Below are 57,182 nucleotides of genomic sequence, written 5' to 3'. Positions count from 1 at the left end.
GCCGGCTACTACGGGGGCTGGATCGACAGCGGCCTGATGCGCTTCACCGAACTGTTCCAGGCCATCCCCAGCTTTGCGCTGGCCATCGTGCTGGTGGCGATATTCCAGCCCTCGGTGGGATCCATCGTCACCGCCATCGCGCTGGTCTCGTGGCCGCCCGTGGCGCGCCTGGTGCGCGGCGAATTCCTGACGCTGCGCCATCGCGACTTCGTCCACGCGGCGCACCTGGCGGGCGAATCCAACCTGCGCATCATCGTCACCCAGATCCTGCCCAACGCCGCCGCGCCCATCGTGGTCATGGGCTCGCTGATGGTGGCCACCGCCATTCTGCTGGAATCCAGCCTCAGCTTCATGGGCCTGGGCGACCCCAACGTCATGAGCTGGGGCTACATGATAGGCGCGGCGCGTACCGCCTTGCGCCAGGCCTGGTGGATCAGCCTGTTCCCGGGCGTGGCCATCCTGTTGACCGTGCTGGCGCTGAACCTCGTGGGCGCGGGCTTAAGCGACGGCCTGAACACCCGCCTGGACGCAAGGAGCCGCGCATGACGCCCACGCCATCGTTGCTGGACATCCGCGGCCTGAGCGTCCGCCTGCCCGCCGGCGCCGACCGTGCCCTCGCCGTCAAGGAAGTCAGCCTGTCGGTCGCGGCCGGCGAGACGCTGTGCATCGTGGGCGAGAGCGGTTCGGGAAAATCCATGATCGCCAATGCGGTGATGGGTCTGCTGCCGCAGCCCCTGGTGGCGCCCGTGGCCGGCAGCATCGCCTTCCAAGGCCAGGACCTGCTGGCGCTGCGGGAGCCGCAATGGCGCGCGCTGCGCGGCAACCGCATCGGCATGATCTTCCAGGACCCGATGTCGGCCCTCAATCCCGTCATGCGCATCGGCGAGCAGCTCGAGGAAGCGTTGGACGCGCACCTGAAGCTCGCGCCCGCCGAAAAGCGCGCCCGCATCCTCGCGGCCCTGCGCGACGTGCGTCTGCCCGACCCCGAGGGCATCGCCGCCAGCTACCCCGGACGCCTGTCGGGCGGGCAGCGCCAACGCGTCATGATCGCGTGCGCGCTGATGTTGGAACCGGCCTTGCTGATCGCCGACGAACCCACCACGGCGCTGGACGTCACCACCCAGGCGCAGATCCTGGAACTGATCCGCGACCTGCAGGCCAGGCAAGGCACGGCGGTGCTGTTCATCACGCATGACTTTGGCGTGGTGTCGCAGATCGCGGACCGCGTGGCCGTCATGCAAACGGGCGCAATCGTCGAGGCCGGCGACGCCGCCGATGTCCTCGGCAATCCGCGGCACGATTACACCCGCAAGCTGATCGCCGCCATTCCGCATGGCATGCCGGCGGCAGACTGCGCCGTCGAGCCGCAGCCGGTGCTGCTGGACGTGCGCGACCTGAGCAAGACCTATGCGTCCGGCGGCGGCCTGTTCCGGCGCGCCCGGCAAACCGCCGCCATGCGCGGCATCAGCTTCACCCTGCAGCGCGGCGAGGTGCTGGGCCTGGTGGGCGAATCCGGCTCCGGCAAATCCACGCTGGGCCGTTGCATCGCCGGCCTGCTGGCGCAGGATGAGGGCGAGATCCTGTTCAATGGCCAGGCCCGCGGCGCGCGGCCGGCGCCGGGACGCGTACAAATGGTCTTCCAGGACCCGCAGGCCTCGCTCAATCCGCGCCACACCGTCGGCCGCTCGATCATGGCCGGCCCGCTGGCGCAAGGCATGGCGCCACAACGCGCCCGCGAGCGCGCGGCCGAACTGCTGCGGTTGGTCGGCCTGAACCCGGACGCCGCCAACCGCTATCCGCATGAGTTCTCCGGCGGCCAGCGCCAGCGCATCGGCATCGCGCGCGCGCTGGCCTCCGAACCCGAACTGATCGTGGCGGACGAGCCCGTATCCGCGCTCGACGTATCGGTGCAGGCCCAGGTGCTGGACCTGTTCGCCAATGTGCGCAGGCAGTTCCAGCTCAGCATGCTGTTCGTGACCCACGACCTGCGCGTGGCGGCGCAGATGTGCGACCGCATCGCCGTCATGCAGCAAGGCCGCATCATCGAATGCGGCCCCGCCGCGCAGGTCATCCGCGCGCCCAGCCAGGCCTACACGCGAGAACTGGTGCAGGCCGTACCCGACTTCGCCAGCATCATTTCCGGGCGGGCGCGGCTCACGGGCCGCTCGCGCCTGGTAGAGGTGGCGGCATGAGCGCGGTCCTGCATTCCGCCGCGGCCACAGACCGGCCGCCCTGCATCGCGCTGCTGAGCCGGGTGCTGGATATGCGCTACCTGGTACCCGCGTTCCAGGCCCTGCGGCCCGATATCGAATGGCGTACCGCGGACGATCTGGGCGATCCGGCCCGGATAGACGCGGCGGTCTGCTGGCTGCCCCCGGCCGGCCTGCTGGCCACGCTGCCCAACCTGCGCCTGATCCAGTCCATAGGCGCGGGCGTGGATCATATCTACACCGATCCCGCGGTGCCGCGCCAGGTGCCGGTATGCCGCGTGTCCGAAGCCGGCATGACCGCGGGCATGAGCACCTACGTCGCCTGGGCCGTGATCAACCATCACCGGCACTTTCCCGATTACGTGCGCAATTGCGCGGCAGGCATCTGGCGTGAAAGCCCCATCGTGCCGCCGTCGGAGCACCGCGTCGCCATCGCCGGACTGGGCCGGCTAGGCCTGGCCGCAGCGCGCGCGCTGTCGGCCCTGGGCTACCGCGTATCGGGCTGGAGCCGCACGCCCAAACCCGATCTGCCCGCGGATATCACCGGGCATCATGGCGCCGGCGGTTTGCCCGCCCTGCTGGCCGAGGCCGACACCCTGGTCTGCCTGCTGCCCTTGACGGACGAGACCCGCGGCTTCCTGGGCGCGGCCACTTTCGCGCAGTTGCCGCGCGGCGCCCACGTCGTCAACGCGGGCCGTGGCGAACACCTGGATCCGGAGGCCCTGCTGGCGGCGCTGGACAGCGGCCAGCTGTCCCATGCCACGCTGGACGCCACGCCGCAGGAGCCCTTGCCGCCCGAGCATGCGCTATGGCGCCACCGCAACGTGCTGGTCACGCCGCACATCGCCACGCGCACGCCGGCCGCCGCGATCGCCCGCCAAACCCTGGAGAACCTGAAGACGGTGCAGGAGGGCCGGCGGCCCGACACCTGCGCCGACGCGGCCTTGGGATACTGAACTGCCGGTTGACTCGCCCCGCCGGGCTTGTTAAACACACAGACGCATTGCACTTGCCCCAGAATCTCTCCATAAGAGGTGGTTTATGAACAAGCGTATTGTTGTCGTAGGCGGCGGCGTAGGCGGCACCATGCTCGCCAATCAGCTGGCCGGAAAGCTCTACCCCGAGATCACGCGCGGCGAAGTCTCCATCACGCTGCTCTCGGATACGCCGGACCATTACTACAAACCGGCATTCATGTATGTGGCCTTCAACCTCTTCTTCCAGGAAGAGCTGAAACGGCCGGAACGCTCCCTGCTGCGGCCCGAAATCGAATTCCGCGTCGACAAGGTCACGCGGTTCCATTTCGACAGCCAGGAAGTCTCCACCCAGAGCGGCAAGCGCTACGGCTACGACTATCTGGTCATCGCCACGGGCTGCGTGCCGTCTCCCGAGCGCATCGAGGGGCTGAAGGAAGCCGGGGATCATTTCTACCAGTACGCCCCCGCCAGGCAACTGGCCGACCGCCTGTCCCGCATCGAGCGCGGGCGAGTGTTCATCAGTGTCACCTTCCCCAAGACGCCCAACGTCCCGCACCAATGCGGCATCGCGCCCATTGAAACCACGTTGATGCTGGACGACTACCTGCGGCGGCGCGGCGTCCGCGACAAGATCGAAATCGTCTACACCTACCCGACCACCTCGCAGCTGCTGCGCAACTGCCTGTTCCTGCAACGCCCGACCTGCGAAGTGCTGCCCGCCATCTTCGAGCAGAAAGGCATACAGTTCCAGCGCGGCTTCACGCTGTCGCGGGTCGATCCGGAGCGGCGCATCGCCTATTCGGAGGAAGGCGGCGAGCAGCCCTTCGACATCCTCATGGCGACGCCGCCGATACGCGCCGTGGACGTGGTGCTGGAATCCGGCGTGTCGCAGGCCGAGAACAATGAAGGCTGGCTGCCGACCGATCACGAGACTCTGCAGGTCTACGGGCTGCAGAACGTCTACGTCATCGGCGACACCGTCGACCTGCCAGTCAGCAAGGCGGGCGGTTCCTGCCATAACCAGGCGCCGGTCGTCGCCAACAACATCGCCGGCGAAATCCGCCTGGGCCGCCCCTGCAGCGCCTATGACGGCCGGGTGCAGGCGGTAGCCCAGATGGGGCTGAACGCCGGCATGCCGCTCTGGTACGACTACACCCACGACGTGCTGCCCACGCCGCCCACCAAACTCGGCGGCCTGCTGCGCCACGGGTTCAACCGCGGCCTGTACTGGGCCGTCGCAAGGGGAATGCTATGAACGCGCCGCACGAAGCAAGCGCCGCCCAGGCCGCCGATACGCCATCCGCGTTCCTGGGCGGCGGGCCAGGCGCGCGCGCGCTGGCCGACAGGCTGGGGCTGCTGGCCGAAGCCGGACGGCTGGACAACATCGCCGACCTGCTGTCGCTGGCCTCGGACCTGGTGGACCTGCTGGACCAGTCCATGGTGGAAAAGCTGGCGCTGCTGTCGGAACAGGCCAGCAGCGCCGCCTGGACCGCCGCCAACACGCTGCGCGACGCCCATGCCCGCACGCTGCAGGAAGCCCGACCTCCCAGCCTGACGGGCCTCATCGGCCTGCTGCGCGACGAGGACACGCGCCGCGGCATGGCCGTGGTGCTGCGGGCGCTGCAAACGCTGGGCCGGCAGATGGCGGCGCAGCGCAAGGACTACGCGGACGTTTCCTGAAGCTGCGCCGCGCGGCCGCACGCCTCATGGCGTCCGGCCATCCGCGGATACCAGGACCGCGCATGTAAAAACCCCCGGCAGCTGGATTTCAGCTACCGGGGGTTTTTTCAATGCGCGGCGGTATTCCCGCCGCGCGCCGGACCTGTTTACTGCAAGGTCCGCGTGAAGACGAACTGCCCGTCCTGCCAGTCCACCGGCACCACGTCGCGCGGACCGAAGCGGCCTTCCAGGATCAGCCGCGCCACCGGGTTCTCGATCTGCTGCTGGATCGCGCGCTTCAAGGGGCGCGCGCCGAACACCGGATCGAAACCAGAGCGGGCCAGTTCCGCCAGCGCGGGTTCGCTCACTTCGAGGCGCATCTCCTGCTTTTCCAGGCGCTCGCCCAGGCGGCGCAACTGGATGCGGGCGATCGACTCGATGTGCTGCGCTTCCAGGCCGTGGAACACCACCACTTCATCGATGCGGTTCAGGAATTCAGGACGCAGGGTCTGCTTGAGCTCGTCCCACACCACTTCCTTCACCACGTCGTAGGGCTTGCCCGCCAGGCTCTGGATATGGTGCGAGCCCAGGTTGGACGTCATCACGATGACGGTATTGCGGAAGTCCACCGTGCGGCCCTGGCCGTCGGTCAGACGGCCGTCGTCCAGCACCTGCAACAGCACGTTGAAGACGTCCGGGTGGGCCTTTTCCACTTCATCCAGCAGGATCACGGAATACGGCTTGCGGCGCACGGCCTCGGTCAGGTAGCCGCCCTCTTCGTAGCCCACGTATCCGGGCGGCGCGCCGATCAGCCGCGCCACGGAGTGCTTCTCCATGAATTCGCTCATGTCGATGCGGATCATGTGCTCTTCCGAGTCGAACAGGAACTCGGCCAGGGCGCGCGTCAGTTCGGTCTTGCCCACGCCGGTGGGGCCCAGGAACAGGAACGAACCATAGGGCCGCGACGGATCCGCCAGTCCGGCGCGCGAACGCCGGATGGCGTCGGACACCAGCCGCACGGCCTCGTCCTGGCCCACCACGCGCTTGTGCAAGTATTCCTCCATGTGCAGCAGCTTCTCGCGTTCGCCCTGCATCATCTTGGATACCGGAATACCGGTGGCGCGCGACACGACCTCGGCGATTTCCTCGGCGCCGACGCGGGTGCGCAGCAGGCGCGGACGCCCTTCGCCGCCCTCGGCATCCTCGGCCGCTTCCGCGGCGCCCACTTCGGCCGCCTTCAGGCGCGCTTCCAGGTCAGGCAGCTTGCCGTACTGCAGCTCGGCCAGCTTGTCGAACTGGCCCTTGCGCTGCAGTTCCGCCATTTCGGCGCGCACGCTGTCGATTTCTTCCTTGATGGCCTGCGTGCCTTGCACGGCCGCCTTCTCGGCCTTCCAGATTTCCTCGTAGTCGTTGTATTCGCGTTGCAGCTTTTCGAGTTCGTCCTCGATCACGCCCAGGCGGCGCTTGGAAGCGTCGTCGGTTTCCTTCTTGACGGCCTCGCGCTCGATCTTGAGCTGGATGATGCGGCGGTCGAGCTTGTCCATCACTTCCGGCTTGGAATCAATTTCCATGCGGATGCGCGCGCCGGCCTCGTCGATCAGGTCGATGGCCTTGTCGGGCAGGAAGCGGTCGGTGATGTAGCGGTGCGACAGTTCGGCCGCGGCCACGATGGCCGGGTCGGTAATTTCCACGCCGTGGTGGATTTCATAGCGCTCCTGCAGGCCGCGCAGGATGGCGATGGTGGACTCCACGTCGGGCTCGTCGACCAGCACCTTCTGGAAGCGCCGCTCCAGCGCCGCGTCCTTCTCGATGTACTTGCGGTATTCGTCCAGCGTGGTCGCGCCGATGCAATGCAGTTCGCCGCGCGCCAGCGCCGGCTTGAGCATATTGCCCGCGTCCATCGCGCCTTCGGCCTTGCCCGCGCCCACCATGGTGTGGAGTTCGTCGATGAAGACGATGTTGCTACCGTCGTCCAGCGACAGCTCCTTCAGCACGGCCTTCAGGCGTTCCTCGAATTCGCCGCGGAACTTGGCGCCGGCCAGCAGCGCGGCCAGGTCCAGCGACAGCACACGCTTGCCGCGCAGGGTTTCGGGAACTTCGTCGTTGACGATGCGCTGCGCCAGGCCTTCGACGATAGCGGTCTTGCCCACGCCGGGTTCGCCGATCAGCACCGGGTTGTTCTTGGTGCGTCGCTGCAGGATCTGGATGGTGCGGCGGATTTCATCGTCGCGGCCGATCACCGGATCGAGCTTGCCTTGGCGGGCCCGCTCGGTCAGGTCCATGGTGTACTTGGACAGGGCTTCGCGGTTGGATTCGCCTTCCGCGCCGGAGACGTTCTCGCCGCCGCGCACGGCGTCGATGGCGGCTTCCAGGGCCTTTTTCTGCAAGCCCGCATCGCGCAGGATGCGGCCGGCGTCGCCCTTGTCGTCGGCCAGGGCCAGCAGGAACAGCTCGCTGGCGATGTAGGTATCGCCACGGCGCGCGGCTTCTTTGTCGGTGCGCGTCAGCACCGCCTGCAGGTCGCGGCCGACCTGGACGTTGTCGTCGCCCTGCACCTGCGGCAGGGACTTCAAGGCGCTGTCGATGGCCGACTGCACCCGGTTGACGGCCACGCCGGCGCGCGCCAGCAGACTGCCCGCGCCGCTGTCGGAATCCGACAGCAAGGCGGAGAGCACGTGGATGGGCTCGATATAGGGGTGGTCGTTGCGGGCGGCCAGACTTTGGGCGTCGGCCAGGGCTTGCTGGAACTTGGTGGTCAGTTTGTCGAATCGCATAATGGTCGTTTGGCTTGTTGGGGAGCCTGACCGATACGTGCCGGCTGGCTCGATATCCTGAATATGCGGCCAGATGCGAGAATTTCAACACCTTGCCCGCGCCATGGTTTTTCGACGTGCAGCAACAATCTGACTTATGAGCATATACGTTTTTGTCTACGGCACGCTACGCGCGGGCGAAATCAATGATCTGGCGCAAGCCGCCGCGCGGCGCGGGCTGCCGGCGGCGCGCTACGTCGGCCGGGCCAGCGTGCCGGGCAGGCTGGTGGACTTCGGCGACTGGCCGGGCCTGATTCCCGTGGATGACGGCCGGCGCGTGCGCGGCGACGTGTTCCAGGTGGAGCCGGCCCTGGTGGCGCTGATGGACGAAATCGAGGAGTACGTGCCCGGCAAGCCCTGCTGCTTTGTGCGGCGCGAGGTCTTGGCGCGCCTGGAGCCGCCCGCGGCGGCAGCGGAACTGCGCTGCCAGTACTACCCGATAGACCCCGCCCTGCGCGGCGCGGCCACCGATATCGCCGCCGACGACTGGGTCGCATACCGCCTTGTCCGCCCCCTGCCGGGGGGCCGGTAAGACGCCCGTAGTAACAACGGACTACAATACAGCTTGTCTTAAGCTTTATACCCATTCCGGCATGCGTCCGCGCAATGGGCACTATAGAGGTCATCGTATGCAAAAACGGGTCCCCGTTGCCCCTGATGCCGCCCACTGCTCCACCTGCATGCTGGGGCATGTGTGCGTGCCCGTGGGCATGGCAGCCGCCGAGGTGGAAAAGCTGGACGAACTGGTCAGGGAACGCGTGCGCCTTGAAAAAGGCAAGCCGCTCTACTCGCTGAACCACCCGCTAGACGCCGTCTACAGCGTGCGCTTCGGCAGCCTCAAGACGCAGTTGGAAGACGCGACCGGCCAGATCCAGGTCACCGGCTTTCACCTGCCCGGCGAAATCGTCGGCATGGACGGCATGCTGGACGGCAAGCACGTTTCGACCGCCGTCGCGCTGGAAGATTCCGAGGTCTGTGTCATCCGCCTGGCCGATATCGACCGGGTCGCGGCCCACCTGCCTTCGCTGCAGCAGCAGTTCCGCCGCCTGATGAGCCGCGAGATCAACCGCTCGCACCAGATGCTGGCCTCGCTGGGCTCCATGCGTTCCGAACAGCGCCTGGCCGCGTTCCTGCTCAACCTGTCGCAGCGCTATGCGTCGCTGGGCTATTCCTCCACCGAGTTCGTGCTGCGCATGAGCCGCGAGGAAATCGGCAACTACCTCGGCCTGACCCTGGAAACGGTCAGCCGGCTGTTCTCGCGCTTCGCGCGCGACGGCCTCATCAAGATCAACCAGCGCGAGGTCCGCATCCTGGACCTGCCCGCGCTCAAGCAGCTGCTGGGCCAAGAGAGCTGCTGAACGCCCGCCGCGCCATGCGCCGCGCGTCCATCCTCCCCCTGCGTCAAGCGCGACCCGGCCGCATGCGCGGCGCGGCCGCGCTGCTCGCCCTGGCGGCGCTCATGCCGCTGGCGGCGCGTGCGCAGACGCCCCTGCCTGATCCCTACGACTACAGCGAAACCGCGCCGGCGCCCAAGCGCGCGGCGCCCTTGCGCTGGCAGTCCGTGGAACTGGGCAAGCCCGGCCACCGCTACAAGATGCCGGTCTACGCCAACCGCGACCTGGCAAAGGACGACCTGCGCAACATCAAGCAGGTCGTGGTCGTGATCCACGGCGTCAAGCGCGATGCCGACCGCTATTTCGAATCCGTCGCCGCCCTGCTGGCGCACAACCCCGAACGGGAGCGCGACACCCTGATCCTGGCGCCGCGCTTCTCGGGCTCGATCGATTCAGGCTTCGGCGGCATGGCGGCATGGCGCAAGGCCAGTTGGGAAGACGGCGAAGACAGCGTGCAGGCCGCGGGCCGCCCCGCACCGGTCAGCTCGTTCCAGGTGCTGGACGACCTGCTGCGCAGCCTGGACGACCGCAAGCGCCTGGCCTCGCTGGCCGGCATCGTGTTGGCAGGCCACTCGGCCGGCGCGCAGTTGGTGCAGCGCTATGCGGTGCTGAACAACATCGACGGCCCGCTGCGGCGCGACGGATTGGCGCTGCGCTACGTCATCGCCAATCCCTCGTCCTACCTGTACCTGAGCAACGAACGCCCGCGCGCCGACGGCAAGGGCTATGCGCCCTACGAGCGCGGCATCTGCCCCACCTACAACCAGTACAAGTACGGCCCGGACAAGCTGCCCGCCTATTCGCGCGAGACCGACGAGTCCAAGCTCTTCGTACGCTACGCGGCGCGCGACGTCACCTATCTGCTGGGCGGGGCCGACAACAATCCTGAAGACCGCCTGCTGGACAAGACCTGCGGCGCCGAAGCCCAGGGCGCGACCCGGCTGGCGCGCGGCACGGGCTATGCGCAATACGAGCACGTGCTCGCGGCACGCGGCTCCAAGCCCGTACCCCTGCATCGGCGCGCATTCGAAGTGGCCGGCATCGGCCACAACAGCAAGAGCATGTTCGGCTCGGTCTGCGGCACGCAGGCGCTGCTGGGCGACGAGGCCCAGACGGCCGACGGCGCCGCGCCCTGCGTGGTCATCAAGCCGCGCGGCAAGTAAGGCGGTGCGCCCCGTTCGGCGCGCAAGCCTGACAAAAAACTGAATAAGAAACAGCGCCGCAAAGCGTGCATTTCGGCACGGGCAGGCGCAACATAACGCAACGCGTGTTCCATTTCGCGGCTGGCCCGCCGTCATGGGTCGAGGCGGCGATCGCGTGTCCGGCGTCCCCCGACAAACGCACCCGAAGGACGGATATGACGCAAGCATATCTCGACATCCCCGACGCGAAGCGCCGCATCAAGGCGATCTTCATCGGCTCCATGGGCAATCTGGTGGAATGGTATGACTTCTATGCCTACACCGCCTTCGCGCTGTACTTCGCCCCCGCCTTCTTTCCCTCGCACGATCCCGTCGTCCAGCAACTGAACGCGGCCACGCTGTTCGCGGCCGGCTTCATCGTGCGCCCGCTGGGCGGCTGGCTGTTCGGCCATCTGGCGGACCGCCACGGACGGCGCCTGTCGCTGATGGTGTCGGTGGGGATGATGTGCGTGGGCTCGCTGATCATCGCCATCACGCCCACCTACGCCACCATAGGCCTGGCCGCGCCGGCTTTGCTGGCGCTGGCGCGCGTGGTCGAAGGCCTGAGCCTGGGCGGCGAATACGGCGCCAGCGCCACCTACCTGACCGAGATCGCGGACCCCGAGCATCGCGGCTTCTATTCCAGCTTCCAGTACGTCACCCTGATAGGCGGCCAACTCTGCGCCATCCTGGTGCTGTTGCTGCTGCAGAACGTGTTCCTGACCCACCAGCAGCTGGTGGAATGGGGCTGGCGCATTCCCTTCGTGATCGGCGCCATGCTGGCCATCATCACCGCCCTGATGCGGCGCGACATGCCCGAGACGGACTCGTACAAGGAAGCGCAGAAGGCGCCCAAGCCGCAGACCAGTTCGCTGCGCGGCCTGCTGCAGTATCCGCGCGAGGTGGCGATCGTGGTGGGCCTGACCGCCGGCGGCACCGCGGCGTTCTATACCTTCACGACCTACATGCAGACCTTCGTGCGGCAAACTTCGGGCTTCTCCGACATCGTCACGACCTACATCATCGCCGGCTCGCTGATCTTCGCGCTGATCCTGCAGCCGGTCTATGGCGCGCTGTCCGACAAGATCGGGCGCAAGCCGCTGCTGGTGTTCTTCGGCGTGGCGGGCGCGGCGCTCACCGTGCCCATCCTGATGACGCTGTCGCACACGCGCTCGCCCTTCATGGCCTTCCTGCTGATCTGCGGCGCCTGGGTGTTCACGGCCGGCTACACCTCCATCAACGCGGTTGTGAAGGCGGAACTCTTCCCCACCAATATCCGTGCCACGGGCGTCGCGGTGCCCTACGCCGTGACGGTGTCGATCTTCGGCGGCACGGCGCCAGCGATCGCCCTGTTCTTCAAGCAGCAAGGGCATGAGGAGTGGTTCTACTACTACCTCGCGGGGATCATCTTCCTGTCGCTGCTGGTGTACGCCACCATGCGCGACACCAAGCACCGCTCGGCCATGCACCAGCACGCCTGATTCCTGATCGCGCCAACTTTGTTGCTTGACAGGCATGCCGTTGCGGCTTAATACTTAACCCCATGGTTAAGTTTAAAGACGACATGCTCGACAGCATCTTCTCGGCCCTGGCCGACGGCACGCGGCGCCGGGTGCTGGCCGACCTGGAACAAGGCGCGGCCTCGGTCAGCGAGCTGGCCCGGCCGCACGCCATGTCCCTGCCCGCCTTCATGAAGCATCTGCGCGTGCTGGAAGATGCCGGCCTGATCGCCCGCGCCAAGGACGGCCGCGTCGTCAATTGCACGCTGTCGCCCGAACCCATGCGGGCGGCATCCGACTGGCTGGCCCGCTACGAGAAGTTCTGGAGCGGACAGCTGGATTCGCTGGCGCGGTACCTGTACCACGAGGAAGAGGTCCACCCATGGAAAACCGAAGCACCCAAGACGAATCAGCCCCCATCGAACTCCGGCTCAAGCGGCGCTTCGACGCCCCCGTCGAACGTGTCTGGCGCGCCTGGACGGACCCGCAAGCGCTGATGCGCTGGTTCGGCCCGGCCGAGACCCGCAAGGTGCTGCGGGCGGAAACCGATGTGCGCGTGGGCGGCGCCTATGAGGTGGGTTTCGCCACCGAGGACGGGCTGGAGCATCACGCCAGCGGCCACTACCGCGAAGTCGAGCCGCAACGCCGGCTGGTCTTCACCTGGGCCTGGCGCGACACGCCCGCCGAAGTCTCGCTGATCACGCTTGAATTCACCCCTGCGGGCAGCGGCACCGAGCTGGCCTTCCTGCAGACCCCGTTCGTCGACCAGGCCACCCGCGACAGCCACCAGCATGGCTGGTCAGGCGCGCTGGAGCGGCTGGCGGCCGATCTGGCGAATCCGGCCTGAATCCCGACCGTTCGCCCTACCCGGGCCTGCCGGCCCGATCCAAGGAGACACACGATGCAGACCGATCACCCCGTCGTATCCCGCGCGCAATGGGACATCGCGCGCGAGGCGCTGCTGCGCCGCGAGAAAGAACTGACCCGGGCCCACGACGCCCTGGCCCGCGAGCGCATGGCGCTGCCCTGGGTCAAGGTGGACAAGCCTTACCGCTTCGAGGGCGAGGCCGGCGCCGTGGGCCTGGCCGAGCTGTTCCAGGGCAGGAGCCAGCTCATCATCTACCACTTCATGTTCGGCCCGGACTGGGAAGAAGGCTGCGTGGGCTGCTCGTTCCTGGCGGACCACATGGACAGCGCGATCTTGCACCTGCGCCAGCATGACGTGACGGTGGTCGCGGTGTCGCGGGCGCCATGGGCCAAGCTGGACGCCTTCAAGCGGCGCATGGGCTGGCGCTTCCCCTGGTATTCGTCCGAAGGCTGCGATTTCAACTTCGACCTGCAGGCCAGCGTGCCCAAGGCCGACGGCGGCATGGAGGAAAATTCCGGCGCCAGCGCGTTTTTCCGCGACCCGGACGGCGAAATCTTCCATACCTATTCAAGCTTCTCGCGCGGGGTGGAGCGGCTGGCCGGCGCCTACAACTACCTGGACTTCGCGCCGCTGGGCCGCAACGAGCACGGCCCGCACTTCAATCTGGGCGACTGGGTACGCCACCATGACCGCTACGACGACGCCCCGGCGCACGCCTGCCACGCCTGCGGCTAGGCCCAAGCCTGGCCGTGCCGTCCGCCTGGCCTCCGACGCGGCATTCCTGTGGCTGGCCTGCTCCGCCGCCATGGCCGCGGGCCTGTGGGCGGACACGCTGCGCACGCCTGCGGCGCTGCTGGCCAGCCAGTGCGCAGCGCCCGGCGGACTGCTGGAACAGGCGTGGCGCCATGCCGCCCTGATGCCCGCCAGCAGCACGGCCATGCTGATCGCCGCATTGTTGCCGCTGCCGGGCGCTCCCCGCATGGCTGCGCGGCTGGCCTGTGCGCTGACCATGGGGCTGGGCATGCTGGCGGGGGCTCAATGGGGCATGGCGGCGGCCCTGGCCGCAGGCGCCGCGCCGTTCGGCGGCATGGCCGCGGGCATGGCGCTGGGCATGGCGGCCGCCATGGCCGCAGGAGCGCTGATCGCAGGCGCTAGCGCCGCGCTCCGGTAAGCGGGCGCGGCGTCGTCCCTGGCGTGGCCTCGATGGGCGCGGCCAGCGGCGCCTGGATTTCAAGCGCGGATTCGGCGCGCGCCACGCAAGGCAGTATCCAGCCCTCTTCCTTCTCGTCGCGCGACAACCCCGGCCATTCGATGCTGTAGGAGATATCTCCTTCCAGCAGCAGGCACATGCAGGCGCGGCAGGTGCCGTTGCGGCACGAGCTGGGCAGCTTGATGCCGGCGGCCTGGGCCGCCAGCAGCACGGAGGTATCGGCCGGCGCATCGAAGCGCAGGCCGGCGGGCTGCACCAGAACGGGAAATGCGGACATGGTTGGACGGATCCCGCGGGCGGGCCTCAGCCCGCGTTGTCCTGCCAGTCCAGCTGCCAGGCGCCCGAAAGCACGTTCTGCATCCACAGCACGCAGGTCAGCGTCTTGGCGTCGGTGACTTCGCCCTGGGCGCAAGCCGCGATCAGCTCGGCGGGGTCCGCGCTGATCACGTCCAGGAATTCATCCTGGTCCAGCTGGCGCGGCCCGGCGCGCAGGCCGCGGGCGAAGTAGATGTGGATGATCTCGGTGGAATAGGCGATGGCCAGGTGCAGGGCGCCCGCATGGGCCCACTGCGCAGCGGTGTAGCCGGTTTCCTCCAGCAGCTCACGCTTGCCGCAAACCAGCGGATCCTCGCCCGGGTCCAGCTTGCCCGCCGGGAATTCCGTCATCACGCGCCCGATGGGATAGCGGAACTGCCGTTCCAGCAAGACCCGGCCATCATCCAGCAGCGGAATCACCACCACCGCGCCCGGATGCACCACGTACTCGCGCGTGGCCGTGTTGCCGTTGGGCAGGCTGACCGTGTCGCGGCGGATCTTCAGGAAGGCGCCGTCATAGGGCGCCTCGCTGGCGACGAGTTTTTCTTCGAGATGGGAATCGGGCTTGCGGGTCATGGCGGATCGGATACCTCAAGGGGCGCGCGGACGGCTGGCCCGCGCGGGCAGGACGAGCTTACCATCGCCGCCCGCCTCCCCCGATGACGCCTATTCCGCGACCCGGATGACGAGTTTGCCGAAGTGCCGGCCCGACGCCAGGTGCTCGAAGGCCTCGCGCGCTTCGTCAAAGGAATAGACACGGTCGATGACAGGCGCAATGCGCGCCACGTCGACGAAGCGCGCCACGTCCTCGAGCATCTTGCGGCTACCGACGAAGATGCCTTCCAGGCGCTTGACGCCCGCGATCAACGCCAAAGGCGCCACCGGCACGGCCGCAAAGCCGCTGACGCCGCCGATGACCGCGATGGCGCCGCCCATGCGCGCGGCCGCCACGGAACGTTCCAGCGTGCCTTCGCCGCCGACTTCCACCACCACATGCGCGCCTTCGCCGCCGGTCAGGCGCAGCACTTCGTCCTGCCATTGCGGCGTCTCGCGGTAGTTGATCGTCAGGTCCGCGCCCAGTTCGCGCGCCCGGGCCAGCTTGTCGGCGCTGGACGAGGTGATGATGGCGCGCATGCCGGCCGCCTTGGCCAGTTGCAGGCCCCAGATGGAAACGCCCCCGGTACCCAGGAACAGCGCCGTCTGGCCCGCCTTGGCGCGTCCGGCGACGAACAGCGCGTTCCATGCGGTGACGGCGGCGCAAGGCAGGGTCGACGCCTGCTCGTCGCTCAGGGAGTCCGGCGTGGCGACCAGGGCATGCTCGGAAAAGATGCTCTCGGTGGACAGCAGGCCGTCGGTGGCGGCGCCCGGCGCCAGCGCCACGGTGGCGGGCGTGGGTTCGCCATCGATCCAGTCCGGCATGAACGCGCCCATGACGCGGTCGCCGATCTTGAAGCGGGTCACGCCCGCGCCCACCTCGATCACCTCGCCCGCGGCGTCGGAGGCGGGTATGACCGGGTCGCCCGAACCCTTCAGATACTCGCCGCGCGCCACCATCAGGTCGCGGTAATTCAGCGACACCGCCTTGATGCGCACGCGCAGTTCCAAGGGAGCCAGGCTGCGCGGTTGACGCGTGACGCGTTCCAGCGAAGCGATGTCCTTGCCGCTGGTGATGGTGTAGGCCTGCATGTTGTTTCTCCTGTATCGGTTCAAGAAAGCCGCCTTTCGGCGTCTGCCGCTAGATGTGGCGGCCAAGTACCGATAAGATATATGGGAATCAATTTCCCCAGTGGCGAATCTTTTTCTTTTCACCGATTCCCAATCGGAACCAATCAGGACGAAGGAGCCCGTGATGGCAACCGCGATCACCTATGACAGACTGAGCGGCATCGAAGTCTTTGTGCAGGCCGTTGAGGCAGGCAGCTTCGCGCTGGCGGCAGAACGCCTGAACCTGACGCGCTCGGCGGTGGGCAAGTCCATCGCGCGGCTGGAGGCGCGCCTGGGCGCGCGGCTGTTTCACCGCACCACCCGCCAACAGAGCCTGACCGACGACGGCCAGGCCTACTACGACCGTTGCGTGCGCGCGCTGGCCGAGCTGCAGACCGCCGAAGCCGAGCTGGACAGCGGCCGCCGCGAGCCCCAGGGACGCCTGCGGGTCAGCGCGCCCCTGGTGTTCGGCCGGCACTGCGTCGCGCCGGTGCTGCGCGAACTGGCGTTGCAACATCCGCAACTGCAGATCGAGATCTCCTTCAACGACCGGGTGGTGGACCTGATCGAGGAAGGCTATGACTTGGGCATCCGCGTGGGCGAGCTGCCCGACAGCGCCAGTCTGGCCGCGCGCCGGCTGGGCATGCAGACAATGGGAATCGGAGCGTCTCCCGCCTACATCCAGGCGCATGGCCGTCCAACCACGGTGGACGAGCTGATGCAGCACTCCTGCATCGCCTACACGCACAACGGCATCGAGAGAGGCTGGACCGTGAAGGGAGCGGACGATCAGGTCATGCAGCTACGCTTGCGGCCGTGCCTGCGGCTGGACGACCTGCAAGCCATCGCGGATGCCGCCATCGCCGGTGCGGGCCTCGCCTGGCTGCCCTGCTGGATGCTGACGCACTATGTGCGCACGGGCGAACTGGACGTGCTGATGCACGGCGACCGCCTGGCCGCGCAAGAGGTGCATGCGGTCTGGCCGCAAGCGCGCTACCTGCCGTCCAAGACACGCGCCGCCATTGATGCGCTGGCGGCGCGCGTGCCGGCCATGCTGGCCGCCTGAGCGGCTCAGCCGAACTTGCGGCGGGCGTCCAGCGCCAGGCCGGCGCCGATGCTGCCGAACAGGTCGCCTTCGACGCTGCGGGCGTCCGGCACCAAGGCCGAGACGGATTCGCGCAGGCGCGGCACGCGGCTGGAGCCGCCGGTGAAGAACACCGTGTCCACGTCGGACGTCGACACGCCGGCATCGCGCAGCAGCGCGCCCACCGTGGCCTCGACCTTCTCGATCAACCGGCCGACGCAGGCGTCGAACGACGGCCGTGTCACGTCCACGCCCAGCTCCGGCGCGATGCGCGACAGGTCGATGCGCGCGGCCGGCGTTTCCGACAGCGCAATCTTGGCCTCTTCGACCTGCACCGCCACCCAGTGGCCCGCGCGCTGCTTGACCAGGTTGAGCAGCAGATCGATCTTCTCGCGGTCGCCGGCTTCGGCGCGGATGTAGGCGAAGTGCTCGGCCGCCTTGCGGGTATAGGCCTGGTTGATGGTGTGCCAGCACGCCAGGTTGCCGTATTGCGTGGACGGCACGTCCTTGCCGCTGCGCAACTGGCTGCCCAGCCCCAGCATCGGCATCACGTGGGCCAGGCTGAGCTGCTTGTCGAAGTCCACCCCGCCGATGTGCACGCCGCCATACGCCAGGATGTCCTCGCGGCGGTCGGCCTTGGCGGCGCGGCCGGGTCCCAGGCGGATCAACGAAAAGTCGGAGGTGCCGCCGCCGATGTCGATGACCAGCACCAGCTCTTCGCGGTCGATCTGCGATTCATAGTCGAATGCGGCGGCCAGCGGTTCGAACTGGAATTCGATATCGGTGAAGCCCACGCTGCGCGCGATCTCGCCCAGGGTGTCCTGGGCGGTCTGGTCGGCGGCGGGGTTGTCGTCCACGAAGAACACCGGCCGGCCCAGCACGGCGCGCGTGAAGCCCCGGCCCGCCGCGGTTTCGGCGCGGCGCTTGAGTTCGGCGATGAAGCGCGTCAGCAGGACGCGGAACGGAATCGAACGGCCCTGCACTTCGGTCGAGCCATCGATCAGCGAACTGCCCAGCAGGCTCTTCATCGAGCGCATCAGGCGCCCGTCGTAGCCGGCCAGGTAGTCGGAGATGGCGGCGCGGCCATAGCTGACCTCGGCGTCTTCATCATGGAAGAAAATGGCCGAGGGCAAGGTGGTCTTGCCGTCTTCCAGGGCCAGGAGCGCGCGCTGATCGGGGCGGCTCCAGCCCACGGTGGAATTGGACGTGCCGAAGTCGACGCCGCATGCGGTGGAAATCATGAGGAATTCTGGGGCTGAAAGCAAAACGGCGCACAAGTGTAGCCGCAACCGCCAGAATCGCCATATCAGCCCGTGCGCGCCAGCGCCCTGGCCGTGAACGCCAGCGTCGCGGCAGCCACCAGCAGGCCGCTGGCGAAGCCGCCGGCGTAGCCGACCTGGGCCGCCAGCCCGGTCATCAGGGACGAGGTCAGGATCTCGCCCAGGTCGCGGGCGCTCTGCACCGCGGTCATGTCGGTGCCGGCCTGCTCTCCCCGGCTGGCGAAGCGCATGGCCAGCGTCATCAGGGCCACGGACGCGGCGCCCGCGCCGAACGCGCCCAGCGCCTGCGCCCCCAAGGCCGTGCCGGCCTGCGCCGGCGTCCAGCCCTGGGCCTGCGCCAGCCAGGCCAGCGCCGCCGCGCCCGAGGCGGCCAGGCCCAGCGCCAGCACGGCCCGCGCGCCCAGCCGGCCGATCAGCCAGGCGCCGCCGCCGCAGCCCAGCAGCACCGTCACCACGCCCCCCGCCATGCCGATGCGCCCCACCGCCTCGACCGCCCAGCCCGCATCCACCAGGAACAGCTTGGACAGGCCGTAGCCCGCCACCGCGGTCATGGCCGACAGGAACGCGGCCGCGGCCAGGGCCCAGGCGCCGGGACGCCGCACGAAGGCCGCCAGCGTGGCGCGCTGCCGCGCCGCGGGCGCCGTCAGCGCGCTTTCGCGCCAGGCGGCCGCCAGCAGCAGGCTGAACGCCACCACCGCCGCCAACGTCAGCAGCGCGCCGGTCTGGCCCACATGGCCGGCCAGCACCAGGCAGCCCGGCCCGCCAAAGAAAAAGCCCACCATCGTGCCGCCGACCTGCACGGCGTTGGCGCGCGCCAACGCCTGCCCGTGGAAGCGTTCCGCCGTCAGGCCGTCGGTGGCGATGTCCTGCGTCGCGCTGGCCAGCGACGCCAATGCCATCAGCGCCACCACCCAGCCCGCCGCAGCGGCATCGATGCCCAGGAAGGCCAGCGCCAGCAGGCAGGCCAGCACGATGGCCTGCATCGGCAGGATCCAGCTGCGCCGCCGGCCCATGGCGCCGGTCCAGCGGTTGTCCACCACGGGCGCCCACAGGAACTTCAGCACCCATGGCAGGCCAACCAGCGGCAACCAGGCCAGCGCGTGCAGGTCCGCTCCATCGCGGCGCAGCAGCGTGGGTAAAGCCTCCATGGCCACGCCCAGCGGTATGCCTTGGGAGAAATACAAGGCGCCTATCATCACGAACATGCGTCCGTCTGCATTGCGGTTCACGTCAGATTTCCTTCAACGAGGGGCTGCGGGATTGGGGCTCGTCCGCGCGGCGGTGTTCACTACCCTGCCCCGGCGTCACGAACAGGATCTTGCCGGGACAGGCCACGTGCAGCCGGTGCCACACGCCGCGCGGCACGATGGCGCTGCGGCGCGTATCCAGCAGCAGGTCGGTCTGGGCGCCGTCCTCGGCCATCAGGGTGACCACCACGCGCCCTTCCAGCACGCAGAGCATTTCGTCGCCAGCAGGGTGGCGTTCCCACACATCGCCATGCACGTCGGCGTCGCTGGCCACGGCCTTGATGCCGACCAGCCATTCGTCCTGCGGCGCAAGCCGGCGCAGCCGGCCCACGTCGCGCATGGCGCCGTCGCGGCCCAGCGCCACGAAATGGTCCAGCCAGTCGAACACGGGCCCGGTGTCGGGTGCATTCATCGATCTCTCCTTCTCGTTGGCGGCAGACGTCCGCGAACGGCGCCCGCCGCGATTCATCAGTACTCGGCGCGCAAGGTCAGCATGACGTTGCGGGGCTCGCCGTAACGGTTGTTCCAGGCGGTGCCCGACAGGCTCTGGTAGTAGCCGCGGTCGAACAGGTTGTTGACGTTGAGCGACGCGGTCACATGCCTGTCCACGCGGTAGGCCATGCGCAGATCCACCAGTGCGTAGCCACCCTGGCGCAGCGTGACGGGGCCGGACACCGTGGAGTAACCCGACTGCACCTGCAGGCCGCCACCCACGCTCAGGCGCCGCTCCAGCCCGGGCAAGGCATAGTTCGTCCACAGCCGGAAGATGTGCTTGGGCGTGAAGCGCGCGAAAGGCTGTCCGCCGGACTCCGAGTCCGTCAGGTACTTGCTAGTGTTGAAGGTGTAGCCCGCCGCCACCGTCCAGTAGGGCGTGATGCTGCCGGAGGCTTCGGCCTCGATGCCGCGGCTGCGGACTCCCCCGCCCGAGATGTAGTAGCAGTTGCGGCCCACGCAAGGCCAGGCCGGGTCTTCCTGCGCGCGGTTCTTCTGCTGGATCTGGAACACGGCCAGCGACACGTTCAAGGCGCCGTCCGCCAGTTCACCCTTGACGCCGGCCTCGTAGTTGGTGCCGGTGATGGGATCCAGCGGCTGGCCATCGCGGGTCAGCTCGCCCTGCGGCTGGAACACCTGCGCATAGCTGCCATAAAGCGACCACTGGCGGTCCAGGTCCACGATCAGCCCGCCATACGGCGTGAACTCAGGGTCGATGCGCTGCCGCGCGCGCGGCGCGCTCTGGTTCCACCAGCTCATGCGTCCGCCCAGCACCAGGGTCACCGGATCGGCCAGCGAAAAGCGGCCCATGGCGTAGACGCCTTGCTGCTTCAGCCGGGTTTCGCCGGGCGACGTGTACGGTCCCACGCCAGGCTCGGGCACGCTGTGCGGATCCCAGTCGAACACATTGACCGGCACGTTCGGATAAGGCGTCAGGTCCGCGCTGTACTGCTCGGACGTGGTGCGTTGGGCATTGCCGCCCAGCAACAGTTCATGGCGCCGGCCGAACAGTTGCACCGGGCCGCCGACATAGGCGTCCACGCTGGCCTGGGTGTTGTCGAACTTGTAGGCGGCGCCCATCAGGGATGAACCCAGCCCGGTCTGGCGGTCTATCGCGCCATAGGCGCCGGCGTACTTCAGGTTGCTGTCGGCGGTCAGGTAATTGGCGCTGACCTTGGCGCTCCAGCCCTGGCCGAAGCGATGCTCCAGGTCCGCGAACACGCGCGTCGTATTCCAGTTGAAACGGTCCCAGGCCGCGTCCAGGTAGGTCGAGCGCTTCAGGCCGATATCGCCGCCGTCCTTGTACAGCGGCACGCCGGCCATGTTGGTGGTGGAGCGGATGCGCTGATATTGCAGGCCGGCCGACAGCACGGTGTCCCGCCCCAGGTCCACTTCGCCGATGCCGTAGAACAGCGCCGACTTCTGGTCCGCCACGTCGTAGAAGTAGCCGCGGTCCTCCACGGCGCTGACGACGCGGCCGCGCACGCTGCCGCTGTCGTTCAGCGGGCCGCCCAGGTCGGCTTCGGCGCGATAGCGGTCCCAACTGCCGGCGCTGAGCGAGCCGTTGAAGGACAGCTCGCGCTGCGGCCGCTTGCGCACCAGGTTGACCGTGGCGGCGGGGTTGCCGGCGCCGTGCATCAGGCCGTTGGCGCCGCGCAGGATCTCCACGCGCTCGTATACCGCCATGTCCTGCGGCGACGCGGCCATGTTGCCCATCAGCACCGGCACCCCGTCCTGCTCGAACGAATCCACCTTGAAGCCGCGCGCGTAATACGCGGTGGTCAGCAGTTGATAGGGCTGCACCGTGATGCCGGTGGCGTGCTGCATCACCTCGTCCAGGCTTTGCAGGTTCTGCTCGCGCATCCGCTCCTGCCCGATCACCGTCACCGACTGTGGAATCTCGCGCAGCGTCAGCGGCAGTTTGCCCAGGGTCGCCGTGTCCTGCGCCACGCCCTCGCCGCTGACCGTCACCGCCGGCAGCGACGCGGCCTCCTGCGCCAGCGCCGGCCCCGCAGCCACCGCCAGCCACAGAGGCCAATGGCGCGCACTCGACGCGTTCCTGCGCGGCGCCCCCGCGCCCGTTTTCACCTGTTTTCGCACTGCCTGTCCTCTTAGAACTTTATTGAGAATAATTCTCAAGTGATTCTAAAAACGAGGGCGGCCGCGCGCTGGCGATTGCGGAAGTCTTGCTGGCGATTGCGGAAGTTTCGGCGCTTCAGCGGCCCGGCCCGACGCTGCTGGGCAGCACGCCGTAGCGGCGCAGGAATGCCTTGGTGAAGTGCGAATCGGTATAGCCGCAGGCATAGGCCGCCTCGGATACCGTATAGGCGCCTTCGGCCAGCAGCACGTGGGCCTGCTCCATGCGCCGCTCGCGCACATAGGCGTAGACGCTCTGGCCGAACAGCTTGCGAAAGCCGGTGGTGAGCTTGTTGACGTTGACGCCTGCGCGCCGCGCCAGTTCGGGCAGGGACGGCGGATCCTGCAGGTTCGCGGCGACCAGGTCGCGCGCATGATGCAGGCGTTCCATGTCCGCCCGCGTAAGGCCGCGCGCATGCGCATCCAGCTCCGCAGGTTCCAGCGCGCCCAAGGCGAGCGCGGCCAGTTCCAGCGCCTTGGCCGACAGGTACATGCGCTTGAGCGCGCCCTGCACCGGGCAGGCCAGCATCTGATGGCCCAGGGCCTCCAGCTTGCGGTCCGCCCGCATATTGGTTTCGGCGTAAGCGCCGTCGGCCCCCGGCGCGCGCAACAGGGCAGCCAATTGGGCCGGGTCCATGCAGAAGGCGTCGCGCAGATGATCCAGACCCGTGCGCAAGGACACGAAGCGCAAGGACTGGTGGGCGCCGAATTCATGCTCCATGCCCATCGCGTCCTGGCAGACGCTCAGGTGCAAGGCAGGCCCGCTCACGCGGGTAGGCGCCGTGCCGCGCACGCTATAGCGCAGATCCCCATCCAGCACGAGCACCAGCTTCAGTCCAGGATCCAGGCGCTCCTGCACCCGCTCGTTACGGCCAAAGCGCAGCGTGCCGCCCGCCAGCGACATGGCGGGCGTGGCGGCCGATAGGGTCCAATCAGGTTCGGGTGAGACGACGGTCAAAGTAGCGGCTCCGCGGCGAGCAGCGCTGTTGATGAGATTGAATATTATTACCGTTTGACCCGAACGGAAAGCCGCCGCCTGGCGGGCAGCGCGATTTATTGTTGCCGGCGCTGCTCCAGCTCCTTCAGACACTGCGCCACGCCGGCCTGCATCTGCGTATTCGACACGGCGGCGCGGTCCGATACCTCGCGGCAACGCACATACTCGGCCTGGCTTTCCGGCGTATCGCGGATGACCGCGGGCGCGGCGCCTGGCTCGGGCGTGACCGTCATGCGCAGCGTGGAAGGCGGCGAAAGGCTGCCGTCCTTGGAGCGCACGCTGGGGTACTGGTATTCCTGCGTGGCGGGAGGCGCGTTCTGCGCTTGCGCGGCGCCCGCTGCGCACAGGGCGGCCAGCAGGAAAGCGGATATGTGGAGTTTCTTCATGGCGACCTCTCTTCAATGAGCTGGCGTCCAGGGAGCAGACCGCGACCGCTGGACAGGCCGCACTATCGTATCCCCGGGCGCCCATGCACAGCGTGCCAAGACGCTACACAATCCGCCACAGTTGTTTCCCGGGGTTTCTCCCGCGGCTCGGCCTACTTCTTCGCCGCAGACTGGCGCAAGGGTGCCAGCAATGAAGACAGCCCGTTGTGGTCAAGCTCGTGCATCAGGGCCAGCAGGCGCCCCAGCTCCCCGGGCGGAAAGCCCTTGCGCGCGAACCAGGCCAGGTACGGGCCGGGCAAGTCGGCGATGAGACGCCCCTGGTACTTGCCGAAGGGCATGGTGCGCGTGACCAGCAGCGATAGCAGTTCGGGATCCATGGGGATCACCGCCCCGCCGCGTCGGCGAAAACGATATCGGCAGCGGGCACGGCGGCGATCTTCACGCCGAAACTGGAAATGGACGACAAGGTCGCATTGTGATGCGCGCGGATCTGCGCGCCCGGCGCATGCGGCTTGTCCTGGGTGGTATGGGCGTCCGCCGCCAGCGTAACGGGAAAGCCCAGCGCGGCCGCGCGGCGCACGGTCGTGTCCACGCAGAACTCGCTGGCATAGCCGCACACCACCAGCTCCGTCGCGCCGGCTTGCGCCAGCACATCGGCCAATTCAGTGCGCAGGAAGGAATCAGGCGTGGTCTTGCGCACGCGGACGTCGTCATCCGCCGGTTGCAACCGCAAGTCCAGCTGCCAGCCCGGCAGGCCGTGGTCCATGGCGCTGCCGGGACTTTCGTGCTGCACATAGATGACGGGCGCGCCAGCCTCGCGGGCGCGCCCGGCAAGCGCATTGATGCGGGTCAGCACGGCCTCGGCATCGGCCGGCGCGGGAGAGGCCTCGAACAGCGCGCGCTGCACGTCTATCACGATCAAAGCGGACGTCATGTATTTCTCAAAGAGGTCGGGAATCAGCGTTGCGGCAGACTGGGCGGCAGCGCCGCGACATGGCGCAGCTTATCAGGGTTGCGCACGATGTAGATGGCGGTGATCCTGCCGTCGCGCACCTCCAGCGTGGTGGAGCGGGGCAAGCCGTCCAGTTCGGTCGCCAGCACGCCCGGCATGCCGTTCAACTGCGTCACCACGGCATCGAGGAACTGGCCGCTGGGCTTGGACGACAGGCCGGCGAAGAAGCGCGCGATCTTGTCGCTGCCCAGGATGGGTCTGAACACGGCCAGCTTCTTGCCGCCGCCGTCCGCATGCAGCACCGCGTCCTGCGCCAGCAGGCTGCGCAACGCGTCCACGTCGCCCGCCCGTGACGCCTGCCAGAAGGCATCGGCGATGCGCGCGCCCTCCTGCTCCGTCACCGCGAATCGCGGACGCGCATCGCGCACGCGGCTGCGCGCCCGCGCGGCTAACTGGCGGCAGGCGGCCTCGTTGCGGCCCAGCGTCGCCGCGATCTCCGCGAACGGCATGTCGAACACGTCGTGCAGCAGAAAAGCGGCCCGCTCGAGCGCCGACAGCCGCTCCAGCGCCAGCATCAGCGCCACCGACAGGTCGTGCGCGATTTCCCCCGCCCCCGGCGCCTGATAGCTGGCGGCGTCGGGCAAGGGTTCCGGCAGCCATGGTCCGACGTATTCCTCGCGCCGCGCGCGCGCCGACTTCAGTTGATCCAGGCACAGCCGAGTGACCGTGCGCGACAGGAAGGCGCGCGGCGTTTCGACCTGGCCGCGATCCACGTCGCGCCAGCGCAGCCAGGCGTCCTGCACGACGTCCTCGGCCTCTGCCCATGAACCCAGCATGCGATAGGCCAGGCCCTGCAGATGCCTGCGATGGGGCTCGAAGTCAGCAACGGCATCGGAAATGGCGGACGCGCTCATGGGGCCAGGGCCTCAGTGCTTGGGATGCTGCGAGCGGAACCCCACGGCGATGCGGTTCCAGCTGTTGATCATGTTGATGGCGACCGTCAGGTTGACCTGCTCTTCCTCATTGAAATGCCTGGCCATTTCGGCGTAGTCGGCGTCCGGCGCGCCGGTCTCGGGCAACCGGGTCAGCGCTTCCGTCCACGCCAGCGCGGCGCGCTCGCGTTCGCTGTACAGCGAAGACTCGCGCCAGGCGTCCAGCAGGTACAGGCGCATTTCGGTTTCGCCCTGCTTGCGGGCATCGGTCGAGTGCATGTACAGGCAGTAGGCGCAGCCGTTGATCTGCGAAGCGCGCATCTTCACCAGTTCAAGCAGACTGTGTTCCAGACCGCAGTTCTCGACGAAGTCATTCAGGGCGATCATCGCCTTCATGGCCGTGGGCGAGGCGGTGTAGGCGTTCAGGCGGGCAGTGCTCATGGATCTTTCTCCAGCAAGACAGGCATGCGCCGCGGAATGCGGCGCCATTACCCCTAGGACGAGATAGCCTGGCAGGATGTGACATCGCCCGTCGGGAAATTTGTAAATCCCGCCTAGAAATCCAGCCGCCCGCGCAACTCCCCGAACGGCATCATCACATGCTCGCGATAAGCGGGACGGGCCTGCAGGCGCTCGTACCAGGCTTGCAGATGGGGCATGGGCGGATGCGGGATATCCAGTTCGAAATAGCGGTAGAGCGTGGTGCCGGCCGGGATGTCCGCCAGCCCCAGGGACTCGCCGCACAGATAGGGCCGGTCCGCCAGCGCGCGGTCCAGCTGCCGCAGGCAGGCGTGCGTGGCCGCGACGGCGCGCTCGATGGCCGCCGTGTCGCGCTGGGCCTCCGGCGTGCGGTAATAGCCCCAGAACACGCCCGTCAGGAAAGCCGGCTGCAAGGCGGTCTGGGCCCAGTCCATCCAGCCGTCGGCGCCCGCCCGCTGCGCCGGGTCGTCCGCCCAGAACCGGCCAGCGCCGTCGCGCGCGGCCAGATAGCGCAGGATGGCATGGGACTCCCACACTACCGTGGCGCCGTCGCGCAACAGCGGCACCTTACCGTGCGGGTTCATGGCGCGGAATTCGGCTGTGTCCAGTAACCCGAACTGGCCGCCGGCCAGCACGTGCTCGTATTCCAGGCCCAACTCGCCCGCCAGCCACAGCACCTTTTGCACATTGAACGAACTGCGGCGTCCCCAGATGGTCAGCATGGCGGTGGCCCTCAGTCGGCGTGCACGATGCGCGGCTCGCAGCGCACCGGGAAGTTGACCGAGTTGGCGATGAAGCAGAAGTGATGCGCGCGCTCGTGCAGCTCGGCCGCCAGCGCCGCGTCGTCGCCGGCGCGGATGGTCACTTCGGGCCGCAGGGTGACGGCGCTGAAGGCGCCGCCGCGCTCGCGGTCCTCGACCATGACGCCTTCCGCTTCATCGTGGTAGGCCTGCACCGTCACCCCTTCGACCGCGCAGAAGTGCAGGTACCAGAGCTTGTGGCAGGCCGACAGCGACGCCACCAGCATGTCCTCGGGATTCCAGCGCGCGGGATCGCCACGGAAGGCAGGATCGGACGAGCCCGGCACATCGGGCTTGCCCGCCGCGCGGATCAGGTGGTCGCGGGAATAGGCGGCGTAGCTGGAGGTGCCCGTACCGGTGTTGCCGGTCCAGTCGACGGTGACGTTGTAACGGTGTTCGCCTTTCATCGGAATCGTCCTATTCAAGGGGGAAAGCCCAGGCCGGCGCGCCCGGAAAACAGCCTAGCGTAGCGCATGCGCGGCCGCGCCAGGCCCGCGCGCTTTACATCCCGTTTCAGCACCGCCCCGTTACTATCCGTATCGTGACCGGTTCGCCAAACAGGAGCTCGCCATGATGAAAACCACCCTGACCTGCGCCCTGACGCTAGCCCTGCTCGCCGGCTGCGCGCCCTCCCGGCCCGGCTCCGGCGGGTCCGTGCCCGTCGACAGCCACACCGCCCGCGATTCGCTGGACTGGGCCGGCAGCTACGAAGGCACCCTGCCTTGCGCAGACTGCCCGGGCATCCGCACCCGGCTGACCCTGGAGCAGGACGGCCGCTACGAAAGACAGACCCAGTACCTGGACCGCCAGCCGCAGCCCGAGGTCGTAACCGGGACATTCAGCTGGGAATCCGACGGCAGCACCATCCGGCTCGACGCGTCCGGCGATAGCCAGCGCTATTTCGTCGGCGAAAACCAGGTAACGATGCTGTACCGCGACGGCACCCGCCCGACCGGCCCGCTGGCCCCGCATTACGTCCTGCGCCGCGCCCAGTAACGCATCGCGCAACGTGACGCATCGCGCAACGCGGGCGCTTGCGGCTATGCTTGCCGCATCGTCCGCGCCCGTGCGCGCGATCCCCATGCCCAAGGAAATCATGAAGACCGATCACGAGCTGCTCTCCGCCTTCGCCCCCACCGGCACGCTGCGCGCGTCCATCAATCTGGGCAACCCGATCCTGGCCAACGCCGACCCCGTCACCGGCCAGGCCGGCGGCGTGTCGGTGGACCTGGCCACGGAACTGGCGCGGCGCCTGGACGTGGGGCTTGAACTAGTGGTGTTCAAGTCGGCCGGCGAATCCGTCAACGCCGTGGCCGCCGAACAGGCCGACGTGGGCTTCTTCGCCATCGACCCGCTGCGCGGCGCCCAGATCGCTTTCACCGCGCCCTACGTGGTCATCGAAGGCGCCTACCTGGTGCGCCAGGACTCGCCCATCGCCAGCATGGAGGAAGTGGACCGCAAGGGCCAGCGCGTGGTGGTCGGCAAGGGCAGCGCCTACGACCTGTACCTGACGCGCGAGCTCAAGCAGGCGGAGATCTTCCGCGCGCCGACCTCGCCGGCCGTCGTCGACACCTTCTTGCAGGAAAACATGGAAGTCGCCGCAGGCGTGAAACAGCAGCTTGAAGCCGACGCACAGCGCCTGGGCGGCCTGCGCCTGCTGGACGGCCATTTCATGCTGATCCGCCAGGCCATGGGCGTGCCCAAGAGCCGCGGCGACAAGGCCAGCGCCTACCTGGCCGCCTTCGTCGAAGCCATGAAGAAATCGGGCTTCGTCGCCGAAGCCCTGGCCCGCCACAAAATCCAGGGCGCCGCGGTGGCGCCGCTGGAAGCCTGAACCGGCGGCATACGTGCGGTAAAAACAAGGCCCCGCACAAGCGGGGCCTTTGCACGCTGGCGGCACGTCCTCAGTGGCTGATCATCCAGGGCCTGGCGCCCGCGAACGATTTTGCCCCGTCCGGCGTGGTGCGCGTCTTGCCGCCCGTCTTGCCGCCAGAACAACATCCGCAATTCATGCCGTGGCCGGACCGCGAGCTGCGCGGCTCGTGCGCGCTGCGCTCGTTGACGGCGCGCGCCTGGTTCACCGCGGACGACAACGCCGAAATCGCCGGCGCTCCGCCCACGATGCGGCCGCATATCGCGCCGCATTGCGGGCAGGCGGCGGGATCGCGCCACCGGGCCAGCGGCACCAGCGCCGCGAACTCGCCGCAATCGCCGCAGGCATAGTCATACATGGGCATGGCGGCGTCTCCTAGCGGTCGCGCGACAGCGGCATGTCCACGCCGCCCTGGATGTGCTTGACGGGGCCGGACGCCGAGGGCTGGATGTCGAAATCGAAGATCTCCGTCGGCAGCCACAGCGTGGCGCAGGAATTGGGTATGTCCACCACCCCGCTGATATGCCCCTGCACCGGCGCGCAGCCCAGCAGCGAATACGCCTGGGCGCCCGAATAGCCGAACTTCTTCAGGTATTCGATGGCGTTCAGGCAAGCCTGCCGGTACGCGACGTTCACGTCCAGATAGTGCTGCTTGCCGGATTCGTCCACCGAAATCCCTTCGAAGATCAGGAAGTCCTTGTAGGCCGGCGTGATCGGGCTGGGCTTGAAGATCGGGTTCTTGATGGCGTACTTCTCCATGCCGCCCTTGATCAGCGACACGCGCATGTGCACCCAGCCCGCCATTTCGATGGCGCCGCAGAAGGTGATCTCGCCGTCGCCCTGCGAGAAATGCAGGTCGCCTACTGACAGGCCGCCGCCCTGCACATAGACCGGAAAAAACACCCGCGCGCCGCGCGACAGATCCTTGATGTCGCAGTTGCCGCCGTGTTCGCGCGGCGGCACGGTGCGCGCGCCCTCGCCCGCCGCCTTGTCGCGGTCGGCGCCCTGCATGGCGCCCATATGCGCCGTCTTCGGCGCGGGCGGGTTGGCCAGCGGCGGCACGCGGTTGGGATTAGTGTCGATCAGCGCCTGCTCGCGCCGGTTCCAGGTATCCAGCAGCTTCTTGTCGGGCAGGCAGCCGATCAGCCCGGGATGGATCAGCCCGGCGAAGTTCACGCCGGGAATATGGCGCGACGAAGTGAACATGCCATGGAAATCCCAGATGGATTTCTGCGCATGCGGAAAATGCTCGGTCAGAAAACCGCCGCCGTTATTGCGGCTGAAAAAGCCGTTGAACCCCCACAGGCTGTCCGGCTTGGCGCCGATGTCCAGCAGGTCCACCACCAGCAAGTCGCCGGGCTCGGCCCCTTCCACGCCCACCGGCCCCGAAAGAAAGTGCACCGTGGACAGGTCCACGTCGCGGACGTCGTCGGCGCTGTCATCGTTCTTGATGGCGCCGCCGGTCCAGTCGTAGGTTTCCAGCACGAAGTCGTCCCCCGGCTTGACCCACACGGCCATCGGAATATCCGGATGCCAGCGATTGTGGATCTGCGCGTTCTCGTAGGGGGATTGGGCCAGGTCGACCTTGATGAGGGTGTCGGTCATTCTCTTTCATCTCCAACGTAACGTGTTGATAAAACAGAAATTTCTATCTTCGACCGTCTAACACGAAGGCGCATGGCAGCGCCTGTGAGTCGTTGATATGTGAAGCACAGTAGGCGAGTTTTGGAACGCCGTAAACTGGGTTTCCGACCAGTAGCCCAGGGATGGTTCAAGGCGAAGGATGGCTGCGGGCGCCGCACCATTGCACGGTCGGTTTCGTCGATGAATAATTGGTGCTCCCAGCACCGCGAATTGGAGTACCAATGAGCCTCGTCGAGCCCCCGGAAGAAGGGACTGCTGCCCCTTTCAGCAGCTTGGCCCAATTGGATGAACCCTACCGCTACCAGCTTCTGGTGGAGGGCGTCCTTGACTATGCGATTTTCCTGCTCGACGCCAATGGCTTCATCGCAAGCTGGAATGCCGGCGCGCAGCGCTTCAAAGGCTACGAAGCGGCCGAAATCATCGGGCAGCACTTCTCGCGCTTCTACACCGATGAAGATCGCGCCGCAGGCGTCCCGCAGCGCGCCTTGGCCATCGCGTCGAGCGAAGGCAGATTCGAGGCCGAGGGCTGGCGAGTCCGCAAGGGCGGCTCGCGATTCTGGGCCAGCGTGGTCATAGACCCCATACGGGACGGTTCGGGCAAGCTCATCGGTTTCGCCAAGGTCACGCGCGACATCACTGAAAAGCGGCACAGCCAGCTCGAGTTGCAGGCGACCCAGCTGGCTCTGCATCGGGCCCAGCGCATGGAAGCGCTGGGGCGCGTGACTGGCGGTCTGGCCCACGATTTCAACAATTTCATCTCGGTCATCGACGGGGCCGCGGAGTTGCTGCGCAACCCCGAACTCGCGCCTGAAAAGCGCCTCAAGTACCTCAATGCCATTGCAGATACGGCGCAGCGGGCGACTCACCTGACCCAGCAAATGCTCGCGTATGCGCGCCGCCAGCCTCTCGAACCCTCCCAGGTAGACGTGAGCCTATGCATCGAAGGGATGAAACCGATCTTCCAGGCAACACTTGGGGCAGCGGTCCGGGTGCAGTACCAGCTCCCTGATGACCCGTGCCTCATTTGCGCCGACGTCAGCCAGCTGGAAAACGCCTTGTTGAATCTGGTGGTCAATGCCGCCGACGCCATGCCTTTCGGCGGCAATGTAAGAATTGCAGTCAGCTGCGTGGACTCGCGCCCGGATGAACAGGGAGGCCTCGCCACCGGGCCGTTTGTCGCCGTCAGCGTTTCGGACGATGGCGAAGGCATCGCGCCGGAAATTCTGGACCACATCTTTGAACCCTTCTTCACCACCAAACCGGAAGGCAAAGGAACGGGCTTGGGCTTGAGCCAGGTTTTCGGCTACGTCTCGCAAACAGGCGGTCACGTCGATGTGGCCAGTTCCGCCCAAGAGGGTACGACATTCACCCTCTACTTCCCCAAGGCCTCCCCCGGGCAGGGGGCCGGACAATGATGGTATTTCGGCCCGCCTGCTTCCTTAGTAGCTGAGGCACAGCACTGTTTCCAATTCACGAATCAACTCATCCGCGGCCCATGGCTTCAGGATGAACTTCGTCGCTGGCGGAAGATCATCCGCTGCGGGGTAATGACGGCCCGACGTGAGAAGCACGGCAATTTCAGGCGATTGATGGCGTATTCGCGCCGCCATCTCGAGGCCATCCATGGAGCCCGGCATCTCGATGTCCGTAATGACCGCGCGTATGTCGGGACGCTCCCCGAGCCGCTGCAGCGCCTCGTCGGCATTGCCCGCCTCGCAGACGGCATAACCCTCCCCGGCCAATATCTCGGCCAGTATCCATCTGGCGGTCTCGTTGTCATCGACAACGAGAACAGCCTTCCGCCCAGCGCAGATTTTGGCATCCGTCATATGTCCCAGCCTGAATGGTGGAGCCGGTGGATTTTCGAGGCCTTAACGGCATGCGGGAGTCAGCAAGCGTCATGCCTGTCTACAAAGGGCCGATCGCATCGGCTCCTGTCCCGATTTTCCCAGCAGTTATGATGCTGCCCATTCTGTCGCACTATCAAGGTATCTCCGCATGGCCGCCCTCCACCGCCGTACTCTTGCCGTCCTGCTCATCTGCACCGCCAGCGCCAGCGCGCCCGCGGTCGCGGAAGACTGCATCGCGCAGATCGAGGCGGAGCAGGCGCGCATCGACCGCGCGCAGGACGTGCAGCGCACGCGCGAAGCGTCCAACGACCTGCAACTGAATCGGGAACTGTGCCAGGGCCGGCTGGACCTGCTGGATGCCCGCTACGCCCTGGTCGACGACTTCGAGGCCTGCCGCCGCAAAGGGGTGAAGTTTCCGGCAAGGATGGCACGCACGCTGAGCGAGGCGTCCGACGGGCTGGCGGACAAGAAGGCCGCGTGGATCAGAACCTGCGGCCTCCAGATGAAGGACTGACTGAAGGATGGAGCGGCCCGCCTGGCGGCGGGCGCGCATCTCACGCGGCCTGCTTGTCGGCGCTTTTCGGGAAGAAAATGGCGCGGCTCGGGTCGAAGCCGTAGCGGTGCTCGAACTCGGTTGCGTCCGCGGCCAGCGCCAATACCGAATCCAGGATGAAATCGGCCTTCTCGTCCGCCAGCAGCACGCTGAAGTTCAGCCGGATGAAGCCCGGCTTTTCCATTTCCCGGCCGTCCAGGATGGCCTGGCGCATCTGCAGCGATTCATCCGCGCCGATATCCAGCAAGCGATGCACGTAGGGGCCCGCGCAAGCGCAGCCGCCGCGCGCCTGGATGCCGAAACGGTCGCTCAGCATGCGCGTCACCAGTTGCTGATGCACGAAGCCGCCGCGGCCGTTGCGCACTCGGAACGAGAAGATCGGCAAGCGTGCCGCCGTCAGCGAACCCAGCAGTTCCAGTTGCGCCGCGCCCTGCCATCTGGCCAGCGCGCGTTGCACGAAATGTTGATTGCGCTGGCGCATGAAGTCCGCGCCCAGCGCTTCCTTCACCAGCAGCACCAGGGCGGCACGGATATCGCCCACCACATTGGGCGTGCCCGCTTCCTCGCGCGCTTCCAGGCTGCCGCTGTAGTCATGGCCCACGGGCGAAACGAAGCGGACCGTGCCGCCGCCGGGCCAGGTGGGCGTGGTGTCCAGCACCGCGTCGCGGCGCACGATCAGCACGCCAGACGCGCCCGGGCCGCCGATGAACTTGTGTGGCGAGAAAACAATCGCGTCAATCGCCGCGTCGGCGGCGGGCGTCATCCGGATCGGCAGATAGGGCGCGCCGCCGGCATAGTCCCACAGCATCTTGGCGCCCGCGGCCTTGACGCGCCGGGTCACTTCCGCCACATCCGCCACGATGCCCGTCACGTTCGATGCCGCCGACAGCGCGCAGACCACCAGCGCGCCCTCCCCGGCTTGCAGCGCCGCATCCAGCTGCGCCAGATCGGGGCCGCCTTCCGGGCTTTCCGCCAACTCGACGATTTCCGCGCCGCATTCGCGCCACGGCAGGATGTTGGAATGATGTTCGTAGGGGCCAATGATGACGCGCACCTTGCGGCCCGCGGCGATGGCCTCGCGCACGCCGAACAGATGCACCAGCCGATTGATCCCCGCCGTCGCGCCCGAGCCCGCAAAAATCACCGCGTGCTCATCGCCCGCACCGCAGCAGCGCGCAATCGCCGCGCGCGCCTCGCGGCGCAGGCGGGTAATGAAGCCGCCGCAATAAGACGCCTCGGTATGCGAGTTGGCGTAGTACGGCAGCACCTGCTCCAGAACGAAGCGCTCGACCTGCATCAGCGCCCGGCCGGACGCAACGTAATCCGCATAGACCAGCGGCTTGACGCCATAGGGACCGTCGACCACCGCATCCTTGCCGATCAGCCCATCGGCCAGCGCCGCGGCGACGTCGTCCGCCTTCAGGCTTTCTTGAAATTGCTGCAACGGCGTAGCCGGGGCGGAGGCTGTTTTGGTGGTCGTATTCATGTCGAAGATATTCCTGGGAATGTCGAAATATCATACGATGGGGTGAAATTTAAAACCTCACCTAATTTTTGCCTAAATTCCTTAAAATTGGGTCATTTGATCTTTCATATGGAAAAAATAGACAAGTTTGATCTTAATATCATCTCCTGCCTGCAAAAGGACGGCGCGCTGTCCCAACGCGAGCTGGCCGATCGCGTCGGCCTGTCGCAAAACGCCTGCTGGCGCAGGCTGCAGCGCCTGAACGCCTGCGGCATCATTCGCGGCACCCGGGCCGAGGTCAACCTGGTCGAACTGGGGCTGGACCTGACGGTCTTCGTAATGATCCGCACCAGCCACCACGCCAAGGCCTGGGCCGATGGTTTCCGGCAACACGTGGGGCGCCTGCCCGAAGTGACCGAGTTCTATCGCATCGGCGGAGACTGGGACTACCTCATCAAGGTGGTCTGCCGCGGCATGGCCGGGTACGACCGCTTCTACCAGAAGCTGATCACGGATTTCGAGCTGTCTACGGTGACGGGGTTCTTCAGCATGGAGGCGATTATTGAGAACCGGCCGCCGGATCTGGGGGGGCTGGAGGGGTAAGACCAGCGGCCAGGCACCGCGTCATGTGCGATCCACGCGAACATGACAAAACCGTGATGCCGGGACGATCAGATTTGTAATTTCAGCGACCGCGGATTGTCGGGCAACGGCCTTCACACTGGCCCTGCCTATCCGCCAGAAGACATGTTTTCCGTGGCTTCCGGTCGGTATGACGCATATCGATCTTCCCTGCTCACGGAGTCCACAATGAAAAAGCTATACGTCGCGGCGGCCGCCACGGCACTGTCCGGCGCCGCCTATGCGCAGTCCTCTTCCGTCACGCTCTATGGCCTTATCGATACCGGCATCGGCTACGCCAACGTCGACGGCGCCTACACCGATCCCGCCACCGGCAGCCGCACCCGCGTCGACAGCAGCCGCATCGGATCCACCACCGGCACCACCGCGGGTTCGCGCTGGGGCCTGCGCGGCAAGGAAGACCTGGGCGACGGCCTGTATGCGCTGTTCCAGCTGGAGTCCGGCTACGACAGCCGCAACGGCAACTCGCTGCAAAGCGGCCGCCTCTTCGGCCGCGAAGCCACGGTGGGCCTGGGCAGCGCCGACTGGGGCGAGGTCCGCCTGGGCCGGCAGTACAACGTCGCCGCGCGCTACTTCACCGGCATGTTCGGCTCGTCGTTCGGCGGCGGCTTCAATCAATTGAACACCGGCGCCGGCCTGGGTTTCAGTTCGGCCTACTTCGTGCGCTACGACAACCTGATCGTCTATGAAACCCCGTCGATGGGCGGCTTCAAGGGCGCCCTGGGCTATGCCTTCAACGCCGACGACCGCCGCCTCGCCCAGACCGGTTTCGCCACCGCCGACAACACCCGCGCCATCACCGCCGGCCTGCGCTACGACAACGGCCCCGTCATGGGCTTTGCCACCTACGACCAGCTCAACGCCTCGAACAAGCTGAGCCAGAGCCAGACCGATGCCACGCCGCGTTCCTACATCATCGGCGGCTCCTACGACTTTGAAGTCGTCAAGGTGGCCCTGGCCTACAACCGCATGACCGACGGCTGGTTCGCCGGCAAGGGCTTCCCCAACGGCGGCAGCATCGGCGGATTTACCGGTACGCCGTCCTACGCCTTCGTCAAGGGCTTCCGCTCCAATGCCTACATGCTGGCGCTGGCCGCCCCGGTCGGCAAATCCGGCGGCGCCTTCGCATCGTGGCAACGCGCCGACGCCAACAACAAGCAGCTCACGGGCGGTGACGCCACCAGCAACACCTACAGCCTGGGCTACAACTACAACCTGTCCAAGCGCACCGATCTGTATGCGGTGGCGTCCTACACCACCAACTGGGCCTTCCTGGACAACGCCAAGGCGACCGAGGTGAATATGGGCATCCGCCATCGGTTCTAGCGCCAGCTTTCATAAAACGCTGCAAGCAGGAAATCCCTTGATCGAGCCCTCCTCCGCGAAGGGAGCCTGATGATCGCCGCGCGCCTTTCGGGTGCGCGATTTTTTTCCCTGGTATCGCGCGGCGCATGGCGGCCCGACGCATGGCGGCCGCCGTTCAAGAACTTGCGAGCGTCACAACGGGCCTTCCGTCAGCAGGTAGCTGCCGCCCCGTATCGTATGCAGCAGCTTGGGACCCGAACCCGCATCGACCTTCTTGCGCAGCCGGCGCATCGCGACCGCAACGGCATGGGATTTGAAATTGCGCTTGTCGTGGACATGCAGCTTCATTTTCCAGACCTGCTCGGCAAGCTCCCAACCCACACACACCACCCCGGGCCGCTGCATCAGGAAAGCCAGCAAGCCGAACTCCTTGGGCGTCAGCGGCAGGAACTGCCGGTTGCGATAGGCGCGGCAACGCAACAAGTCCAGCTCCAGGTCGGCAAGCTGCAACCTGGGGCTGGACTCGGGGGGATTGATGACGGAGGATTCAGCCACGCCGGGCTCTCCCGCCGCGTCGGCCGGCTATCAGCGCAGCGCGTTTTGGCGCTGCACTTCGGCTTGATACTCCGGCCCCGAACGCAGGCGGAAGTACTCGGTAAATGCGGCCTTGTACTCCGGGCTGTAAATGTCCGGCGTCTCCTCGCCACGCCAGAACCGGTCCACGCCCGCACGCTTCCAGAGCGCCAGGTCGGCCAGCACTTCGGCACGCGTCAATGACGGACCGTAGGGATTGGCCAGGCCGGCCGGAGGCGGCGCGGGCTGCGCCAGCGCCGCGCCGGTAGCGGCGGCCGACAGCGCCAGGATCAATGCGGCTTTGCGGATCATCTGCATGCTTAATTCCTATGTATCGTGGAGGGGACTGCACGATCAAATTCTAGGAAGGCGATGCAGACAGAAAGCGGATAGCGGGATTACGTTTTTGAAATGCTGGGCCACACGGACGCGGCTGCGCACTCTGCCATGGCTACCAAGCCAGGCCCTGCTCCGCAAGCCCGAGGCGCCGGGGCCTCAAGAACACATAGCAATGCTGGAACCCGTCCGCCACGATGTGCCGCGCACCCATCATCCCCGCGATGCCGGGCTCAAATGTCTTGTAGACCTGAAACCCCTTGGCCTGCTCGACCTTGAAGCTCAGGCGATCGGGCTTGTCGTTATAGCCGAGCACCAGCATCCCATCGCCCGTCAGGACGCGATGGCATTCAAACATCAATTGATTGAATGCCTCCTCGGTATCCAGGCCAAAACCGATCAATCCATTGGCAAACACCACATCAAAACTGTGGGGCGGATAGTGAGAGGACAGCTCTGTCGCCGAGCCCACCACGTGCCTGTTGGGCTGGCCGTAGGCCGCATTGCGCGGATTCAGGTCGATTGAATAGAAGTCAAGACTCAACAGCTGGTCGTAATGCCAGTTGTGCTTATCCAGACCGATGAAAAGGCACCTGGCCACAGGAGCCGCCGCGCCGCGCCGGAAATGTTCATTGACGTAGTCAAAGACCTCTTGCTCCATGAACATCCGGCTAGGCACCCGTAGCTGGAAATTGGCGCCCAACCTTCTTAAGAGAGCCGGAGAAACCCGGAAAATAGCGCGCTTCAGGGCGTAGGTTATTTTCTTGACGAACTTCATGAGCCCCAAAAACCTCAGAAAGAACTTAATAGCGTCGAGCACGCTAGTGGCCTTGCCGCTGAGCGTCAGCCGAAGTTTCAAATTCTATGTTTTGGCGGAGGTTTTCTATCCAGAGTTTTTCTGAATTGGTATTTACTTTTTTTTGTAGCGACGACAGGCCTCAACGCCGGTTTTTGGGGCGGAACCGTCGTGAGAAATAAATAAGATTTGAGGCAGGCATCACCGCGCGATCGTCCCGATCCGTCAACGTAGCTTGCGCTACCGCTAGGCGTGATCAGGCTGCATGCATGCAGCCACATGCACGCAGCTCACTATTCCCTGCAGTCCCGACCCCGCGCCAGCTCAAGCCGCAGCAGCAATATCCATCTCTCCGGCGACATGCCCCATGCGCCGTGGCCGCAGGAATACATAGCAATGCTGGAACCCGTCCGCCACGACGTGGCGCGCCCCTGTCATACCCGCTATGCCAGGCTCGAAGGTCTTGAAGACTTGATACCCCGGGGCCTGCTCAACATTGAAGTTCAGGCGGTCGGGCTTGTCGTTGTAGCCGAGCACTAGCATTCCATCGCTGGCCAAGACGCGATGGCATTCAAACATCAATTGGTTGAACGCTTCCTCGGTATCCAGGCCAAACCCGATAAGCCCATTGGCGATCACCACATCGAAGCTGTTCGGCCGATAGTAGGAAGACAATTCTGTCGCCGAACCCACCACGTGCCTGTTGGGCTGGCCATAGGCCGCATTGCGGGGATTCAGATCTATTGAATAGAAGTCCGGATCCAGCAGCCGGTCGTAGTGCCAGTTGTGCTTATCCAAACCGATGAAAAGGCACCTTGCCGCCGGAGCCGCCGTGCCGCGCCGGAACTGTTGATTGACGTAGTCGAAGACTTCTCGCTCCATGAACATCCGGCTAGGCACCCGCAAGCGAAAATCAAAGCCGAGAGATCTGGCAAGAACCGGAGACGCGCGGAAAACGGCGCGCTTCAGGGCGTAAGGTATTTTTTTGACGAACTTCATGATCCTCCAGAACTTCAAAACAAACCCGTATGGCACCAAGTGCCGAAACGGCCCTCCCGCGGGCCGCCAGCCTCACTTGTTTTTGTGAGGTCTATTCCTTGTTCGAATTCTTTCTTGGCTTGCCAGATGACTATCGCAGCGCAGCCACGGCAAGTTTGAATTTTTTTATTCGAAGAGTTATCAGACCCAATCGCCACTTTCGTAGCAGCGGGTCACGCCGTGTCCGTACAAAACCATGGAGATGGACGCGTCCCAAGGGAAAAAGTCCTGGCCGGGCTGCTCGATAGGCAGCAGTCTGATGAATCAATTTGCCGGCGCTGTCCCAGTGCGTCGCCCCGTTGCGCTGCCCTGGGATAGGAATCCTGCGTCGTAGCCGCTCAGGAGGGAGCCTGAAGCTACGCTTCTTCTATTGATAGCTAACGGCTGGCCAGGGCGATTCTTAATGTCTTGGGTTTGTTTCTTGAATTTTTTTCGCCCCACAAGCTCCCCCAACCTGTTGCGAGAGGTCAGCCGCCAAACGCGATCGTATCGATCATGCGCTGGAGGCGAATCAACTCCGCAGAGGGCCTGGCGGCATATCTGGATCTGATTCCCGTACAGCGGCAATCCGGAACCAGCCTCAATGGCCGACCTTGTCTGTCCAAGGCTGGGCCGCCAAGAGTGAGGGCAACGCTGCATGGAAAATGTAGTCTGACACCTATTTTTACCTTATTTATGGAAGCCGTCATTGCGATCAATTTTAGCCAGCACGAGAATTTCTCCCGTTTTCCGTGATTTTCTACTCGACCAAAAAATAGGCGACGCTCTTCTTTTCGAGCCCCTGAACGCAATAACCTTAAAATTCAGTACTTCCCTTTTTCCCTGAAGGGCTTGACATTAACCATAGCGGCCTTCGCCGCATACATACCCACGCCCCCAATCACCACTCCGGTCAGGGCCAAAAAATAAATATCAAACCGCAATCCAAGCAGGGCCAAGACAACCCCAACCCAAATTAACAATCCTCGGAGCCAGCGCTTGAAATTTCCTTCCGCGATTATCACGCCATAGAAACTCATGTTATCTCCTACCAACACTATTCAAATAACCATTGCTCTTTACCAACTCCGCAAGCTCATTAATAGCGGGCGCAAGCACTGGATATCTATCTGACGCAGAAGCGCCTACCATATCAACGGTCGAATCACTTACAGATTTTTTCCAATTTGGCCTCACCATTTGCTCGAACAGACTACTTGCAGCACCTATCGCGGTGGCGGCACCAGCAACTGGGGCATTTCCCGCGGCAGTTGCTGCAGCAGCGATTCTCCCGGCCATACTCGACACCCTAGCGGCGTTATCTGCAGCTCGAATCGCCTGTTGAACATGACCCAGCTGAGTCATGTTCGGAGCCAAACCAGCTACACATTCGGCTGTTGCGCCAGAAAAGGTGTCAGACTACATTTTTAGCTATGAGAAATGTAGTCTGACACCTTTTTTTCGGCTGATCGTCGAGCCAGCCGAGTAGGAAATCAATGTCGTTGTCCAGGCGCTCCCCCATGCCCGGATCAAGTCACCGTGGCACTCGGTGCGAGTTGAACACCCTCTTCCATGGGCTTAAGCGCCAGCGTCCGATAGCTGACCGACATCGATGTCACGGAAATCAGAGTGGCGGCGAATGTCGCGATGGCGCTGTACAGGTAGTATCCGATGCTCGGCTCTCTCGGCATCTGCAGCACAAAGATCCGGGCCGCCTCCAGCAGCAGCAACAGCGGCACCGGCAGCGCGGCCACGGCCAGCAGGCGCAACCGGTTGCCTCGCACCAGCGGCGCGATCCGCGATATTTCCATCTTGCCGGTCAGGGCGGCGTGCGGCAATGCCAGGAAGATGTAGCCCATGAAAAAACACGGCGCCAGCATCAGCAGCAGTACCAACACAACGCCGAGCCAATGTGAGCCGTCCGGCCCCTGCGCGAACAACATCACGATGTAGCACAACAGTGTCGTCACGAACATCAAGGCGGCGCCCACGATCAGCACGATGAAATACATGCGCTCCGGCTTGCCCGCCACGACGCGCGCGGGCGGCGTCTCGCCCAGCAGAATGCATCGGTGCCAAGCCACCGCCGCCAATACCGGCGCGGCCGTGCTCACCACCCAGCCTGTCAATTCCAGCAGTTTGCTGTGCTCGACATACGCCATGTAATCCAGGTGCATGCCGAGTGCAATGCCTGCCAGCAGGATCAGGATCAACAGGGGCGACGCGCCGATCAACGGTCCGCCGTGGTCGCCCAGGTAATCGAAGGTTTGGCGGGCGACCCGCAGTATTGGTAGTTTTTGCCGCACAACGCACTCCGTGAATTCCCCGACTCTCTAGCTAGGCGTGGACCGTCGCCGGTCTGGCAGTCGATAGCCAAATCCAGATGACCCAAAAGGTCAGATCAAGACCGGCATATGGAAAATGGCAGGGTAGGCACGTCAGCCCATGCTTCAGCCATCTACAGCGAAGACATGACCAAATCTCCGCTACCAAACTAACGGCAAACGCATGCAGTTCTTAACTTCCGTTGGCCGCACAAGCCTTCGTGGGAGTGAGTTCAATGAGTCGGCTGGCGCTACCTACGCCGTCCACGCCTAGATCTTCGACGATTACTTTGCGATCCCGAACATATATCTCGTAGTTCGCGCCAGCTATCGGCGTGAAATAGCCTGCGTCACGCGTTTCGCGCATATAAATGGAGACGCTCGGCGAATGATACTTACCACCGACCTGACCATATATGGTCAAGGGAACGCCGGCCTTTATGATGAATTCATCGAAGACAGCATCGCCACGCTTTGAAGTGGGAGCCATGCCAACGCTGCGACTGCCCTGATAATGGCTCCGCTGCATGGTCTCCAACCCTTCCCCATGTCCCAACAGGCCAGGACTGGTGTAGCAGATACGATCAAAATCCAGACGAATTCGATCGGCGGTGTAGACAAAAACACGGACGCGTGAGTTTTGGGTCGCGTCGTAGCTATTGAGAATATTAGGATTGGTTGCTGAGCAACCTGAGAGCCCGCCAGATATCACTAATACAGGGACCAATATTCGAAACATAAAATTCGACACTTCACGAACCTCGGCACAAGATAAATTCTGATGCTTGCATCAAGCGAAGACTACAGTTTCAGCTGAAGAAATCCAGCCCGACGCCCTGCTAATTGATAGATTATTTCCCGAATGCATCACGAGGTTCCGCGAAACGCAGCAGGCCAGTCTTATGACATTGGTAGGGATACTTCTCGATGCACCGCTGCACCATGGAGCGCGCCAGCTTGTTCGCGACATCCGCTGCGATCCGCTGTCCCTCGGCGTTCGGCCCACGGTTTGAAAAGTCACGCAGCGAAATCCCATACGTATCTTCTGCCATGCCCCGGTACTCGCCCGACTCCGCGTCATACAGACGAATACCCACCGATACGCTGGCCGGATACTGCTGAGAACCCTCAAATGCGTTCGGCTGGCTCACCGCGACTACATACTTGACGCCTGCGGTCAGTGCATCCTCTTTCATCGTTTCCGGCCTGGCCGTCTTGAGGTCGAATTTGCGCAACTTTAATATTGCCTTGACACCAGCCGCATCCATGGCAGCTGGCAGTTCGGCATTCAATGCGTTGCATACTGATTCCGCAGCGTAGGTCGCAGGATAGGCGGTTCTGGCGCCTATGAATCCGACACTATCAATTTTCTTTTTGAAATCGCAGTCGGTGGTGTAGATCAGCACCGGGCTGATGAGTTCTTGAGGTGCGGGGTTCGTTAACAGGGGTGCGGGAGGGGATCCCATAATGAACGAACAGCCTGAAAATGTCAGCACAACAGCGAAGGACGCCGCTAAATTATAAAATGAGGCACGCCAATATTTTCTCAAAGATCTATCCAAAGTTCTTTAACTACGCTGAAATTTAAAAACATCTCACCCCCCCGTCCAACGGAATCAGCCCACCACTTTATTTCTCCACATACACCAAACAACTCCTGCACTAGTTCTTATCTGACGACTGCCTCTCACCTTTCTTATCGAGCCACCCCTTGGGATAAGGAGGATCCTCAAATGGCTTTATTTTTAACGCTATCGCTCTACCTGATAGACCTCCAATTCCTGCCAAAATCAGACCAACATAGAAAATCCAGCCCGTCTCCCAAATTTTTATATCGAAAAATATCAATGCGATTCCGGAAACAGTCAAAAAATATTGATAAATAGACTTAATAGAACCATCCAGAATTAAATGACGTTTTATTCTGCTCAAGAAGTTAGTTTCCATATTTACTCTTTATATATTCACCAATCTCGTTAAACAACATCGCGCCATTTGGAAACTTGCTCGTCAACTGTTTGGCTCCCAGGTCCACTCCGGCACCTAGCGCATAGGATTGAGGATTCGGCCTAATTGCCTGCTCGAGACCACCAATTAACCAACCAGCCACCTCGGAACCTCTTGCCGCGATGAGAGCCCCCGGTGCATATGGGTTTGTCGGCACACTTCCTATAGTCCCAGCTATTGCACCAAAACGACCATTTGCCTTACCAAGGTATGCGAGAACATCTGCATTCTGATTGCGCCTATCCAGGTAATCCGCTGCAGACATGTTTCTGGGCAAACCCGCCGCACACTCTGCTGTCACGCAATATTGAGTCAATGGAGATTTGTCCGCCCCCCCCGACTTTGGTAGACCGAAATACTCCCAGTAGTTGACCAAATTCGGCTCTGCTTTGTACGAAACGCCGGTAGGAACCGCCCCCCCGTTGGAATGACGCAGAATAAGGTCCTGCAATTGAGCATCCGCAGGTGAAGAGAATTCCATCCAGATCTGCCGACCATCCTCGGTGTGTCCTATCACAGAGAAATTTGTTCCTCTGTCTTGCATATTTTGCTCACCCACTACTACCGCCGGCACTCCCACATAGGTTTCACCGTTTATGAAGGTTACTTCCATTCTGCGTAGCTGCGCTTCAATCTGCTCAGTCGTTACTTCAAGCCCACTATTCTTCGCGTCTGAGGCGAGCTTCTTAGCGAGCTCTTTCTCAGCAGGATGAAGTTGACGATTGAACATGTCAGCAGAAAGGGCTGCGCCCGCTCCATTCGCTCCACCCGCCAAGCCACCCGCCAGGCCAGCTAATGTATTCAGAGCGACGTTGGCGACATCTTTCCGAACGGATGCAGGCAGGTTGCTCATTGCCTCATCGATTGCATTCTTCAACGATGCCGTAGTCAGATCGCCTGCGACGGTACCTGCAATTGCTCCGGAAATGTTCCCACCGCCAAGAGCCGCGCCAGTTGCCGCGACAATCGAATGCACAGCGATTTTTCCAAGCTTTCCCTCCCCCCAAATTTCGGGATAGTCCTTTTCCAGCTTCTTTGTCAGATCCCCGGCAAGCTGCATCCCCAGTTGCCCAAAGGCCTGTTGGAACTCCAGTTGCTCGCGGACCTTGTCCTTGTCGAAGATCTGTCCGATGCTGCCGTTCGCACCTGCGGTGTCCCGGCTTAGGCCGGCCGTGCTGTCGCGACCGCTATCCTTGTCCGAGCGCACCTCGATCGTGCCTCGATCGATCGCGGCGTAGGTCGTGCCGGAGTCGCTTCCGCTGGTTTGGCCAAAGCTGAAGCCCGACGGCCCCGCCTTGTTGGCGCCCCCCTTGTTGGCAACATCGAACGCGCCCGACATGCCCAGATTCACACCGGTAGTGGTGGCCTTGTACTCGGCTTTGTTCTTCAAGTCGGTAAAGCCAAGGGTCTCGGTCGAAAGTCTGTTCTTGGCTGCTTCCGCGTCGCTGGCGATCACCGCTCCGTCCAGCTGAGTGTGCTTGCCCACGTTGATGTCGAAACCGCCCGCGCCTGCAAAAAGCCCGGACTGCTCGATGACGCTGTCATAGTTCGACTTGGTCTTGCCCATGCTCGCGCCGACATAGGCGCTACCGGTCATGGAACCAAAGCTGAAGCTGCCCCCTGCGTTGACCTGTTTCTGCTTGGCGTCATAACGGTCGGTGTCCTGCTGGCTGGTGATGGTCAGATTCCGTCCGATATCGGCGCGGATGCTGTCGGCACGAGCCTGTGCGCCCTCCAGCAGCGTGTCGCGTCCCGATGCCAGCGTCAGGTTGTCGCGCGCGCTGACCTGAGTCTCGCGATAGGTCGTGCCGTTGCCCTTGGCGTTGCCACTACCCATGTAACCGCTGGCGAAGATGTTGATGCCGCCGCCGCTACCGCTGTCGGATACGCCAATGCCCACGCCCACCTTCCACCCGCTGTTCTTGTTGGTTGAGGTCTCCGTGGAACTCTGTGCCTGGCTCAGCAGCGAAAGATCGTTCGTGGCTCCAAGCAGCACGTTCTTGCCAGTGACATCGCTTCCGATGATGGACAAATTGCCCGAGCCCGGAACGCCTCGCTCACCCAACGCCACGATGGAGACATTGCCGCCTCCCATGACGGAAGAGCCGAATACCGACTCCTGCGTGCGCTTCGTTTCGCTGACCGATTTGCTGGCGCCTACGCTGATCTGGATCTGCGCGCTGGCGTTCTCCTTATCCGCTGCCGTGGCATTGGTTCCTTCTGCAGCCTCCAGCATGCGATTGGCCTGCACCGCCTGATAGGCGGCCTGGCCCACTTTGACCGCAGCCAGGCGGCCGCTCTTGGCATCGTCTGCCTGTTTGAGCGTGCCGTGTATCTGTTGGGCGGCACCGAGCACGCCGCCCGCCACGCCTATCGTGATTCCGGATTGCTTGAACTCGTGGTACTCGTGCTGACGGGCTTCACCGACGCCAGCGATGATCGCCACATTGCGGCCGCTGATCGAGATATCTCCGTCCTGCGCCAGTACGTTGCTGGCGAAGATTCCCACGTCGCGCCCGGCGTCGATGGTCAGATTGCCGCCCACGCTGCCGACAGTGCTGCTGGAGTAGCCTCCGCTTTCGCCCTTCATCCAGTCGGTTCGTTGCTGCTTGCTATAACCGACGCTGAAGCCACCGCCACCGCCAAAGCCAGACTTGGTCACCTTCTCGTACTGGTAGTCCTTGTACGACTCGGTCGCTGCGGCAATGTTGATGTCCCGATTCGCCATCAGCGTGACGTCGTTGTCCCCGATGACATTCGACCCCACCACATTCAAGTCCCGCCCAGCCATCAACACCGCCGTGTCGCCGGTAAAGGTCGACCCCTTGGCCTGTTCCCAGTCGCTGGAGGAGATGGTGTGCGTGGTCTTGGACGACAGGAAGCTCTTGGTCTTGTAGCGAACCTCGTCATAAGCCGAGCCGGTTTCCACCCCGGCGACCAGGTTGATGTCGCGTCCCGCGCCCACCGCCAGCTGCTTGCCAGCAGTGACTTCGGCCGCACGCGCATTGACGTCCTGGCCCGCGACCAACGTGAGATTGCCGCCCGCCGCGATGGTCGAGCCGACTTCGGAGCTGGTGCTCAGGTCGTGGCGGTTGTTCTTCTTCAAGACCAGCGATTCGCCGTGGCTCTCCGTAAGCGTTTCCAGGGCGATGTCACGCCCGGCCTGCAGGCGCGCGTCATCCTTGACCGAGACTTGCGCCGCGGTCAGCGTGATGTCGCGGCCAGCCTGCATGTTGAGGTTGCCTGCGTCGACGCGGGCCACGCCGCTGACGTGCGTGCCCCAGGTGCTACCGAAGTTCTCGGAGGCCGCGGTGGACGTCAGGGCGATGTCTCGTCCCGCCTTCAGGGCGACGTTGTCGCCCTTGATCAGCGACACCAGATTGGTCAGATCCTCGCGCGCGGCGAGGTCGACGGTGGAGCCCTGGATCAGGCCGCCGCCCTGGTTGACGATGTTGCCGGCGGTCATGACGGTGGCGTTGCGCGCGCCGATGGTGCCGCTGTTGACGATGTCACCTTCGGCCTGCAGCTTAACGTCGCGGCCGGCCATGAGGGTGCCGTCGCCCTTCAAGTCGCCTTCGCGCACCAGCAGGTAGACCTGCGGGACCAGCACGGTTTCGGTGGTGCCGTCGGGCAGCGTGACGGTCTGTTCGACCAGCCAGACCAGGTCAGTGGTGAGCTGGCGCTGCTGCGCCTCGGTCAGCGCGACGCCGAGCTGGATGCCGTTGTCGCGGGCGAACTGCGCACCGGCGGCGAGCAGGGCTTTGTACTGGCTGTCGTTGTCGCTGTACTTGTCGAGGAAGCGCTGGCCGGTGGTGGCCAGGATCTGGTCGGACACAAGCTTCTGTTCATAGAAGCCGTCGCCCAGGCGCTTGGGTTGGCCCGAGGGTGTCAGGAATTTGGCGCCCGCGGGCACCAGCGAATCCCTGCTGCCCAGGCGCGCGCCGGACAGGTTCTGGCCGTCGGCCGCGGCGGTGGCGCCGCTGGCAGAGAGCGAGCCGCCCGCGCCGAGCGTGGCGCCGGCGGGGCCGGATGCGCCTTGCGCGTCCAGGCGCTGGCCGTCCAGGCCGCTATTGGCGCCGACCGTGGCGCCGGCCTGGCCCGCGTTCGAGATCGAACCCGCGCCGACGCCGGCATTGACGGGGCCGGAGCCGCCTTGGCCGTTCATACGCTGGCCTTCAAGGCCGCTGCTGGCGCCAACGGACGCACCGCCTTGGCCCGGGGTCGAGATCGAACCGGTGCCGACGCCGGCATTGACCGTGCCGGCCGTGCCGGGCTGGTCGTTGCGTTGGCCCGCCAGGCCGCCGCCCGAACCGGCACCGTTGCCGATGGTGGTGCCGGGCAGCGCGCCGGGCTGGCTCAGCAGGTCCAGCAGGTAGTCGCTGGAGACGGTCGGACGCTGGCCGACGAAACGCGGATCGGTGGCGACGACGTAAGGCGCATCCGGCCTGCCGTTGACGGTGTAGAGCTGGCTGTCCGGAATGCCGGCAGGATTGGAGACAGTGCGCACCACCGTGCCGCCGGGCAGGCCGACGCTGGCGACCAGCACTGGTCCAGGCGCGGCACCGCCATTGCTGGCGCCGGGTCGGGAGCCGTTGAGCTGGACGGCGACGTTGCCGCCGGAGGTGCCGACCGGCAGTTCGATGGGCTGGCCCGCGAGGGTGGCGTTGTAAGCCTCGGAGTATTCCTTGCGGTCGCGCGAACGCGCCTGGGTAACCGTCATGGTCCCCGCCCGCGTGATGGTACGCTCGCCGCCCGCACCGATGTTGTTGATGGCGGGACCGGCCACCGTGAGCGCGCCGCCTGCGGCGATCTGGCTCTTGTCATTGGTGACTGAGCCCGTGAGCGTCATGGCCCCGCCCGACAGGATCTTGCCAGGGTCGGACGAGAGGGTACGGGTCTCGGTGACGGTCTCCTGCACCCGGTAGTAGGTGAAGGTGCCGACCAGCCGATTGTTGAAGTCGGCGTTGAACTCGCGGATGCGCGCTTCCAGCTCCATGTGCGGCGCCTTGTACGCGGCGTAGGCATCTTCGTAGGCCTTGCGGCGCGCTTTCTCGGCAGCGCATTCATTGAGGATCGCGCAGTTCTCGTAGCGCGGCGGCACCCAGACCGGCATCGGGCCGGACGGCGGCGTGACACCGAAGACAGCCCAGATGCGCTCACCGGAACCGTAGAGGAACTTCTCCGGCCGGTCCCAGCAAAGATCTGCCGCGTCGCCGCCGCTGCACCCGACATCGGGCGGGGTATAGGTCGGCGTGATGGGCGACGTCTCGCCGCCCCTGCCCTTCTTGCTGGGCGCGTAATCAAACGGCGGCCCATAGCGCGACTCGGGATACTTGGCCGACGGCAGCAGGAACATGCGTTCCGGATCGTCGTTCAGCCAGGCCGGATCCTTGCTGCACATGGGCGTTACTTCGTCGCACAGCCAATTGGTCTCGGCGTCGTACATGTCGGTGGTGCCGGCCGGGGTGAAGTACACCTTGGACGTGCTGGACACCTGCACCGTTTCGTTGCTGTAGCGGTCGTTCTGGTTGCGGAGGGACGCAGCCGAGATGTCGGCATTGCCTGCCGCTTCAATAGTGGCGGACGCGTTCAGGAGCGAACCGGCCTGGCCGATGGCGCGGCCGGCGGCGTCCAGCGCGCCGCCGATGCGCAGGTCGGCGCCCGCGTAGACCTGCGCGTGGTCGCGGTTGACCAGCGAGCCCACGCCCAGGTCCATGCTCCCGCGCGATGCGATGACGGCTCCGCCGCCCGCGCCCGCGCCGTTGACCAGCGCGCCGGCCTGGATCGATACGGCATCACCGTAGATGCGGCCGAAGTTGTCGACGCGGCCCGCGGTGATGCGGGTCGAACCGCCGTCGATGAGGCCGGCGTTGGTCAGGCCCTGCGTCACCGTGATGCGGTTCTGGCCGACGGCCAGCAATTGGCCGGAGGCCTGGTTGTTCAGCGAGTCCGCCGAGATGCTCAGGTCGCGGCCGGCGCTGATCTTGGCGCGGTTGTCCAGCGCGCCGCCCAACGATAGATTGAGGTCGCGGCCGCTGGAGATGTCGCCTTCCTGGTTGAGGGAGCCGGCATACGCGAACGACAGGTCGCCCGCGGATTGCAGCACGCCCAGCCCCTGCAATACCTGCGCGATGACGGTCAGGCTCTTGCCGGCCTGCAGCGTGCCCTGCGTGTTCTTGAGCGTGTCCGCGACGATGCGCGCGTTGCCCTGGGAAGCGACGGTGCCGCCCGTGTTGTCCAGTTCCTTGGCGCCCAGGCTCAGGTTCTCGATCGCCTCGATGGAGCCGCCCTGGTTGTTGACGCGGTCCGCCACGATGGAGACGACCTTGCCCAGCACGCCCTTGGGCGGGGCGCCGGCCGCGGTCAGCGTGCCGCTGTTGTCCAGGCTGGCTGCGTTCAAGGTCAGCTGGTTGTCGGCCTGGATCAGGCCGCCACGGTTGTCCACCGCGCCGGTGGCGGTAATGGTCAGGTCGCGGGCGGCCAGCGTGCCGTCGCGGTTGACGACGCTTGCGGCTTCGATGCGCGCATCGCCGGCCGCGGCGATCACGCCGCCTGTGTTGTTCAGCGTGCCGCCCAGCTTGATGGTCGCATCGCCGGTCGAAGTCAGCTTGCCGCCCTGGTTATGAAGATTGGCGGCGGTGATAGCCAGGGCGCCGCCTTGCACCACCGCGTTGCGGCTGTCGACGTCGCCTGGCGTGGCCAGCGTGATCTTGCCGATGGCGGACAGCTTGCCGCCCGCCAGATTCAAGCTGCCCCCGGACAAGCTCAGATCCTTGCCGGCCAGGCTGGTGCCGCCGTGGACAATGGAGCCTCCCGTCAGCGTGATGCTGCCGGGCCGGCTGAGCGCGCCGTCGGCGCCGACGCCCGCCACGAAACGGCCGGCGTTGGAAAGTTGTCCCAAGGCGGTGGCGATGAGGTCGCCGCCGGCCAGCACCGATCCAGTGTTGTCCAGCGTCGATCCGGCCCACAGCTTGGCCTGCGTGCCCGCGGACGCGACGCCCGCGTTGAGCAGCGCGCCGCCGGCGCTCAGATCCAATCCCGCGCCGGACTGCAAGCGGCCGTCCGCCGTGATGGTGAGCTTGCCGCCGGCGCTGGCGATCAGCGCGCCCGCCTGCGTGGCGGCGACACCGCCCAGCGTTGCGTCCGTGCCTGCCCGCAGCGTCATGCCTTGTTCCGCGGCGGCCGAGCCGAACGCGGTGAGCGCGCCGCCCGCCAGCGCGGTCAGCCCGCCCCCGGCCTGCAGGCGCGAAGCCGCGCCCAGCGCGATGTCGCCGCGCTGCGCGGTCAAGGACAGGTCGCCTTGCAAGGCGGCGACGGTGCCGTCGACCGTGATCTTGTCGCCCGCGGTCAGCGTTTGCGAACCGCCGGCCAGCATGCGTCCGGCCGCCTGCAACGCCTCTTGGGCGGTCGCAGTCAGAGTGCGGCCGGCCTGCGCCAGCCCCGCCGCGCCCACGGCGACGTTGCGGCCCGTCAGCGTCAGGTTGGCGTCGGCGGCGGCAGTGCCGTCCACCCGCGCGTCGCGCGCGGCGGCCAGCAGCATGTCGCCCACCGAACTCAAGGCGCCCGTTGCATACAGGTCGCGGTCGGCGCGGGCAGTCAGCGTGCCTGCGGCTTGCAACTGGCCGTTCTGCTTGACGATGAGATCGCGTCCGGCCGTGATCGAGGCGTCGCCCGCCGCGCGTTCGCCCAAGGCAGCGACAAGGCCGCCCAGCAGGACGTCTCCACTTGCGGCGAGCGTCAGGCCGCCGCCCGAGGCAATGACGCCGTCGGACCCCAGGTTGGCGCCTGCGCGCGCGTTGAGCCCGTCGGAGGCCTGCATCCTGCCGCCTGCACCGACCAGCAGGTTCGCGCCCGCGTCGGCCGTCAGGCCGCCTTCCAGCGCCGTGGCGATGCCGTCGATGCGGATATCGCGCTGCGCGCCCAGGACGATGGGCGAGCCGGCGGTCGCCGTGCCCGTGATGAACAGGTCGCGCCCAGCCTGTGCCTGCAACGTGCCGCCCGCGGCGCCTGCGCCCGTGGCGGTGCCGGCCGTGCCGGCGATGCGCAGGTCCTGGCCCGCGCCCAGCAGCAGCTTGCTGCTGCCCTGGGCCAAACCCGCCTGGCCGATGGTGAGATCCCCGGCCGCGTCCGCGCGCAGGGTGCCGTTGGCGACGGTCTTGCCGTTCAGTTCGGCGTCCGTGCCGGCCTTCAGCGTGATGTCCTGCTCGCCCGAAATCGTGCCGTTGGCCAGCAGCTTGCCGCCAGCCTGCGCCGCCAACAGTCCGCCCGCCTGCAGCGCGCTTGCGCCGCCCAGCGTCATGGCGCCGCCGCTATTCACGGTGAGCGCGCCCGCATCGGCCAGGACCGTGCCGTCCACCGTCAGATCCTTGTCGATCCGCAGCGCCGCGGATTGGCCCGCCACCAGCGTGCCTGCCAGCGTGGCGCTATCGGCCTGCACATCGACCGAGCCATCGGCCTGCAGACGTGCGTCCGCGCTGGTGGCCAGCGCGCCGCCGGCCTGAAGCGCTAGCTTGCCGGCCGCGAGGTTCTGGCCTTCGAGGCGGATATCGGCAACCGCGTCCAGGATCAGATCGGCCAGCGAGGAAATCGTGCCGGCCGCCGTCAGCGAACCGCCCGCGCGCGCTTGCAGCGCGCCGCCGGACAAGGCGCGGCTGCCGGCCGACAGGGCCAGGTCTTCGCCTGCGATCAGGTCCAGGGCGCCGTTGGCGGATGCTGCCGTGCCGGACAGATCCAGGCGGCCCCCGGCGGTCAGGCTGGCGCCCTTGTCGCCGCGCATGACCCCGGCCATCTCCAGATTGCCCGCGGCCGCGATCCGCGCCTGCTCCGAGGCGTCCAGCTGCGCCGCCGCCCCGATGCGCAGATTGCCCCCGGCGCTGAAGTCCAGCGCGCCGTCGGCGCCCAGCTTGCCGTCCGCGCGCGCATCGCGCACAGCCTGTAGTTCCGCGCCCGCGGTGGACACCAGAACGCCGCCCAGCGCCAGATCGCGGCCGGCGTCGGCCTGCACGCCCTTGCCCTGCAGCTGGCTGCCCGCCCCAAGCAACAGGTCGTTGCCGCTCTTGAGCCGCAGCGCGCCGCCATAGGCGAGCGCGTTGCCCTCCACGCGCAGATCGCGCGCGGCGTCCAGCGACATGCCGCCTTCGGCCAGCGCCGTGCCGGCGAGGTTCAGATCCCGCCCGGCCTGAAGCGTCATCGATGTGTCGGATTGCAGATGCGAACCGCTAGCCGCCGTCAGCGCCTGGCCCGCCTTCAGGTCCAGGCCGCGCGCGGCGTAGACCTGTCCCGCCACAGCCGCGTTGCGCGCGGCCTGAAGGGTCAAGGCGTCCAGGGAACTGAGCGCGCCCGCCACGCGGAGATCGCCTAGCGTCGTGACGTTGACCGCGCCCTTGGCCGCGACCCGCGCCAGTCCGCTCATCGACAGATCGCCGCCGGCGTTCAAGCTCAGGCCACCGGCGCTGGCGGCAAGCGTGCCGTCCACGGACAGCTTGCCGGTGGCATCCATGCTCATATCGCCGTTGCCGCGCCAGGCGCCGGCCAGCGTCATGTCGTTGCCGGCCTGGGCCCGCGACGAACCTTCGGCGTCCCATTGCGCCGTCTTGCCCATGGCAAGGTCGCGCACGGCAATCAGCGAGATGTTGCCGGTGGCCGCAGCCTTGCTGTCGATGCGCGCGTCGCGTCCCGCGTTCAACACGATGTCGCCACGCGCGGCCATCGCGCCGCCCGCTTGAACATCGCCGGTGGCGCGCGCCGACACGCCTGCGCCCTGCGTGCGGCTGGCGTCGGTCAGGCGCAGATCGTTGCCCGCATTCATCGTCAATTGGCCGCCGTAGGCCAGCGCCGCGCCGTCCACCCGCACATCGCGCCCGGCATCCAGCGTCAGGCCCTTGTTGGTTTCTGCCTCTCCGGCCAGGACCAGGTCCTGCCCCGCGCGCAAGGCCATGGCGCCTTCCGATTGCAGGCGCGCATCCGCGCCGGCCAGCAACTGTCCTATCGCCTCCAGCAGCAGCGGGCCGCCGGCCAGCAGCTTGCCCGTAACGGTGGCGTCGGTTCCCGCTTGCGCCGTCAACCCGGCCAGCGAGGACGCCGTGCCCGCCACGTTCAACGCGCCCTTCGTGATCATGGACAAGGGGCCGCCTGCTTGCGCATTGCCGCCCACGGTCATGTCTCCGTCCGCGGCCAGCGTCAGCGCGCCCTGTGCCGCGCCGGCCGTGCCGCTGACATCCAGCGCGCCTCCCGCCCGCAGTTCCGTACCCTGGTTGCTGAGCAGGCTGCCCGACAGCGCCACATTGCCGCCGGCTTGCAGGCTGGCAGCGCCCGTCGCTTGCAGCTGGCCCGTGACTTTCGCTGTCTCTTGCGCGCGCAGCGTCAGGTCGCCGTCGGCGCCCAGCTTGGCGCCGAACACCGCGTCGCGGCCTGCCGTCAGGGTGGCCGATCCCGCCGCCACCATTTCACCGCCGGCGATGAGGTCGCGCGTCGCTTGCGCCGTGACGCCCTTGCCTTGGGTCTTGCTGGCATTGCCCAGCAGCAGGTCGCTGCCGGCATTCATGAAGAGCTCGCCGCCATAGGCGAGCGCGCTGCCGTCCACGCGCAGATCGCGCGCCGCGTCGATCGCGATGCCGCCGTCGCTCAAGGCGGCGCCCGCGAGGCTGGCGTCCTGCCCTGCGCTCAACGTCATGTTTTTGGACGATTGCAATTGCGCCGCCGATCCCGCGCGCAGGTCCTTGCCTGCCTGCAACGACAAGGCATCGCCGGACAGCAGCTTGCCGTCCACCGTTGCGCCGCCTGCCGACACCAGGGTCAATGCGCCCTGGCTGGCCAGCTCGCCAGCCACCGACAATTCGCCTCCGCTCTCGCCGCGCAGCGTGCCGCCTGCCAACGCCTTGCCGCTGGCGCCTATTGTCAGGTCGCCTCCAGCCAACAGGTCGATTCCGCCCGATGCTGCCGAGGTCGCGCCGTCCAGGCGCAAGGCGCCCGCCGCTTCGATGCGGTTGCCCTGGTTGCTGCGCAATGCGCCCGCCAGCGTCGCATCCTGCCCCGCCTTGAGTTGCACCTTGCCTTCCGCGTCCAGTTGAGCGCTTTGGGCGAGGGTCAGATTGCGCCCGCTATCGAGCTTCAGGTCGCCCGCGGCCACGGTCTTGCCGCCCAGGCTGGCATCGCCGCCCGCAATCAATGCGATATCGCCGCGCGACGCCATGGCGCCGTCCGCCAGCAGATCGCCGCCGGCACGCGCGGTCAGGCCCTCGCCCTGCGTGCGGCTGGCGTGGTCCAGGCGCAGATCCTTGCCCGCATCCATGGCCAGTTGGCCGCCGTAGGCCAATGCCGCACCGCCCACGCGCAGGTCGCGCGCGGCATTCAGCGCCAAGCTCTTGTTGGCTTCCGCCTGACCCGCCAGGATCAAGTCCTGGCCAGCGCGCAACTGCATGGCGTCTTCCGATTGCAGGCGCGCATCCGCGCCCGCAACCAGCTGGCCTATCGTTTCCAGCAGCAGCGGGCCGCCAGCCAGCAGCTTGCCGTTGACCGTGGCATCGCGCGCGGCCTGGGCCGTCAGCCCGGCCAGCGAAGACACCGTGCCTGCCACGTTCAGCGCGCCCTTGGCGACCATGGACAAGGGACCGCCGGATTGCGCGTTGCCGCCCACGGTCATGTCGCCATCCGAGGCCAGGCTCAATGCGCCCTGTGCCGCGCCGGCCGTGCCGCTGACATCCAGCGCGCCTCCCGCCCGCAGTTCCGTGCCCTGGTTGCTGAGCACGCTGCCCGACAGCGCCACATCGCCGCCGGCTTGCAAGCTTGCGCCTTCCGTCGCTTCCAGTTGGCCCGTGATCTTGGCCGTGTCTTGAGCGCGCAGCGTCAGGCCGCCGTCGGCGCTCAGCTTGGCGCCGATAGCTGCATCGCGGCCCGCGGTCAGCGCCACGGAGCCCAGCGCCACCATCTCGCCACCCACGCCGAGATCCCGTCCCGCGAGGGCGCTAATTCCTTTGCCCTGGGTCTTGCTGATATCGCCCAGCCACAGATCACGACCGGCGCTCATCGACAAGCTACCGCCGTAAGCCAGCACGCTGCCATCCAGGCGCAGCCCGCGCGTGGCGTCTATCGATATGCCCCCGTCGCTCAAGGCGATGCCCGCGAGCTGGGCATCCTGGGCCGCGCTCAACGTCATGCCCTTGGACGATTGCAGTTGCGCCGCGGATCCCGTGCTCAGGTCCGTGCCTGCCCGCAGCGACAAGACATCGCCGGACAACAGCCGGCCGTCCACTGTCGCGCCGTCTGCCGATGCCAGCCTCAGGCCGCCTTGGCCCGCCAGTTCGCCGGCCACCCGCAAGGCGCCGCCGCTTGCGCCGCTCAGCGCGCCGCCCGCGTATGCCTTGCCCTGCGCGCCCACGGACAGGTCTCCGCCCGCGAGCAGATCGATTGCGCCAGCGACAGAAGACGTTTCTCCGTCCAGGCGCAGCTTGCCCCCGGCTTCGACGCCTATGCCCTGATTGGTGCGCACCGCGCCGGCCAGCGCCGCGTCTTGCCCCGCCTTGATCTGCGCCGCGCGTTCCGCCTCCAGCAACGCGCCCTGCGCGATCGTCAGATTGCGTCCGCTATCCAGCGTCACGTCGCGGGTGGCGACCGTCTTGCCGCCAAGCTGCGCATCGCGCCCCGCCATCAGCGCGACGTCGCCGCGCGCAGCGATTGCGCCGTCCGCTTGCAGATCACCGCCCGCGCGCGCCGACACGCCCTCGCCCTGTGTGCGGCTAGCGTGGGTCAAACGCAGATCGTTGCCGGCGTTCATCGACAGTTGGCCGCCATAGGCCAATGCCGCGCCATCCACGCGCAAATCGCGGCCCGCGCCCAGCGTCAGGCCAGCGTTGGTTTCCGCCATGCCTGCCACGGACAGGCTCTGGCCGGCGCGCAGCTGCATGGCGCCGTCCGACTGCAGGCGCGAATCCGCGCCCGCCGCCACCTGGCCTATCGCTGCCAGCAGCAGCGGACCGCCGGCCAGCAGCTTGCCGTTGACCGTGGCATCGCCCGCCGCCTGGGCCGTCAGCCCCGCCAGCGAGGACACCGTGCCCGCCACGTTCAGCGCGCCCAGCGTGCGCAGCACCACCGGCCCACCGGCCTGCGCGCTGCCGCTGACGGAGAGGTCGCCGCCAGACGCCAGGGTCAGTTCGCCCGCTGCCGCGCCCACCGCGCCGCTGATGGCGAGCGGGCCCGCCGCGCGCAGGTCCACGCCCTGATTGCCGCTGAGACTGCCCGTGAGCGCAATGCCTGCCCCGGACTGCAGCCGCGCGCGCCCCAGGGCTTCCAGTTGCCCGGTGACGGCCGTCGCGCCTTGCGCGCTCAGATCCAGGTCGCCGCGCGCCAGCACTCGCGCGCCCACCGCCGCCTCGCGTCCGGCCTTCAATCCGGCCGCGTTCTCAGACACCAGTTCGCCATCTGCCCGCAGATCGCGCGCCGCGTCCAGCCCGACACGCTTGCCCTGCGCCTTGCTGGCCGCGCCCATGCGCAGATCGCCGCCGCTCTTCAGATCCAGCGCGCCGCCGTAGGCCAGCGCGCTGCCGTCCAGGCGCAGGTCGCGCGTGGACTCGATCAGCATCGCGCCATCGGTCAAAGCCGCGCCAGCCAACGTGACGCCCTCGCCCGCGCGTATCGCCATGCCGCGTCCGGACTGCAGTTGCGCGCCGGCCTCCGACACCGCGTCCGCGCCGGCCTGCGCCTGCAGCGCGCCAGACGCGTACACCTGGCGCGACAGCAGCATGTCGCGCCCCGCCTGCAGCGTGACGCCTTCCTTCGCCGACACCACGCCGCCCGCCGTGGAGACGCCGCCGCCTTGTTCGCCCGGCGCAGCCGGTTCAGGCGTCTTGCCGGGCTCCGCGCCAGTGCCGGAGCCCGAGCCGGAACCGGAGCCCGTGCCAGTTCCTGAACCCGTGCCATTGCCGGCTCCCGTGCCGGCGCCGGTCCCCGCGCCCGTGCTGCCGCCTTGTCCCGGTTGCGGCACGACAGCCTGTCCCGCCACCTTCAGGTTGCGCCCCGATTGCGCGCGCAGGTCCTGGTCCGAAGTCAGCAGACCTCCCGACAGGGAAAGGTCCTTGCCCGCGGCCACGCGCAAGGCGCCCTGCGTGCGCAGGCTGCCCTGCGCGTCCACCGCCACATCGCCCCCGGCCTCCACAGTCAGCGCGCCGCCCGCGCCCACGGCGCCCT

General features: G+C 66.1%; 50 protein-coding genes and 1 pseudogene (2 of these 51 only partly in view). 21 read left to right on the top strand and 30 right to left on the bottom strand.

The genetic code is table 11. The features are described 5' to 3' along the window. The 5 genes from IPU70_RS19340 to IPU70_RS19320 form a co-directional block, all read left to right on the top strand. Positions 1-546, top strand: partial view of an ABC transporter permease gene (locus tag IPU70_RS19340; RefSeq protein WP_207469432.1) — the 3' portion only. Its footprint begins 300 nt before the window's first position; the window shows 546 of its 846 coding nt (coding positions 301-846); its start codon lies beyond the left edge, outside the window; the stop codon is at positions 544-546. After that, a complete protein-coding gene (locus IPU70_RS19335; protein ID WP_207469431.1) occupies positions 543-2,192 on the top strand; it encodes an ABC transporter ATP-binding protein in 1,650 nt (549 codons plus the stop codon). Before IPU70_RS19340 ends, IPU70_RS19335 begins: the two co-directional genes overlap by 4 nt. Then, complete coding sequence (locus IPU70_RS19330; RefSeq protein WP_207469430.1) at positions 2,189-3,166, top strand: glyoxylate/hydroxypyruvate reductase A; 978 nt, start codon at positions 2,189-2,191, stop codon at positions 3,164-3,166. Before IPU70_RS19335 ends, IPU70_RS19330 begins: the two co-directional genes overlap by 4 nt. An 85-nt stretch (positions 3,167-3,251) precedes the next feature. Beyond that, positions 3,252-4,442: an NAD(P)/FAD-dependent oxidoreductase gene (locus tag IPU70_RS19325; RefSeq protein WP_207469428.1), complete on the top strand. Its 1,191-nt coding sequence runs from the start codon at positions 3,252-3,254 to the stop codon at positions 4,440-4,442. Then, the gene (locus IPU70_RS19320; protein ID WP_207469425.1) at positions 4,439-4,867 is read left to right on the top strand and encodes a DUF1641 domain-containing protein; all 429 of its coding nucleotides are present in this window, start codon (positions 4,439-4,441) and stop codon (positions 4,865-4,867) included. Before IPU70_RS19325 ends, IPU70_RS19320 begins: the two co-directional genes overlap by 4 nt. A gap of 146 nt (positions 4,868-5,013) precedes the next feature. Here the strand turns inward: IPU70_RS19320 and clpB are convergent, their stop codons facing one another. Then, positions 5,014-7,620 carry an ATP-dependent chaperone ClpB gene (gene clpB / locus IPU70_RS19315; protein WP_013394846.1) on the bottom strand — a complete coding sequence of 869 codons (2,607 nt, stop codon included), beginning with the start codon at positions 7,618-7,620 and terminating at the stop codon, positions 5,014-5,016. A 136-nt stretch (positions 7,621-7,756) separates the two neighbouring features. On the opposite strand from clpB, the gene IPU70_RS19310 reads away from it, so the two are divergent. The 8 genes from IPU70_RS19310 to IPU70_RS19275 all read left to right on the top strand — a co-directional run bounded on the left by IPU70_RS19310 (position 7,757) and on the right by IPU70_RS19275 (position 13,772). Further along, entirely contained in the window at positions 7,757-8,191 is a 435-nt protein-coding gene (locus IPU70_RS19310) for a gamma-glutamylcyclotransferase (protein WP_207469423.1), read from the top strand. A 97-nt stretch (positions 8,192-8,288) separates the two neighbouring features. Beyond that, the gene (locus IPU70_RS19305; RefSeq protein ID WP_013394848.1) at positions 8,289-9,017 is read left to right on the top strand and encodes a helix-turn-helix domain-containing protein; all 729 of its coding nucleotides are present in this window, start codon (positions 8,289-8,291) and stop codon (positions 9,015-9,017) included. A gap of 62 nt (positions 9,018-9,079) precedes the next feature. After that, positions 9,080-10,216, top strand: a complete 1,137-nt coding sequence (locus IPU70_RS19300) for a hypothetical protein (RefSeq protein ID WP_207469421.1) — start codon at positions 9,080-9,082, stop codon at positions 10,214-10,216. 194 nt (positions 10,217-10,410) lie between these two features. Continuing rightward, positions 10,411-11,715 carry an MFS transporter gene (locus tag IPU70_RS19295; RefSeq protein WP_013394850.1) on the top strand — a complete coding sequence of 435 codons (1,305 nt, stop codon included), beginning with the start codon at positions 10,411-10,413 and terminating at the stop codon, positions 11,713-11,715. Between the two features lie 62 nt (positions 11,716-11,777). Then, positions 11,778-12,230, top strand: a complete 453-nt coding sequence (locus tag IPU70_RS19290) for a helix-turn-helix transcriptional regulator (protein ID WP_207469420.1) — start codon at positions 11,778-11,780, stop codon at positions 12,228-12,230. Next, the gene (locus IPU70_RS19285) at positions 12,116-12,580 is read left to right on the top strand and encodes an SRPBCC domain-containing protein (protein ID WP_207469419.1); all 465 of its coding nucleotides are present in this window, start codon (positions 12,116-12,118) and stop codon (positions 12,578-12,580) included. Before IPU70_RS19290 ends, IPU70_RS19285 begins: the two co-directional genes overlap by 115 nt. A gap of 54 nt (positions 12,581-12,634) precedes the next feature. After that, positions 12,635-13,336 carry a DUF899 domain-containing protein gene (locus tag IPU70_RS19280; RefSeq protein ID WP_207469418.1) on the top strand — a complete coding sequence of 234 codons (702 nt, stop codon included), beginning with the start codon at positions 12,635-12,637 and terminating at the stop codon, positions 13,334-13,336. Continuing rightward, on the top strand, positions 13,287-13,772 hold the full coding sequence (locus IPU70_RS19275; RefSeq protein ID WP_242702589.1) for a hypothetical protein: 486 nt from the start codon (positions 13,287-13,289) through the stop codon (positions 13,770-13,772). The genes IPU70_RS19280 and IPU70_RS19275 overlap by 50 nt, the downstream gene beginning before the upstream one ends. On the opposite strand, the gene IPU70_RS19270 is transcribed toward IPU70_RS19275, so the two are convergent. The 3 genes from IPU70_RS19270 to IPU70_RS19260 form a co-directional block, all read right to left on the bottom strand. Beyond that, positions 13,753-14,088 (bottom strand): 2Fe-2S iron-sulfur cluster-binding protein, encoded by a 336-nt coding sequence (locus IPU70_RS19270; RefSeq protein WP_207469417.1) that lies wholly within the window; start codon positions 14,086-14,088, stop codon positions 13,753-13,755. The two genes, IPU70_RS19275 and IPU70_RS19270, sit on opposite strands and share 20 nt — an antisense overlap. Positions 14,089-14,114: 26 nt before the next feature. Then, on the bottom strand, positions 14,115-14,702 hold the full coding sequence (locus IPU70_RS19265) for an NUDIX domain-containing protein (protein ID WP_207469416.1): 588 nt from the start codon (positions 14,700-14,702) through the stop codon (positions 14,115-14,117). Between the two features lie 90 nt (positions 14,703-14,792). Further along, positions 14,793-15,812 (bottom strand): NAD(P)-dependent alcohol dehydrogenase, encoded by a 1,020-nt coding sequence (locus IPU70_RS19260; protein WP_207469415.1) that lies wholly within the window; start codon positions 15,810-15,812, stop codon positions 14,793-14,795. A gap of 163 nt (positions 15,813-15,975) precedes the next feature. Here IPU70_RS19260 and IPU70_RS19255 point away from each other — a divergent pair, with 163 nt between their 5' ends. Next, entirely contained in the window at positions 15,976-16,896 is a 921-nt protein-coding gene (locus IPU70_RS19255; RefSeq protein WP_207469413.1) for a LysR substrate-binding domain-containing protein, read from the top strand. A 5-nt stretch (positions 16,897-16,901) separates the two neighbouring features. On the opposite strand, the gene IPU70_RS19250 is transcribed toward IPU70_RS19255, so the two are convergent. The 12 genes from IPU70_RS19250 to IPU70_RS19195 all read right to left on the bottom strand — a co-directional run bounded on the left by IPU70_RS19250 (position 16,902) and on the right by IPU70_RS19195 (position 27,023). Next, on the bottom strand, positions 16,902-18,155 hold the full coding sequence (locus IPU70_RS19250) for an Hsp70 family protein (RefSeq protein ID WP_207469411.1): 1,254 nt from the start codon (positions 18,153-18,155) through the stop codon (positions 16,902-16,904). Between the two features lie 65 nt (positions 18,156-18,220). Further along, positions 18,221-19,399: a RhtX/FptX family siderophore transporter gene (locus IPU70_RS19245; RefSeq protein WP_371819010.1), complete on the bottom strand. Its 1,179-nt coding sequence runs from the start codon at positions 19,397-19,399 to the stop codon at positions 18,221-18,223. Positions 19,400-19,424: 25 nt separating this feature from the next. Further along, positions 19,425-19,853: a cupin domain-containing protein gene (locus tag IPU70_RS19240; protein WP_207469407.1), complete on the bottom strand. Its 429-nt coding sequence runs from the start codon at positions 19,851-19,853 to the stop codon at positions 19,425-19,427. A gap of 56 nt (positions 19,854-19,909) precedes the next feature. Continuing rightward, a complete protein-coding gene (locus tag IPU70_RS19235) occupies positions 19,910-22,033 on the bottom strand; it encodes a TonB-dependent siderophore receptor (RefSeq protein ID WP_371819002.1) in 2,124 nt (707 codons plus the stop codon). 115 nt (positions 22,034-22,148) lie between these two features. Then, a complete protein-coding gene (locus IPU70_RS19230) occupies positions 22,149-23,027 on the bottom strand; it encodes an AraC family transcriptional regulator (RefSeq protein WP_242702588.1) in 879 nt (292 codons plus the stop codon). 95 nt (positions 23,028-23,122) lie between these two features. Next, positions 23,123-23,452, bottom strand: coding sequence for a hypothetical protein (locus IPU70_RS19225; protein ID WP_207469405.1), 330 nt, complete (start codon positions 23,450-23,452; stop codon positions 23,123-23,125). Positions 23,453-23,604: 152 nt separating this feature from the next. Then, on the bottom strand, positions 23,605-23,829 hold the full coding sequence (locus IPU70_RS19220; protein ID WP_207469403.1) for a DUF3820 family protein: 225 nt from the start codon (positions 23,827-23,829) through the stop codon (positions 23,605-23,607). Between the two features lie 5 nt (positions 23,830-23,834). Continuing rightward, on the bottom strand, positions 23,835-24,386 hold the full coding sequence (locus IPU70_RS19215; protein WP_207469401.1) for a cysteine hydrolase family protein: 552 nt from the start codon (positions 24,384-24,386) through the stop codon (positions 23,835-23,837). Positions 24,387-24,409: 23 nt separating this feature from the next. Beyond that, positions 24,410-25,318 (bottom strand): sigma-70 family RNA polymerase sigma factor, encoded by a 909-nt coding sequence (locus IPU70_RS19210; protein ID WP_207469399.1) that lies wholly within the window; start codon positions 25,316-25,318, stop codon positions 24,410-24,412. Between the two features lie 12 nt (positions 25,319-25,330). After that, positions 25,331-25,777 carry a carboxymuconolactone decarboxylase family protein gene (locus IPU70_RS19205; RefSeq protein WP_207469398.1) on the bottom strand — a complete coding sequence of 149 codons (447 nt, stop codon included), beginning with the start codon at positions 25,775-25,777 and terminating at the stop codon, positions 25,331-25,333. A 113-nt stretch (positions 25,778-25,890) separates the two neighbouring features. Next, entirely contained in the window at positions 25,891-26,538 is a 648-nt protein-coding gene (locus tag IPU70_RS19200; protein WP_207469397.1) for a glutathione S-transferase family protein, read from the bottom strand. A gap of 11 nt (positions 26,539-26,549) precedes the next feature. Continuing rightward, on the bottom strand, positions 26,550-27,023 hold the full coding sequence (locus IPU70_RS19195; protein ID WP_207469396.1) for an OsmC family protein: 474 nt from the start codon (positions 27,021-27,023) through the stop codon (positions 26,550-26,552). 163 nt (positions 27,024-27,186) lie between these two features. Here IPU70_RS19195 and IPU70_RS19190 point away from each other — a divergent pair, with 163 nt between their 5' ends. After that, positions 27,187-27,612: a copper resistance protein NlpE gene (locus tag IPU70_RS19190; protein ID WP_013394871.1), complete on the top strand. Its 426-nt coding sequence runs from the start codon at positions 27,187-27,189 to the stop codon at positions 27,610-27,612. 100 nt (positions 27,613-27,712) lie between these two features. Then, positions 27,713-28,450, top strand: coding sequence for an ABC transporter substrate-binding protein (locus IPU70_RS19185; protein WP_041655839.1), 738 nt, complete (start codon positions 27,713-27,715; stop codon positions 28,448-28,450). A gap of 70 nt (positions 28,451-28,520) precedes the next feature. Here IPU70_RS19185 and IPU70_RS19180 read toward each other — a convergent pair whose 3' ends face one another. Both IPU70_RS19180 and fmdA read right to left on the bottom strand, forming a co-directional pair. Continuing rightward, a complete protein-coding gene (locus IPU70_RS19180) occupies positions 28,521-28,853 on the bottom strand; it encodes a zinc ribbon domain-containing protein (RefSeq protein ID WP_207469395.1) in 333 nt (110 codons plus the stop codon). Positions 28,854-28,864: 11 nt separating this feature from the next. Then, on the bottom strand, positions 28,865-30,094 hold the full coding sequence (gene fmdA, locus IPU70_RS19175) for a formamidase (RefSeq protein WP_013394874.1): 1,230 nt from the start codon (positions 30,092-30,094) through the stop codon (positions 28,865-28,867). A gap of 260 nt (positions 30,095-30,354) precedes the next feature. Between fmdA and IPU70_RS19170 the strand changes: the two genes are divergently transcribed. Continuing rightward, positions 30,355-31,548 (top strand): nitrogen regulation protein NR(II), encoded by a 1,194-nt coding sequence (locus IPU70_RS19170; RefSeq protein ID WP_207469394.1) that lies wholly within the window; start codon positions 30,355-30,357, stop codon positions 31,546-31,548. Between the two features lie 24 nt (positions 31,549-31,572). Here IPU70_RS19170 and IPU70_RS19165 read toward each other — a convergent pair whose 3' ends face one another. Continuing rightward, positions 31,573-31,962, bottom strand: coding sequence for a response regulator (locus IPU70_RS19165; protein ID WP_207469393.1), 390 nt, complete (start codon positions 31,960-31,962; stop codon positions 31,573-31,575). Between the two features lie 169 nt (positions 31,963-32,131). Here IPU70_RS19165 and IPU70_RS19160 point away from each other — a divergent pair, with 169 nt between their 5' ends. Then, positions 32,132-32,497: a hypothetical protein gene (locus IPU70_RS19160; RefSeq protein WP_207469392.1), complete on the top strand. Its 366-nt coding sequence runs from the start codon at positions 32,132-32,134 to the stop codon at positions 32,495-32,497. A gap of 40 nt (positions 32,498-32,537) precedes the next feature. Here the strand turns inward: IPU70_RS19160 and IPU70_RS19155 are convergent, their stop codons facing one another. Beyond that, positions 32,538-34,022: an aminotransferase class V-fold PLP-dependent enzyme gene (locus IPU70_RS19155; protein WP_207469391.1), complete on the bottom strand. Its 1,485-nt coding sequence runs from the start codon at positions 34,020-34,022 to the stop codon at positions 32,538-32,540. Between the two features lie 108 nt (positions 34,023-34,130). Between IPU70_RS19155 and IPU70_RS19150 the strand changes: the two genes are divergently transcribed. Both IPU70_RS19150 and IPU70_RS19145 read left to right on the top strand, forming a co-directional pair. Further along, positions 34,131-34,604: an Lrp/AsnC family transcriptional regulator gene (locus tag IPU70_RS19150; protein WP_013394879.1), complete on the top strand. Its 474-nt coding sequence runs from the start codon at positions 34,131-34,133 to the stop codon at positions 34,602-34,604. 207 nt (positions 34,605-34,811) lie between these two features. Beyond that, entirely contained in the window at positions 34,812-35,969 is a 1,158-nt protein-coding gene (locus IPU70_RS19145; protein WP_207469390.1) for a porin, read from the top strand. 171 nt (positions 35,970-36,140) lie between these two features. Here the strand turns inward: IPU70_RS19145 and IPU70_RS19140 are convergent, their stop codons facing one another. The 4 genes from IPU70_RS19140 to IPU70_RS19125 all read right to left on the bottom strand — a co-directional run bounded on the left by IPU70_RS19140 (position 36,141) and on the right by IPU70_RS19125 (position 38,652). Continuing rightward, positions 36,141-36,503: a winged helix-turn-helix domain-containing protein gene (locus IPU70_RS19140; RefSeq protein WP_207469389.1), complete on the bottom strand. Its 363-nt coding sequence runs from the start codon at positions 36,501-36,503 to the stop codon at positions 36,141-36,143. Between the two features lie 30 nt (positions 36,504-36,533). Then, entirely contained in the window at positions 36,534-36,839 is a 306-nt protein-coding gene (locus IPU70_RS19135) for a DUF4148 domain-containing protein (RefSeq protein ID WP_207469388.1), read from the bottom strand. Positions 36,840-36,972: 133 nt separating this feature from the next. Continuing rightward, complete coding sequence (locus tag IPU70_RS19130; RefSeq protein ID WP_207469387.1) at positions 36,973-37,635, bottom strand: class I SAM-dependent methyltransferase; 663 nt, start codon at positions 37,633-37,635, stop codon at positions 36,973-36,975. A 342-nt stretch (positions 37,636-37,977) separates the two neighbouring features. Further along, positions 37,978-38,652 carry a methyltransferase domain-containing protein gene (locus IPU70_RS19125; RefSeq protein ID WP_207469386.1) on the bottom strand — a complete coding sequence of 225 codons (675 nt, stop codon included), beginning with the start codon at positions 38,650-38,652 and terminating at the stop codon, positions 37,978-37,980. Between the two features lie 507 nt (positions 38,653-39,159). Between IPU70_RS19125 and IPU70_RS19120 the strand changes: the two are divergent. Then, a pseudogene (locus IPU70_RS19120) lies at positions 39,160-39,330 on the top strand (transposase); the annotation flags it as partial. A 164-nt stretch (positions 39,331-39,494) separates the two neighbouring features. Here IPU70_RS19120 and IPU70_RS19115 read toward each other — a convergent pair. From IPU70_RS19115 to IPU70_RS19090, 6 genes are all read right to left on the bottom strand, one after another. Further along, on the bottom strand, positions 39,495-39,710 hold the full coding sequence (locus IPU70_RS19115; protein ID WP_207469384.1) for a hypothetical protein: 216 nt from the start codon (positions 39,708-39,710) through the stop codon (positions 39,495-39,497). A 489-nt stretch (positions 39,711-40,199) separates the two neighbouring features. After that, a complete protein-coding gene (locus IPU70_RS19110; RefSeq protein WP_207469382.1) occupies positions 40,200-40,976 on the bottom strand; it encodes a hypothetical protein in 777 nt (258 codons plus the stop codon). A 211-nt stretch (positions 40,977-41,187) separates the two neighbouring features. Then, positions 41,188-41,733: a hypothetical protein gene (locus IPU70_RS19105; RefSeq protein ID WP_207469380.1), complete on the bottom strand. Its 546-nt coding sequence runs from the start codon at positions 41,731-41,733 to the stop codon at positions 41,188-41,190. 112 nt (positions 41,734-41,845) lie between these two features. Then, positions 41,846-42,544: a hypothetical protein gene (locus IPU70_RS19100; protein ID WP_207469379.1), complete on the bottom strand. Its 699-nt coding sequence runs from the start codon at positions 42,542-42,544 to the stop codon at positions 41,846-41,848. Positions 42,545-42,656: 112 nt separating this feature from the next. Continuing rightward, positions 42,657-42,941: a hypothetical protein gene (locus IPU70_RS19095; RefSeq protein WP_207469377.1), complete on the bottom strand. Its 285-nt coding sequence runs from the start codon at positions 42,939-42,941 to the stop codon at positions 42,657-42,659. Next, positions 42,931-57,182: the 3' portion of a hemagglutinin repeat-containing protein gene (locus IPU70_RS19090; RefSeq protein WP_207469375.1), read on the bottom strand. 988 nt of this gene lie beyond the right edge of the window; the window shows 14,252 of its 15,240 coding nt (coding positions 989-15,240); its start codon lies beyond the right edge, outside the window — the gene reads right to left on this strand; the stop codon is at positions 42,931-42,933. Before IPU70_RS19090 ends, IPU70_RS19095 begins: the two co-directional genes overlap by 11 nt.

This window comes from Achromobacter sp. SD115, from assembly GCF_017355315.1.
In the GTDB taxonomy this organism is placed as follows: domain Bacteria; phylum Pseudomonadota; class Gammaproteobacteria; order Burkholderiales; family Burkholderiaceae_B; genus Achromobacter; species Achromobacter xylosoxidans_B.
The sequence above is the reverse complement of the archived record's forward strand: the minus strand, read 5'-3'. Positions and strand labels throughout refer to the sequence as shown.

Coding starts and splice junctions, on each gene's coding strand:
- IPU70_RS19335 (WP_207469431.1), top strand. CDS start 543: ATGACGCCCACGCCATCGTTGCTGGACATCCGCGGCCTGAGCGTCCGC.
- IPU70_RS19330 (WP_207469430.1), top strand. CDS start 2,189: ATGAGCGCGGTCCTGCATTCCGCCGCGGCCACAGACCGGCCGCCCTGC.
- IPU70_RS19325 (WP_207469428.1), top strand. CDS start 3,252: ATGAACAAGCGTATTGTTGTCGTAGGCGGCGGCGTAGGCGGCACCATG.
- IPU70_RS19320 (WP_207469425.1), top strand. CDS start 4,439: ATGAACGCGCCGCACGAAGCAAGCGCCGCCCAGGCCGCCGATACGCCA.
- clpB (WP_013394846.1), bottom strand. CDS start 7,620: ATGCGATTCGACAAACTGACCACCAAGTTCCAGCAAGCCCTGGCCGAC.
- IPU70_RS19310 (WP_207469423.1), top strand. CDS start 7,757: ATGAGCATATACGTTTTTGTCTACGGCACGCTACGCGCGGGCGAAATC.
- IPU70_RS19305 (WP_013394848.1), top strand. CDS start 8,289: ATGCAAAAACGGGTCCCCGTTGCCCCTGATGCCGCCCACTGCTCCACC.
- IPU70_RS19300 (WP_207469421.1), top strand. CDS start 9,080: ATGCGCGGCGCGGCCGCGCTGCTCGCCCTGGCGGCGCTCATGCCGCTG.
- IPU70_RS19295 (WP_013394850.1), top strand. CDS start 10,411: ATGACGCAAGCATATCTCGACATCCCCGACGCGAAGCGCCGCATCAAG.
- IPU70_RS19290 (WP_207469420.1), top strand. CDS start 11,778: ATGGTTAAGTTTAAAGACGACATGCTCGACAGCATCTTCTCGGCCCTG.
- IPU70_RS19285 (WP_207469419.1), top strand. CDS start 12,116: ATGGAAAACCGAAGCACCCAAGACGAATCAGCCCCCATCGAACTCCGG.
- IPU70_RS19280 (WP_207469418.1), top strand. CDS start 12,635: ATGCAGACCGATCACCCCGTCGTATCCCGCGCGCAATGGGACATCGCG.
- IPU70_RS19275 (WP_242702589.1), top strand. CDS start 13,287: ATGACCGCTACGACGACGCCCCGGCGCACGCCTGCCACGCCTGCGGCT.
- IPU70_RS19270 (WP_207469417.1), bottom strand. CDS start 14,088: ATGTCCGCATTTCCCGTTCTGGTGCAGCCCGCCGGCCTGCGCTTCGAT.
- IPU70_RS19265 (WP_207469416.1), bottom strand. CDS start 14,702: ATGACCCGCAAGCCCGATTCCCATCTCGAAGAAAAACTCGTCGCCAGC.
- IPU70_RS19260 (WP_207469415.1), bottom strand. CDS start 15,812: ATGCAGGCCTACACCATCACCAGCGGCAAGGACATCGCTTCGCTGGAA.
- IPU70_RS19255 (WP_207469413.1), top strand. CDS start 15,976: ATGGCAACCGCGATCACCTATGACAGACTGAGCGGCATCGAAGTCTTT.
- IPU70_RS19250 (WP_207469411.1), bottom strand. CDS start 18,155: ATGATTTCCACCGCATGCGGCGTCGACTTCGGCACGTCCAATTCCACC.
- IPU70_RS19245 (WP_371819010.1), bottom strand. CDS start 19,399: ATGTTCGTGATGATAGGCGCCTTGTATTTCTCCCAAGGCATACCGCTG.
- IPU70_RS19240 (WP_207469407.1), bottom strand. CDS start 19,853: ATGAATGCACCCGACACCGGGCCCGTGTTCGACTGGCTGGACCATTTC.
- IPU70_RS19225 (WP_207469405.1), bottom strand. CDS start 23,452: ATGAAGAAACTCCACATATCCGCTTTCCTGCTGGCCGCCCTGTGCGCA.
- IPU70_RS19220 (WP_207469403.1), bottom strand. CDS start 23,829: ATGGATCCCGAACTGCTATCGCTGCTGGTCACGCGCACCATGCCCTTC.
- IPU70_RS19215 (WP_207469401.1), bottom strand. CDS start 24,386: ATGACGTCCGCTTTGATCGTGATAGACGTGCAGCGCGCGCTGTTCGAG.
- IPU70_RS19210 (WP_207469399.1), bottom strand. CDS start 25,318: ATGAGCGCGTCCGCCATTTCCGATGCCGTTGCTGACTTCGAGCCCCAT.
- IPU70_RS19205 (WP_207469398.1), bottom strand. CDS start 25,777: ATGAGCACTGCCCGCCTGAACGCCTACACCGCCTCGCCCACGGCCATG.
- IPU70_RS19200 (WP_207469397.1), bottom strand. CDS start 26,538: ATGCTGACCATCTGGGGACGCCGCAGTTCGTTCAATGTGCAAAAGGTG.
- IPU70_RS19195 (WP_207469396.1), bottom strand. CDS start 27,023: ATGAAAGGCGAACACCGTTACAACGTCACCGTCGACTGGACCGGCAAC.
- IPU70_RS19190 (WP_013394871.1), top strand. CDS start 27,187: ATGATGAAAACCACCCTGACCTGCGCCCTGACGCTAGCCCTGCTCGCC.
- IPU70_RS19185 (WP_041655839.1), top strand. CDS start 27,713: ATGAAGACCGATCACGAGCTGCTCTCCGCCTTCGCCCCCACCGGCACG.
- IPU70_RS19180 (WP_207469395.1), bottom strand. CDS start 28,853: ATGCCCATGTATGACTATGCCTGCGGCGATTGCGGCGAGTTCGCGGCG.
- fmdA (WP_013394874.1), bottom strand. CDS start 30,094: ATGACCGACACCCTCATCAAGGTCGACCTGGCCCAATCCCCCTACGAG.
- IPU70_RS19170 (WP_207469394.1), top strand. CDS start 30,355: ATGAGCCTCGTCGAGCCCCCGGAAGAAGGGACTGCTGCCCCTTTCAGC.
- IPU70_RS19165 (WP_207469393.1), bottom strand. CDS start 31,962: ATGACGGATGCCAAAATCTGCGCTGGGCGGAAGGCTGTTCTCGTTGTC.
- IPU70_RS19160 (WP_207469392.1), top strand. CDS start 32,132: ATGGCCGCCCTCCACCGCCGTACTCTTGCCGTCCTGCTCATCTGCACC.
- IPU70_RS19155 (WP_207469391.1), bottom strand. CDS start 34,022: ATGAATACGACCACCAAAACAGCCTCCGCCCCGGCTACGCCGTTGCAG.
- IPU70_RS19150 (WP_013394879.1), top strand. CDS start 34,131: ATGGAAAAAATAGACAAGTTTGATCTTAATATCATCTCCTGCCTGCAA.
- IPU70_RS19145 (WP_207469390.1), top strand. CDS start 34,812: ATGAAAAAGCTATACGTCGCGGCGGCCGCCACGGCACTGTCCGGCGCC.
- IPU70_RS19135 (WP_207469388.1), bottom strand. CDS start 36,839: ATGCAGATGATCCGCAAAGCCGCATTGATCCTGGCGCTGTCGGCCGCC.
- IPU70_RS19130 (WP_207469387.1), bottom strand. CDS start 37,635: ATGAAGTTCGTCAAGAAAATAACCTACGCCCTGAAGCGCGCTATTTTC.
- IPU70_RS19125 (WP_207469386.1), bottom strand. CDS start 38,652: ATGAAGTTCGTCAAAAAAATACCTTACGCCCTGAAGCGCGCCGTTTTC.
- IPU70_RS19115 (WP_207469384.1), bottom strand. CDS start 39,710: ATGAGTTTCTATGGCGTGATAATCGCGGAAGGAAATTTCAAGCGCTGG.
- IPU70_RS19105 (WP_207469380.1), bottom strand. CDS start 41,733: ATGTTTCGAATATTGGTCCCTGTATTAGTGATATCTGGCGGGCTCTCA.
- IPU70_RS19095 (WP_207469377.1), bottom strand. CDS start 42,941: ATGGAAACTAACTTCTTGAGCAGAATAAAACGTCATTTAATTCTGGAT.